The sequence below is a fragment of the Rhizobium sp. Leaf311 genome, assembly GCF_001423445.1.
Classification (GTDB): domain Bacteria; phylum Pseudomonadota; class Alphaproteobacteria; order Rhizobiales; family Rhizobiaceae; genus Agrobacterium.
On the sequence record NZ_LMNZ01000001.1, the window covers coordinates 230208 to 287114 of the forward strand.

Genomic DNA, 56907 nt, shown 5'->3' on the forward strand with positions numbered 1-56907 from the left:
CGGCGGGGGGCGGCAGCCTCATCGCCAGCACGGATGAGAGCGGAGATGTGCGCAAGATCGCGGATATCGAAGAAGAACTGATCCGTTTTGCCCTGCGCTTCTACCGGGGGCAGATGAGTCAGGTGGCCCGAAAACTGGGAATTGGGCGCTCTACACTTTACCGCAAGTTGAAGGATTATGGCATTGATCCAGACGATCCCCTGCGCGAAGCGGCTTGATGCCGTTTCGCTTGGCTTAAATTAGCAGATGTGGAATTTGTTAACTCCTGGGCAAGGATATTCACTTACGGTCTATAAACCACTTGTTAGTGAAGCGTTCACTATATAGAGGATGAATGTCCATGTGTGGCAAAATTGCCATCGTGTGACCGTAATTGAGGTTCATGTGGGACAATGTGACGAATTGTCTGCCAGGCGGGGATCAAATTGCTTTATCTGCATCGGAATATCGCGCTCTCGGGCAAGATAGCGCGCGGCTTGATCAAAGATATATGCACGAAGCTGTGGGCACGCGTTGTCACCTGCGCGTGCCTGATGATGGCCGCGATGCCCGCTCTCGGAATTTCGGCGACGGAAGCCGCCGCCGAAACACGCAGTCTGAAGCTCTATTATATCCACACCAAAGAAAAAGCCGTCATCACATTCAAGCGAAACGGCAAGTATGACCAGAAGGGTCTGCAGGAGCTGAACCGCTTCCTGCGCGACTGGCGTCGCAACCAGCCCACCAAGATGGATCCGCGCCTTTTCGATCTCGTCTGGGAAGTCTACCGTCGCTCCGGTGCCAACGAATATATCAACGTCGTGTCCGCTTTCCGCTCGCCGGAAACCAACGGTATGCTGCGCTCGCGCACCAAGGGTGTCGCAAAGAGCAGCCAGCATACGCTGGGCAAGGCGATGGATTTCTACATTCCCGGCGTGAAGCTCTCCCGCCTGCGCGAAATTGCCATGCAGATGCAGATCGGCGGCGTTGGTTTCTACCCGACCTCCGGTTCGCCTTTCGTGCATCTTGATGTCGGCAACGTCCGCGCCTGGCCGCGCATGAGCCGCCAGGAACTCGTGCGGATTTTCCCGAACGGCAATACCATTCACCTTCCAGCCGACGGCAAGCCGCTTCCCGGCTACGATCAGGCGCTGGCAGACTACAAGAAGCGTGTCAGCTCATCGTCCATCCAGGTGGCCAGCACCGCGGGCGCTGGTCCTGCATCGTCTTCTTCCGGCGGCAAGCGCAAGACGTTGCTTGCAACGCTGTTTGGTGGTGGTGATGAGGATGAAGATGCCGAAGGCATTGCAACGCCGGAACCCGCAACCCGGTCGTCCGCACCTGCTGCGGCTCCGGTTGCCGAGGAAACGGACGAGGCACCTGCCGCGGTTGCGGTCGCTTCCGCCCAGCCGGTTCCAGCTGTAGCTGCACCGCTGCCAACAGCACGCCCGGCGTTTCGGGAGCAGGAGGGCCAGAACGGCCTAGCCACAGCGCTTTACTCGCCAGCACGTAATGCAGCGCAGGATGCGCTTCAGGCTGCCACCACCCCAACACCGACTGCGGCACCTGCCGAACAGCAATTTGCTGATCTGGCCCAATATTCCATCCCCGTTCCCACGCTGCTTGGGCCTCGTCGCATGAAGGGTGACGCCGAAGGCACCACGATGACGGCGGCCCTTGCGTCCGAAGATATGCCTGGCGACGCCCTGGCCGCGCATGTTCCAGTTCCGGCCAACCGCCCGGCTGTCGCAGAAGCGCTGCTCGCATCTGCCAATGCAGATGTAGAGGGTCAGGAAGACGAAGCAGAAGGTGCAACGCTTTCGCCTGTCGTCGTCGCCGCTCTTGAGCAGAGCGGACAGGACGCCCGGTCCGCCTTGACGGCAACAGCGATGCCAAGCGCTGCGCAGTTCCCGGCCTCCGCTGGTCGCGCCGTTGCATCAGTGCCTGCGGCAAAACCTGTCGAGATGGCAAAGGCCGAGCCTGCTGTGTCCAGCCGCGACGAGGACAGCTACGGTGACGCGTTCGATGTGAAGCCAAAAGCCAAGAATGCGCTCAGCGTCGGTCTGCCCACAAAGGGTGGTCGTCCAAGCAAGCAGGATGCTGCCGTGGCTGAAAAAGCGATGGTCAGCGGCGGTCGCCTGACGCAGGAAGCCATATCCGACTGGGCTCTTAGCCAGGACAAGGGTGCTTCAGGCCGTGCCGTAAAGGCTCCTCGTCTCGTCAACAATCGTATGCTCAGCCACGACATGTCTGCCTCTGCGGCAACCGCAAGCTTCCGTCCAGGCGCTGCAGCAATTGACTCAAGCCGGTTCAGCACGCCGGTCAAGATGCCCTAAGCGCGATCTCCCATTGCGTTCGAAGTGTTTCCATCGCGTCCAGTCTGCAAATGGCTGGGCGCGATTTTCATTGGATTTACTGATCAAAAAGCTGAATCCGTAGATTGAATGAGCGAGGCAAAGTGACCTTGACGGGCATTCCGGAGACTGTTACTTTGCAGACAAGTTTATACATTCGGCTGAGTCCGAAAGTTTTGTGTACAAGACTTTAGTTAGATGCATAAATAAATGATGGCGCAAAGGCGGTAGCAGTTCTGGTACCGTACGCATGAAGCTCTTTGCATTGCGCCGGTTCTCGCGAGCCATGTCCCCTGTAAAATGATGTTTGCATATCCGCAATCGCTTCACGCTGTTGCTTGGGTGTCTAGAATTGACTTAAGCTTTGCTTGCCGCTTTCATCACGTCAGGCAATGTCAATTCCCGCCTTTATGGAACATCTCTTTGTCCTGATGGTGTCGCACGCTTATGACTTCGATTGCTTCTCTTCCGACCAGGCAGATTTCCCGGCTTGAGACGTCTACCATTGCGTCGTTGACCAAGGGCGACCTTGAGGAGTTGAAATCGACGCAGGTCCGTGCGTTCACCTCCTCGCAGATTGCCGCGCTCAATACAGGCGTGCTGTCCACTCTGAGCAATACTGTCGTTAGTGCTTTTGCCGCCAACTCCGTCAAAGGGTTGACGCTGTCGCAATTGTCGGCTCTTGGGACCACACAGGTTTCGGGTTTTACCACGTCCCAGGTCAAGGCCCTCTATGCCAGCCAGCTTGAGGGCTTCTCTGCTACTGCGATTGAAGCGCTGAACAGTAGTCAGGTCTCGGCCATGTCCGGCGCTCAAGTCGCTACTCTTTCGGCGGCGGAGCTCAACAGCTTTACGGCGGAGGAAATCGGCTCGATCGGTCGCACCGCAATGGGAAGCCTAACGACCGATGCTTTGGCCGGATTGGCGACCAATAAAATCACTGCACTGACGACATCGCAAATTTCACGGCTGACTACGGGTCAGATGCAGGCCTTCAGTTCGTCCCAGCTTGCGGCATTGTCGCCGGAGCAGTTCTCCGCACTCACGACAAAGCACATTGCGGGCTTGAAGACCGATGTCATCGCGACCCTTGGCAGCAGTCAGCTGGTCTCCATGACCAGCAGACAAGTCGGGGCGTTTTCAACGACACAATTCGAGGCATTGTCGTCCGCAAGTCTGGAAAGTCTCACGACAACCCAGATTTCAGGGATGAAATCGGCGCAGGCTGCGACGTTGAGTGCGGCCGAGTTGAATACATTCACAAATGAAGAAATCGGTTCGCTTACGAAGGCGGCACTTGCGGGTCTGACGACAACAGCACTTGCGGGTCTCGCGACGAACAAGATCTCCGCTTTGTCTGCATCGCAGGTCGCCGCTCTGTCATCTGCGCAGCTTGGGGTTCTCAATTCGGATCAGTTGAAGGCGCTGGAGCCTGGCCAGTTTGCCGCCATGTCTTCAAAACAGATCGCTGGTCTGTCCACCACTGTCATCGCCAATCTCGAACCCGACCAGATCGCATCGCTGACGATGAAACAGGTTGGAGCACTCTCCAGCCTGCAATTCCAGGCATTGACGACAAGCGGCATCGAAAGCCTGACGACGACGCAGGTTGCAGGGTTGAACGCGCGACAAGCTGCAACACTTTCGGCAGATGAGCTGAACCTGTTTACGCCAGAGGAATTTGCTGTCCTTGGGAAATCCGCAATCGCCGCGCTCAACACTGTCGCTCTGGCTGGCGTGACACCCGACCGTATCGCATCGTTGACCTCGGGCCAAATGTCCGCTCTGTCAGGTGGACAGATCAGGGCGCTCACGTCAGATCAGCTGGCTGCCCTGACCCCGGCACAATTCGCAGGGCTATCGCAGTCGCAGGTTTCCGGCCTGTCTACGGCGGCCTTGGCAAGCCTCGATGGGGACGATCTTGCGGCCTTTTCTTCCAAGAAGATCAAGGCCTTGTCTACCTTGCAGTTCGACGCACTAAGCGCCGATGGTATCGCGGCACTGACGACGGGCCAGATCGCTGCGCTTGACGCGAAAAAGATGGCGACGCTGTCCTCTGCGGAAATCAACAGCTTCAGTGCCGAAGAGATCGCGGCTATTTCTCGGTCGGCTATTTCAGGCCTGTCCACGTCTGCGATTGCAGGAATGGCTGACGATCTGTTCTCGTCCATGACGACGTCGCAGATTTCGTCCCTGACTGCCAAGCAGATGTCGGCTTTGACGTCGAGCCAATTTGCTTCTTTGACGCCGCAGCAGTTCTCTGCGCTGGCCGCCACCCAGATTTCCGGCCTTTCCACCGACGCACTTGCAGGCCTGGACTCGACAAAGGTCAGCGCCATGACATCGAGGCAATTGTCGGCGCTCTCAGCGAATCAGTTTCAAGCTCTGAGCGCTGAAAGCATCGAAGCGCTGACCGACGTCCAGATCGCCGGGCTGAGATCCAGCCAGATCGCTACTCTTGATTCAAGCGAACTCAGCAGCTTCACGACGTCAGAGATTGCCGCGATCAACCGCAAGGTTGTTTCTGGTATTGCAACGGCGGCTCTGAGTGGTCTGTCGAGCGAAAATATCGCTGCGTTTTCATCAGCGCAACTTCAAGCCATGAGCAATGCTCAGGTCGCGATCGTTATTGCTGCTTATCAGTCCAACTGATTTTCAAGCGTAACTTCAAAACGCCAGAATCGAAAAAGGGGCGCAGCGGTTGCTGCGCCCCTTTTTGTCTGTTCTCGCCAGATCTTGTCTGACGCATCCGAGGCCTCAGACGCCGCTCTGGCCGTCGGAGCCGATATAGGCGATGCGGACCATGTTCGTCGCGCCGGGCGTTCCCAGCGGCACACCGGCCGAGATGATGATGCGGTCGCCGGGCTTGCCGAAACCTTCATCGACAACGATCCGGCAGGCGCGATTGACCATGTCGTCCAGGTCGCTGGCATCACCGGTCACGACGCAGTGCAGGCCCCACACGACCGACAGGCGGCGTGCCGTCTGGATGATGGGCGAGAGTGCGATGATCGGAACCTGCGGGCGCTCACGTGCGGCGCGCAGGCCGGTCGTGCCGGACGAGGTGTAGGTAACGATGGCAGACAGGCCGAGCGTTTCGGCAATCTGGCGGGCAGCCAGCGAGATCGCGTCGGCACCGGTTGCTTCCGGCTGAGCGCGCTGCGCATAGATGATGCTGGAATAATGCGGGTCCTGTTCCACGGTGCTGGCGATAGAGGCCATGGTGGAGACGGCTTCGACCGGATAATCGCCGGAGGCGGACTCGGCAGACAGCATGATGGCATCGGCGCCTTCGAAAACGGCGGTCGCCACGTCGGACACTTCTGCACGGGTCGGTACCGCCGCAGAAATCATCGATTCCAGCATCTGCGTGGCAACCACAACCGGCTTGCCGGCGCGGCGACACGCGCGGGTCAACTGCTTCTGAATGCCGGGCACGGCTTCGAGCGGCATTTCGACGCCAAGGTCACCACGGGCAACCATCAGCGCGTCCGAAAGCTCGATGATTTCCTCGATGCGTTCGATCGCCTGCGGCTTTTCGATCTTGGACATGAGGCCAACGCGGCCACCGGCGATCTTGCGAACTTCCACAAGGTCTTCCGGCCGCTGCACGAAGGACAGAGCCACCCAGTCGACGTCATCGGTGGCGAGAACGGCGTCGAGGTCGACGCGGTCCTTGTCGGTCAGCACGCCGACGCCCAGAAGCGTATCGGGAAGGCTGATGCCCTTGCGGTCAGAGATCTTGGTGCCCGAAACGACGGTTGTCACAATGCTCTTGCCATCGCATTTTTCAGCGCGCAGGTGCAGCTTGCCGTCATCGATTAGCAGGCGGTCGCCCGGCTTTACCGCTTCCAGAATTTCGGGATGGGGCAGGAAGACGCGGTTGTTGTCGCCAAGGGCTTCGTTGCTGTCGAGTGTGAAGGTCTGACCGGCGACGAGATCGACCTTGGTATCGGCAAATTTGCCAACGCGCAGCTTGGGTCCCTGCAGGTCGGCCAGAATACCGATCGGGCGGCCGACACGGCGTTCCACGGAGCGGATACGCTCAATCAGCGTGCGCATCAGATCGTGGCTGGCGTGGCTCATATTGATGCGGAACAGATCGGCGCCGGCCAGATGCAGCTTCTCGATCATTGCCTCATCGGAAGATGCTGGGCCGAGAGTTGCAAGGATTTTGACTTTGCGATTACGCTTCATCAGTTCTGACTTTCCTGTGTGCCTGGCGTGTCCGAAAGCTGGACCATCCAGCTTCCCTGTCGACCCGTATCGTATTCCTTGAAACCCATTCTCTGGAAACTACGGGCATAACAATCGTCTACGCCGTTGATCTTGAACTCGTTTTCCGCGACGCACATGTTGACGTCGCCAGTCCATCTGCCGCCACGGGCAGCGTCCTCGGCGTAGAGATAATAATAGCGTGATTGCAGCTCACCTTCGATCAAGGTGGCGCATGTGGAGGCCGGAACCTGCCACCAGCCCTCGCTGACCCAGCCTTCCTGGGCCCGATAGCCAATGGCCACGCCGACGAGATTTTGCGTGCTGTTGCAGACACGGAAATCCGCCAGTGCCGGTTCTGCAAGAAGAAGCGGTGTTCCGAAGAGGGCGGCTGCGCAGAAGAAACGGACTGCACGCCGATATTTTTCAAGGAGAGCGGAGATTGTCTGTGTCACGGCTTCCATCCGGATTCCATGGTTATAAATGAAAACACTTCTTGGCGCGGACGCCCAAGAAAGTCAACGCAAGTTCAATCGATTATACTGTGTAGGAGCTTTCCCGGGGTGCTGGCGGCGGTCGTTTGGCCCTGTCAACTTGCGCGTAGCGGTCAGCCATGCCATCAAGCGTCTCTCCCTTTCAGTCTCCAAGAAAATCGAAGATGTCAGACTTTCAGCCCTACGAAATCATAGAAGGCGATTATGACAAAGGCATGGTTCTTCTTGCCGATCACGCCACCAACCTCCTGCCGACTGCCTATGGCGATCTTGGTTTGCCGCAGACTGCATTCAAGAGACATATCGCCTTTGATATCGGGGTGGAGGGGCTGACACGACACCTGGCGTCAAGGCTCGGCGTACCTGCGGTCATGAGCCGCTTTTCGCGCCTGCTGATCGATCCCAATCGCGGCGAGGATGACCCGACACTCATCATGAAGATTTCGGACGGGGCGATCATTCCCGGCAATCGAGACATCACGCAGGAAGAGTGGGATCTGCGCCTCAACAGCTTTCACCGTCCCTATCACAACGCGGTGGATGGCGTCTTGGGAAGGGTTGGCAGGCAGACGGGCAAGGCGCCACTTGTCTTTTCCCTTCACTCCTACACACCTTTTTGGAAAGCGTTTGCCCGGCCATGGCACGCTGCGGTGCTGTGGGATACGGACCACCGTGCCGTAACGCCGCTGCTTGCGAAGTTGAACGCAGCGGGCGATATAATGGTGGGTGACAACGAGCCCTATGACGGGGCGCTGAAGGGTGACACCATGTATCGTCACTGCATGGTCAAGGGTATCGCGCACGCTCTTTTGGAGGTGCGGCAGGATTTGATTGCCGACGATGCGGGGATTGCCGCCTGGGCAGAGCGCCTCGCTCCCATTTTTGCCGCAATGAACGATGATCCCACCCTGCATGAGTATCAGACGTTCGCTTCGCGGACTGGACCCTACTGAGCGGAGAGCAGCATGAGCGACCTTGACGATATCAGCAAGAGAGAACTCGAGGCGGCGGCATTTCGCAGGCTTCTCAAGCATTTGCAAGAGCGCAGCGATGTCCAGAACATCGACCTGATGAACCTTGCCGGTTTTTGCCGCAACTGCCTTTCCAACTGGTATGCGGATGCGGCAAGAGAGGCCGGACATGACATCTCCAAGGATGCCGCCCGCGAGATGGTCTATGGAATGCCCTATGAAGAGTGGAAGACGCTGCACCAAGCCGAGGCAACGGATACCCAGAAAGCCTCATTCGAGAAGAACAGGCCCCACGAATAGGCCCTTGTGCAAGGAAACGGCTTGACGCCGGAGCCGTGGACGGGCAGTTCACCATCCTGAAAAAAATCGGGCCGTTGCCAGGCTTTTGCCTGGCGCCCCCAACGAGTTTCTATCAAGTGCCTCCGCATGAGAGTGCCCGACGTCTGAAGGAAAGATAATGGACGATACAGCCACAACAGAAACCGTAGCCGCCGCCGAACTTCGTCAGTTCATCGAGCGTATTGAGCGACTGGAAGAAGAAAAAGCTGCGATTTCCGGCGATATCAAGGACGTCATGGGCGAAGCCAAGGGCCGCGGTTACGACACGAAGGCCATTCGCACGATCATTCGTCTTCGCAAGAAGGACGCCAATGAGCGTATCGAGGAAGAGACGATCCTGCAGACCTATATGGCTGCTCTGGGTATGGAATAAGAGAGACAGGTGATGCGGCGCGGGTGTGCAGACACCCCTGCCGTTAGCTATTCCCCGGGCGCGAAGAAGGCGTCTATCGCTGCCAGTGCCTGATCGCGGTAGACATCGCGTTCCAGCAGCACTTCGTGGCGGGCGCCGGTGATGGGGATGAGTTGTGCGGCGCGGAAATTGCGGGATAACTCCTCCTGCGCGGCATAGGGCGTCAGTCTGTCGCGCATTGGTGCCAGAAGAAGCGTTGGCACTGTGACATTGGTCAGGTGATCCTGTCTTGTCACGCGCGGCATCGTTTTCAGCACTTCAAAAAGCCAGCGGGCCGTTGGCGCACCGATAAACAGCTCCGGGTGTTGCGTTCCGATGGCGACGTTGCGGGCGAATCGGTCCGGATCTGATGTTAAAGGATTGTCATCGAAGGAGCGTTCGCGCTGGTCCTTCCCCAGTTGCACGCCTCCAAGGCCTGTCAGGGTCAGCGCCGTGGCAACCGTTCTAATGAACCAGCTCGGCATGGATTGCCCGGAGAGGGTAATGAACGGTGCGCTCAGCACCATGCGGTCGATCCTGTTGGACAGGGAAGGGGCCATTGCCAGCGCGGCCAGTCCGCCGGTGGAATGTGCCAGCATGAAGAAGGGCAGGCGCGTATCGGGCAGCACAACCTGCTCGAGAAACAGCGAAATATCCTTCTGGTAGTCTGAAAAGCGCCGCACATAACCCGCATGCGCCTTTTTCAGCAATCGCTCCGAGCCTCCCTGGCCGCGCGTATCGAAGGTCGCGACCCAGAAGCCTTTGGCGGTCAGGTCATTGATGGTCTCGAAATATTTCTCGATGCACTCGTTCCTGCCATGCACAAGCACGATGGTGCCTCGGGCAATCGATTGCCCGGAGCGGAAGATGGCGTAGCGCAGCTTCTTGTTTTTGTGACCGGTGAAATAGCCTGCGATATGGTTTTCGGGCACGGGGTTGCCCTTGGTCGCGTGCAATATGGCTTCGGTCATGAAGGATTTCCGGCTGGGCACTGAAGATGTGTTCCATAACGGGATAAGTGGCGCGTCCGGGGACGTCAAAGGAAAAATTGCCGGAACCGTCGGTCTTAGCAGTCGCGGTTCCGGCGAATATGACAGAAGAAGAAGGGACGTTACACTTCTGCCGCCGGAGATTGCCTCCGATGAGGTCATGTCTATCGCTGCGAAACTGAATGATTTCAGAACCTGTCATTCACATTTCGTTCAGCGAAATTCCCAGCCACCAAAACTCTTGAACTTGTGCAAATGCCTTCCCATCTCATGATCACGGTCGCCAGAACGGGGCCGTTTCCGGTCACTCGTCGCCATCAGGGGCGAGGGCCCTAACCGCAAACAGTCGCTCACAGGAGGACACTATGCGTCACGTTGATTTTTCCCCACTCTACCGCTCCACGGTCGGTTTCGACCGCCTTTTTTCCATGCTCGATGGCATTGGCCAGCCTGAGCAGGCCCAGGCCTATCCGCCCTACAATATCGAACGCACGGGTGAAAACGCTTACCGCATCACCATGGCCGTTGCCGGTTTCGATGAAAGTGAACTCAGCATCGAATCGCGCGCCAATGTGCTGACCGTGAAGGCGGAAAAAGCCGATGAAAACAAGGAAAGCGAAGGCGAATTCCTCTATCGCGGCATCGCCAAGCGCGCCTTCGAGCGCCGCTTCCAGCTTGCCGATCACGTAGAGGTGCAGAATGCATCGCTCAAGAACGGCCTGTTGCACATCGACCTTCTGCGCAACATTCCCGAAGCCATGAAGCCGCGCCGCATCGCGATCGTCTCTGACATTGCAGATGCGCCAAAGCAGATCGAGGCTCAGGTCACGCCTGCTCAGGTCAACTAAGGCGTAACCCTTCTTGAAACCAACGAAACGGCCCTCACTGCAGGGCCGTTTTTGTTTGTTCGGGCGGGACGACGGCTTCTGCGGGTGTTGCCGTTTCCTCGGGCTTGGCTTTCGTTACGGCCTTTGCCTTTTCATCTGCCTGCGTCTTGCGCGCATAGCGCTGCGCAATCACGGCGCAGGCCATCAGCTGGATCTGGTGAAACAGCATCAGAGGCAGAACGATTGCCCCGATGCTCTGCCCCGCGAAGATGGCGCCCGCCATGGGCACGCCGCTGGCCAGGCTCTTCTTGGAGCCGCAGAAGGTGATGGTGATCTCGTCCTCCTTCTTGAAACCAACCAGCCGACTTCCGAACATGGTGATGACTAGGACGGTGGCGAGCAGCAGGATATCGATGCCAATGACCACGCCGATATCGCGAAGGGTAAACTGGTTCCAGATGCCTTCGACCACCGCCTCGCTGAAGGCAAGGTAGACCACCATCAGGATGGAGCCACGATCGACGGGTGCCAGAAGGCTTTTGCGTGCGCGGATCCAGTCTCCGATCCATGGCTGCAAGAGCTGGCCCAGAATGAAGGGCAGGAGAAGCTGCAGGAAAATCTGCAGGAAGGCATCGAGAGAAAATCCACCGCCATGGCCGCCGACGGTAAACAGGAAGCCGACCAGCACCGGGGTGAGAAACATGCCAAGGATGTTCGACGCCGATGCCGCGCAGACGGCGGCGGGAACATTGCCGCCTGCCATCGACGTAAAGGCAATGGAAGACTGCACCGTGGATGGCAGAACGCAAAGAAAGAGAACGCCCATATAGAGCGGCGCCGGCAGAATTTCCTGCGGAATATAGCCCAGGGCAACACCGAGCAGCGGGAACAGGCCGAAGGTCACCAGCAGAATGACCAGATGCAGCCGCCAGTGCAGAACGCCCGCAATGACCACGTCGCGCGATAGTCTTGCCCCGTGCAGGAAAAACAGCAGCGCGATGGCGCATTTGGTCGCGATGCCGAAATAATCCGCCAACTCGCCGCTTACGGGCAACAGCGAGGCGATGATGACGGTGGCGACAAGCATCATGGTGAAACGGTCGGGCAGGAAGCGGCTCATGGAGACATGCTTTCTTTCATGGGATCTCATTGAATATTGCGGCACTATCGCTCATCATGAAATCAGATGCAAAAACTAACAGTTATCACCTTTCAGGATAACCATGCTGAACTTGCAACATCTTGCCAGCTTCGTGACGCTGGAGCAGACCATGAGCTTTACCGCAGCCGCGGCCCGGCTCGGCATCGGCCAGTCCACACTCAGCCAGCACATTCAGCGTCTGGAGACGTCGCTTGGGCAGCGGCTGATCGCACGCGATACGCACCGCGTGCGACTGACGCCCGAGGGTGAAGCGCTGCTGGGCTATGCGCGTTCCATGCTCGATATCAACAACAAGGTTGCGGCGCTGTTCGGCGAGAGCAAGCTGCGCGGGCGTCTGCGGCTCGGCGTTTCAGAGGATTTCGTCGCCAGCCGTCTCACCGTCATTCTGGAAGAGTTCACCCGGCTTTATCCGCTGGTGGATCTGGAGCTGACGGTAGCGCTCAGCGGTGCGCTTTACGAGATGCAGGACAATGGTGAGCTGGACGTGGTGCTGGCCAAGAGGCGTCTGGGCGATCAGCTTGGCCATTTCCTGTATCGCGAACCGCTGGTCTGGTTGGCGAAGGACCCGGACGCGATCATCTCGCGTGAGCAGGCAGTGCCGCTGATCGCCTTTCCACCACCCAGCATTACCCGTAAAGCGGCGCAGGAAGCGCTGGACCGAGCCGGTGTAGCGTGGCGGATCGTCTGCACCTGCGCAAGCCTCAGCGGCCTGACTGCCGCGGCGCGGGCAGGCATGGGCGTTCTCGTTCAACCCCGCAGCATGGCGCCGTCGGGTCTGCGTGAGCTGCCCCGCGGCGCCTTGCCCGTTCTGGAGGATGTTGAATTCGTGCTCCAGCCGCGAAAGGGCGCGGATGCAGAACTGGTCGAGGCACTGTCCCGGCTGGTCATGGCAAAAGGCATGGTGCCGGGCAGTGTTGTGTGAGCTTTTCCATCCGCCATACCGGATCAAGTCGGGTATGGCGGATGGACAGGATTATGGCGCTCCGCAGATCCGCAGGAATTCATCGACATCCGTTTCAAGCGTGGCAAAGCTTGTGACGAGGCGGATGAGCTGTTCGTTCTCCCCGACTTTCTCATTCATGTCGTGGGGAACGGGCCAGTCATAGAAGCTTGCTCCGGCATCCTTTGCGGCCTTTGCCTTTGCCTTGTCCAGCACGACGAAGAGCTCGTTGGATTGTGTCGGCCAGGCCAGACGCGCGCTGTTGGAGGCGGAGAGGCCATCGCGCAGGCGTGTTGCCATGGCGTTGGCGTGTGCTGCAAGTTCCAGCCAGAGATCGTCCTTGAAATAGGCATCGAACTGCGCTGCCATGAAGCGGGTCTTGGAAAAAAGCTGCGCAGACCGCTTGCGGATGAAGGGCAGGTCTTCTGCCATTTTTGGATCCATATAGACGATGGCTTCCGCACACCAGCAGCCGTTCTTGGTGGCGCCGAAGGAGAGAATATCGACGCCGCGCTTCCATGTCATTTCGGCGGGCGTAGTGCCAAGCGCCATCAAGGCATTGCCAAAGCGCGCGCCGTCCATGTGCAGGGGAACGCCCGCATTCTTCGCGATTTTGGAAATGGCATCGATTTCATCAAGCTCGTAAACCGTGCCCTGTTCTGTCGCCTGCGTCAGCGTCACCAGCATGGGCTGGCCCTGATGGATGGAGCCGGGAGGAAAGCGGCCGATGGCGGCTTCAAGGTTCTTCGGCAGCATCTTGCCGTTGGGGCCAGCGACCGGCATCAGGCGGGAAGCGTTGGAAAAATAGACCGGCGCGCCGCACTCATCCTCGATCACATGCGCTTCAGAATGACAGAAGGCGATGCCGCCGGGTCGTGCCACGCTTGCCAATGCCAGCGAATTGGCAGCGGTGCCGGTGCCGACGAAGAAAACTGCGACGTCGCGCTCGAAAATCTCGTTGAAGCGCTTCTCGATCGCCCGGTCCAGTTCGCTCGTGCCATAGGCGGCAGCAAAGCGGGTGGATTCCTTCATCAAGCGCTCATTGATGGCCGGGTGGGCACCTGCCCAATTGTCGGAAGCAAAAAACATGGGTCTGCACTTTCGATGAGTTGACGATCTATGCCGGGCTGGCCTTGCCAGATGATCGTCTATTTATGGGCTTATTTTCGGGAACGCAAATCTGGCAATGAAAGCAATATTTTCGCTGCTCCGATGGAAGAAAATTGCGCGTAAATCGGCACGTGAGACATTAACCGTCATTTGCCGGGTTTATAATTTGTTAGGGTGGACTTGCGGAGTGTCGAGGTTTCTGTCAAAATCCAATCGGAATTGAGACAGCAATGCTGTCCTAAATTGACAAGCGGATGCGAAGCCTTTATCCAGAAATCGGGCAAGGCAGAGCATCCGCCTCTCTGCGTGAAGCCATGCAACCTGTTGCAGGAGGGATGAAACATGACGATCAAGCTGGAAGGCGAACACGCCACCGCTGCCGCTACCAATGACTGTCCGACCAACGTCGAGGCCAAGGCTGACGTGCGCGCGACAATCGGCGGCCTGCCGGAAAAGCAGGGTCTTTATGATCCGCGCAACGAGCATGATGCCTGCGGCGTTGGCTTCGTCGCGCATATGAAGGGTCAGAAGTCGCACCAGATCGTCAAGGATGGCCTGTTCATTCTGGAAAACCTGACGCATCGCGGCGCTGTCGGTGCCGATCCGCTGATGGGCGATGGTGCTGGCATTCTGGTGCAGATCCCCGACCGTTTCTTCCGCGAGGAAATGGCGCTTCAGGGCGTCACCCTGCCCAAGGCTGGCGAATATGCCGTCGGTCACATGTTCATGCCGCGCGTTGCCGAGCGGATCGAGCATTTCAAGAAGGTCATCATCGATGTCATCGCGGAAGAGGGTCAGCAGTTCCTCGGTTTCCGCGATGTGCCTGTCGACAATTCCTCGCTGTCGAAGGCACCGGATATCGCTGCCACAGAGCCGCACCACGTACAGGTCTTCATCGGCGCTGGCCGTGATGCCGCAACCAACGCCGACTTCGAACGTCAGCTGTTCCTGATCCGCAAGGTCATTTCCAACCGCATCTACAATGAAGGTGGCGGTAAGGAATCGCAGGAATTCTATCCGGTTTCGCTGTCCTCTTCGACCATCGTCTACAAGGGCATGTTCCTGGCCTATCAGGTCGGTGCCTATTACAAGGACCTGGCCGACCCGCGTTTTGAAAGCGCCGTGGCACTGGTTCACCAGCGTTTCTCAACCAACACCTTCCCGTCCTGGAAGCTTGCGCACCCATACCGCATGGTCGCCCATAACGGCGAAATCAACACGCTGCGCGGCAACGTCAACTGGATGGCGGCACGTCAGGCCTCGGTTGCATCGCCGCTGTTCGGCGAGGACATTTCCAAGCTCTGGCCGATTTCCTACGAAGGACAGTCGGACACGGCCTGCTTCGACAACGCGCTGGAATTCCTCGTGCGTGGTGGCTACTCCATGGCCCATGCGGTCATGATGCTCATCCCTGAGGCCTGGGCTGGCAACCAGTCGATGTCGCCTGAGCGCAAAGCGTTTTACGAATATCACGCCGCCCTGATGGAGCCATGGGATGGCCCCGCCGCCGTTGCCTTTACCGATGGCAAGCAGATTGGTGCGACGCTTGACCGTAACGGTCTGCGTCCAGCCCGCTATCTCGTCACCGATGACGACCGCATCATCATGGCATCGGAGGCTGGCACATTGCCGGTGCCGGAAGAGCGCATCATCAAGAAGTGGCGTTTGCAGCCCGGCAAGATGCTGCTCATCGACATGGAAAAGGGCTCGATCATCTCCGACGAGGACGTCAAGCACGAGCTTGCCGCCAAGCACCCCTACCGCACATGGCTCGATCGCACCCAGCTGATCCTCGAAGATCTGAAGCCCGTTGAGCCGCGCGCCCTGCGTCGTGACGTGTCGCTTCTCGACCGTCAGCAGGCCTTTGGTTACACCAGCGAAGACACCAAGCTTCTGATGTCTCCTATGGCGACGACCGGTCAGGAAGCCATCGGCTCAATGGGCACGGATACGCCGATTTCGGCCATGTCGTCCAAGTCCAAGCTGCTTTACACCTATTTCAAGCAGAACTTCGCGCAGGTTACCAACCCGCCGATCGACCCGATCCGCGAAGAGCTGGTCATGAGCCTCGTCTCCTTCATCGGCCCACGCCCGAACATTCTCGACCACGAGGGTGCTGCCCGCGCCAAGCGTCTGGAAGTGCGCCAGCCGATCCTGACCAATGGCGATCTGGAGAAGATCCGCTCCATCGGTCACACGGAAGACCGTTTCGACACCAAGACGCTCGACTTCACCTATGATGTGGAGCGTGGCGCCGAAGGCATGCCTGAAATGCTCGACCGCCTGTGCGAGCGTGCGGAGTCTGCTGTTCGCGGCGGCTACAACATCATCGTTCTCTCGGACCGTCAGATCGGGCCGGACCGCATCGCCATTCCAGCGCTTCTGGCAACGGCTGCCGTCCACCATCACCTCATCCGCAAGGGTCTGCGCACCTCTGTTGGCCTTGTGGTTGAAACCGGCGAGCCGCGCGAAGTCCACCATTTCTGCCTGCTGGCCGGTTATGGTGCCGAAGCCATCAACCCCTATCTCGCCTTCGATACGCTTCTGGACATGCACAAGCACAATGCATTCCCCAAGGAAGTGTCCGAGGAGGAAGTCGTCTATCGCTACATCAAGGCGGTGGGTAAGGGCATTCTCAAGGTCATGTCCAAGATGGGCATTTCCACCTATCAGTCCTATTGCGGCGCGCAGATTTTCGATGCCATCGGCCTGTCGTCAGAATTCGTCGAGCAATATTTCTTCGGCACCGCCACGCAGATCGAAGGCGTTGGCCTGACGGAAATTGCCGAGGAAACCGTTTCGCGCCACACCGACGCATTCGGCAAGGACCCGATCCTCGCCAGCACGCTGGATATTGGCGGCGAATATGCCTACCGCATGCGCGGCGAAAGCCACGCATGGAGCCCGGATGCCGTTGCCACCCTGCAGCACGCCGTGCGCGGCAACAGCCAGGAGCGGTATCGCGAATTCGCGGAAATGGTCAACGACACCAATCTGCGCATGAACACCATTCGCGGCCTGTTCAAGGTGAAGTCCGCCGAGGCACTCGGCCGCAAGCCGATCTCCGTGGATGAGGTCGAGCCTGCAGTGGAAATCGTCAAGCGTTTCTCCACCGGCGCCATGTCCTTCGGCTCCATCAGCCGTGAAGCGCACACCACGCTTGCCATTGCCATGAACCGCATCGGCGGCAAGTCCAACACGGGTGAGGGCGGCGAAGAGTCCGATCGATACCTGCCGCTGATGAACGGACAGGCCAACCCGGAACGCTCTGCCATCAAGCAGATTGCATCCGGCCGCTTCGGTGTGACGACGGAATATCTCGTCAATGCCGATATGCTGCAGATCAAGGTCGCGCAGGGTGCAAAGCCCGGCGAAGGCGGTCAGCTGCCCGGTCACAAGGTGGATGCAACGGTCGCCAAGACCCGCCACTCCACACCCGGCGTTGGCCTCATTTCGCCACCGCCGCACCACGATATCTATTCCATCGAAGATCTGGCGCAGCTGATCTACGACCTGAAGAACGTCAACCCGGAAGCCGATGTTTCCGTCAAGCTCGTGTCTGAAGTGGGCGTCGGCACGGTTGCTGCCGGTGTTGCCAAGGCGCGCGCAGACCATATCACCGTCTCCGGTTTTGACGGCGGCACCGGTGCGTCTCCGCTCACCTCGCTCAAGCATGCCGGTTCCCCATGGGAAATCGGCCTTGCCGAAACACAGCAGACGCTTGTCATGAACGGCCTTCGTTCACGCATCGCGCTGCAGGTGGATGGCGGCTTGAAGACGGGCCGCGACGTCATCATCGGTGCTCTCTTGGGCGCGGATGAGTTCGGCTTTGCGACGGCTCCGTTGATTGCGGCTGGCTGCATCATGATGCGCAAGTGCCACCTCAACACCTGCCCCGTGGGCGTTGCCACGCAGGACCCGGTTCTGCGCAAGCGCTTCAAGGGCACGCCTGAGCACGTCATCAACTACTTCTTCTTCGTGGCCGAAGAAGTGCGCGAAATCCTCGCTTCACTTGGCGTGTCCAAGCTGGATGAGATCATCGGCGCTTCCGAACTGCTGGAGAAGGATGAGATGCTGGCCCACTGGAAGGCCAAGGGTCTCGATTTCAGCCGCATCTTCCACAAGGTCGATGCGCCGAAGGAAGCGACCTACTGGACCGAGCGCCAGAAGCACCCGATCGACGACATTCTCGACCGCAAGCTGATCGAGAAGTCCATGCCATCGCTTGAAAACCGCGAACCCGTGGTTTTCGAAGTGCCGATCAAGAACGTCGACCGTTCCGCTGGTGCCATGCTTTCGGGCGCGCTTGCCAAGCGTTGGGGCCATAAGGGCCTGAAGGACGACACCATCCACGTGCTGCTGCGCGGCACGGCTGGCCAGTCCTTCGGCGCGTTCCTTGCTCGCGGCATTACTTTCGATCTGGTGGGCGATGGCAACGACTATGTCGGCAAGGGCCTGTCGGGTGGCCGCATCACCGTGCGTCCTCCGGAAAATGCCCGCATCGTCGCCGAAAACTCGATCATCGTCGGCAACACGGTGCTCTATGGTGCCATCACCGGCGAGTGCTACTTCCGTGGTGTGGCGGGTGAACGTTTCGCGGTTCGCAACTCCGGCGCGCTCGCCGTTGTCGAAGGCGTGGGTGACCATGGCTGCGAATACATGACGGGCGGTATCGTCGTTGTCTTGGGTGAAACCGGACGCAACTTCGCAGCCGGCATGTCTGGCGGCGTGGCCTATGTTCTCGATGAGAAGGGCGACTTCGCCAAGCGCTGCAACATGGCCATGGTCGAGCTGGAACCAGTTCCGGAAGAAGACGACATGCTGGAAAAGCTGCACCATCACGGCGGCGACCTCATGCACAAGGGACGCGTGGACGTTTCCGGTGACATGACGCGCCACGATGAGGAGCGCCTTTACCAGATGATCTCCAACCACTTCCACTACACCAACTCCAACCGCGCCAAGGATATCCTTGATCGCTGGAGCGAGTTCCGCCCGAAATTCCGCAAGGTCATGCCGGTCGAATACCGCCGTGCGCTTGAGGAAATGGAACGGATGCGCATGGGCGTGGCGGCGGAGTGAGTTGGGGTTCGACAAATCCTGTGATATGCTTTGTCATATCACAGGATGGAGGCGGTCATGAATGTCGTCAAGATTGCGCAGGTCTTCAACAATGGGAGAAGCCGAGCCATTCGAATTCCCAAGGAATTCGAGTTCGAAGCGGATCAGGTGGAAATCAGCATGAATGAAAATGGTGATCTGCTTGTTCATCCGGTGAGGACGCCTCGCTCTCCTGCGGGTTTGGTGGCGTGGCTGCGCACACTTGAGCCGCTTTCTGAAGAGGACCAGATGCCTGAAATTGAGGACTACCCACCGGAGCCTGTGGACATCGATTTTCCAGAATGAGGTATTTGTACGACACGAACATCATCTCCAACCTGATCCGATCTCCTGAAGAGAAGGTGGGCCAACGCACGGCGGAACTTGCGATTGGGGACTTGGGGACGAGCATCATTGTGGCGGCAGAACTTCGATTTGGATATCGCAACCGTGGTTCACGGCGGCTGGAAATGCTGGTTGAGCAGGTTCTGGCAGACTTCGAGATAGCACCTTGGGCATCGCCTGCGGATATGCACTACGCCGAGATACGCAGCACCTTGCAGAAGCAGGGTCAGTTGATCGGCCAGATGGACATGCTGATTGCCGCCCACGCGCTCGCACTCGATGCGGTGGTCGTGACGGATAATGAGAAAGAGTTTTCCCGGGTTCCGGGATTGAAAGTTGAAAATTGGCTGCGATAGCGCCGCAGAAGGAACTGAAGCATGGGCAAGGTTACAGGTTTTCTGGAAATAGATCGTCAGGTTGGCAAGTATCAGCCGGCGTCGGACCGTATTCGCCATTTCCGGGAATTCACCATTCCCATGTCGGACCCGGAAGTGCAGAAGCAGGCAGCACGCTGCATGGACTGTGGCATTCCCTATTGCCACGGCCCGACCGGCTGCCCGGTTCATAACCAGATCCCCGACTGGAACGATCTGGTCTATAACAACAACTGGGAAGAGGCGATCCGCAACCTCCATTCCACCAACAACTTCCCGGAATTCACCGGTCGTGTCTGTCCCGCACCGTGCGAGGAAGCCTGCACGCTGAACCTTGAAGATGCTCCGGTTGCGATCAAGACGGTCGAGCAGGCCATTGCCGACAAGGCTTACGAGCTTGGTTTCATCGTGCCGAAGCCCGCAACAGTACACACCGGCAAGAAGGTCGCGATCATCGGTTCCGGCCCATCGGGTCTGGCAGCTGCCCAGCAGCTGGGTCGCGCTGGCCACGAGGTCCATGTCTATGAGCGCGAATCCAAGGCGGGCGGTCTGCTGCGCTATGGCATTCCCGATTTCAAGATGGAGAAGAACTTCATTGATCGCCGCGTCGAGCAGATCAAGGGCGAGGGCGTCACCTTCCATTACGGCGTCAATGTCGGCGTGGATGTCACCGTTGAAAAGCTGACGGCTGAGCATGATGCCGTGCTTTATTGCGGCGGCTCGGAAACGCCGCGTCCGGCTGGTATCGGCGGCACGGATTTCCATGGCGTTCATGATGCCATGCCTTACCTCGTGCAGCAGAACCGCCGCGTCGGCCGCGAAAACATCGACAGCGTTGGCTGGCCTTCCGATCCGATCCTGGCGGGCGGCAAGCATGTCGTCGTCGTCGGCGGTGGCGATACGGCGTCTGACTGCGTCGGCACGGCATTCCGTCAGGGCGCGGTGAAGGTCACCCAGCTCGACATTCGTCCAATGCCACCCGAGAAGGAAGACAAGCTCGCCGTCTGGCCCTACTGGGCAACGAAGATGCGCACCTCCTCCTCGCAGGCGGAAGGCGCTGTGCGCGAATTCCAGGTCGCAACGCTGGAATTTGTTGGTGACGAAGACGGCGTGCTGACCGGTGTGAAGTGCTGCCAGGTGGATGAGCGCCGCAAGCCGATTGCCGGCACGGAATTCATCATCAAGGCCGATCTCGCCTTCATCGCCATCGGCTTCTCCGGCCCGTTCACGGACAGCGTTCTGAAGGAACTGGACGGCAAGCTGACGCTCAACACCGACCGCCGCGGCTCCACCAACGTCGTCGCCAATGACCGCGACTACAAGACCTCGGTCGACAAGCTCTGGGTAGCCGGCGACGTTCGTCGCGGCCAGTCCCTCGTCGTCTGGGCCATCCGCGAAGGCCGGCAGGCCGCCCGCGCCATCGATGAAGCCCTGATGGGCGAAACGCTTCTGCCGCGTTAAGGCCAGCGATTGAAAATAAGAAGCCTCCGAGGTTCTACCCATCGGAGGCTTTTTTGTTGCTGAGCCGTTTTCGACGCAGTGATGGGACGCGATGTGCTGACCCCACCTTGAAGGGTCATTCCGAACTGTCCTAGCGAGCTTCAATCGACGCATGTCCTTGACGGAGCCGCGAGCGGTCTGTCGTTTTTTCCTGATTTTCCTCAGCGACCAGAATGTCCGCAAGGAAGCCTGCAGGCGGAAGACGCTTGTCAGACCTTGCCTGTTGGCAGCAATTGGTTTCTCTAGGAATACCGCTTCACGCGAGAAGCGGCTAAGCAGGTCTGCCAATTGTCATAGGAGACGCCCTTGCAGAGTCTGAGAGATGGAAAGTGGCTCAATGAGCCCACACAAGCAAAGGCTTCTGATGTCGAGCTTTCCGTAACGACTGACGCCAACACGGATTTTTGGCGTGAGACACATTATGGCTTTGTGCGCGACAGCGGCCATTTCTACGCGTTCCGGGCTGATCGTGATTTCACCGCCCAGGTTCGTGTCCAGGCGCATTTCGAGCATCTTTACGATCAGGCTGGCCTCATGGTCCGGCTCGACGAAAGACGGTGGGTCAAGACCGGGATTGAATTCTCGGATGGATATGGCTTGCTCGGCAGTGTGCTGACGAATGGAAACTCCGACTGGGCAACCGGGCGATATGACGGCAACCCATCAGATTTCTGGATAAGGGTGACCGTCCAGAGCGGCGTTTTGAGAATACAGGCTTCGAACGATGGGAAGACTTGGCCACTGGTCCGCCTCTGCCCATTCCCGGAAGCGGATCATTATCTCGTTGGCCCAATGTGCTGCACTCCCGAACGTGCAGGCCTGGAGGTTAGATTTAGCGAGTGGCAATTGGGTCGGGCCCTGGGCAAAGACCTTCACGACCTCACATGATGCCAGAACGCATTATCTAGAAGTCGCAGCTTTCTGCCGCAAAAGCGAACAAAGCCCGTCATGAATGATGAACGATTTCAGAAACGGCAAACGACGGTGCGTACAGCCGTTATGATGGCGCGGAGCCGGCTTTGGCGTTTCAGACGGGAATATCCAGGTCAGCTCCCGACATAAATGGCGTCATTGACCATGTGCCGGATGCGTCCTAAAAACCGGAAAACAGCAGGAGATTGATGCGCAGAGGCTTGTGATTCCGACCGCAGAAAGCGGCTTCACCCGGCACCAGCACCTGGTTGCCGGACCACTTTGCATATTTATTCTTCGGAGTTATCATGAAAAATCATGACGTTGTCATCCGGCCCTATACGCCGGACAGCGATTTGAAAAAGCTGTCGCGCATCTGGCTCGATGCCTCTCTGTTGGCCCATCCTTTTATCGGTGAACAGCGCTTGCATAAGCAACGAGTGCTGATTGAAGATCGATATCTGCCCAATGCCGAGACGTGGGTCGCGTGCATAGACAATCAACCCTGCGGGTTCATCAGCCTGCTCGATACGTTCGTCGGGGGGATTTTCATTTCTCCTGACCGGCAGGGTCTCGGTATCGGACGTGAGCTTATCGCTCACGCCCTGAGCCTTAAAGGTAGGTTGGAGCTAGAGGTTTACACCGACAACCGGCAGGCCATGGCTTTCTACATGGGCCTTGGTTTTCAGGAACTGTCGCGCCGCCCTCGCGATGATGAAGGCTACGCTTTTGAAAATGCTCGTCTGCGTTTGATGGGTTAAGTCTTTCGTCGGGTGGCGGCAAGGGCCGCCGCCCGGCTGCCAGTTTGGCCCATGCAAAATCCAAGGCCCGCAGTCCACCAGCCATCCCAGCTCAGACCTATTTCCTGCAATGACAGCTTCGGGTCAGCCGTAAGCTTCAGCCGTTTTTTCGCCCCGGATGATTCCGAGGCAGACGCTCATCCATCAGGGCGTCGACTATGGCCAGTCACGATGGCAGTGAGCTTTGCGGTCAGATTTCCAGCGGATCAGCAGCTTTTACTTTCCAGATCAATGCGTTGGAAAACACCGGTGCCGTTCACGATGACGTCGGCCTACTTCGCTGCCGTTTCGCCAAGTGCTGGCATTCTGTAATCGTCCACGCGGCCAAGCGGGGCGTCATCCATGAGGCCTCGTTTTGTCAGCTTCTCACGGGGGGATTCGGTGACGGAAAGGCGAGGCGCGGGCTTATCTCCCAGCAGCACGTCGCCGCCGTCCAGATCCGGGTCGGTCAGGCTGATCGGCTGGGTGCGGACCTGTTGGGCGTCGATGCCAAGGGCTGGCAGAGAGGTGAGGGCTGGCAGGTTGCTGCCATCGAGTGTCGTCAGGTCAGGGCTTGCGCCATCCAGATGGCGGCGCACGAATTTCTCGACATAGAAGGCGAGCTTCTGCTTGCCTGCCTGCGTCATGCCGATGCCGTCGGCCTCGCGCAGACGCGCCTGCTGGCCGTTGACGTCGTAGCCGGTCGTCACGAATTTGCCGCCCTCATCTACAAATCCGTCCCATACATCGACGAATTCGCCGCCTGCCTTTTCGATATGGCTGCGGTAAAGACGATTGAATGCAACAAAATCGGCCGTGAGGGACGGGGACTGGAAGGCCGGCAGGCCAACCCACAAGACCGGCACTTGGCTGCGCTTGGCTATGGCAATCAGCGCGTCGATGCGCTTCTCATATTCCCGAAGCCAGGATTCCGTGCCGTATTTCTCCTTGGTATCGCCAATCACCATCTGCTGACGGTCGTTCGATCCCATCATGATAACGATGGTCGCGGGCGATGTTTCCTTGAGAAACTGCGGCAGGGTGGAAAACCAGTCGTAATAATCGGTACGCACAAGGCCTGACGATCCGTTCGAGCGCACGTCCACCGCGATGGCGGGCGATGTCTCGAATGTGGAGACCAGAGCCTCACCCATGCCGCCTGCGAGAAAATCACCGATGACCAGAACCCGCCGGGCATTCTCCAGCTTTTCGACAGGCGCGGGTGGCGTGGTTCTCATCTGCACGACAGAAGGTGTCTTGCGGGGTGCCGAAGGGCGCACCACTGCCCTGTTTTCGCGTGATGGCGATTGCGGAGGTGGTCTGCGCATTCTCTGTTCACGGCGCTGCGGCGCGTAGAGGCGATCATTGCGCAGATTTGGTCCGCCAAACAGCATTTCCAGCAGGTTCCGTCGTTCCCGCGGCTCCTGCGCTTCGGCATGAGACGTCAGGACTGGAAGGCAAATGGCAACTGAAAGAAGGAGCACGCCACCACGCCGGGCAAAGATCGTGAGCGCGTGTGAAAGACATGGCGATATCCCCATCGATACAGGGGCCATGCCGCATGATTGCGGCTTGTCTTTGCGCAAGGAAGTGCGGGCCTCCTTGCCAGATCTGTCGCCAATCATTCTGTTCACCACGGCGTGAACCTCCCGGACGGTTTATTATTATTTTCTAACTTTGTTCCCGCCCGCGGGTCCTGTCAATTGCGCAATGCGCGCAGCAGTTTGCGAGACGGTTCGCCATCATTTTCCATGCCCATTCGCCGCTGGATGGCGCTGATGGCAGCCTTTGATCCGGAGCCGAAATTGCCGTCGACCTCGCCATCATAATAGCCGAGTTCTTTCATGCGGGTCTGCAGCTCGAATTTTTCCTTGATGTCGAGCGTATTTTCCGGGCGCGGCCAGGATTGCTGCATTCCGCCATAGCCTGCAATTTCGTCTGCCAGAAGGCCGACTGCGAGCGCGTAACTGTCCGAGGCATTGTATTTCTTGATGGTGAAGAAGTTCTTCGTCATCAGGAAGCCGGGGCCGTTCGCGCCGCCCTGCATCTTCAGCATGGCGCGGTCGGAACCGCGCGGGAAGCCCTTGCCGTTTGGACGCGCAAAGCCGAGTTTCTGCCATTCAGCCATGGATTTGGTCTGGCCCTCATAGCGGGCGCCGCCATTGGGAACGGCGGTTTCATAACCCCAGGTCCGGCCCGGCTCCCAACCATTCTTGGCCAGAAGATTTGCAGCCGTTGCCAGTGCATCGGGGATGGAGTGCCAGATGTCGCGCTTGCCATTGCCGTCCGCGTCTACCGCATAAAGAAGGTAGCTCGTGGGAATGAACTGCGTGTGGCCCATGGCACCTGCCCAGGAGCCGGTCAACTGCCGTGGCGTGACGTCACCTGCCTGCAGGATTTTCAATGCGGCGATCAACTGTGTGCGGGCAAATTTCCCACGCTTGGGATCGGAATAGGCAAGGGTCGCCAGCGCCTGCGGAATGTTGTGCAAACGCTCCGGCTTTTCCAGCACGGCGCCGTAATTGGATTCCATGGACCAGATGGCCAGAATGATATGCTTGTCCACCTTGAAGTTCCGCTCAATCCAGTTGAGCGTGGTGGCATGTTTCATCTTCATTTCCTGCCCGATGCGAACGGTATAGGGGTTCACGCGGCTATCGACATAGTCCCAGATCTTTGTGGTGAACTCAGGCTGGAACGTCGCCTTGCGAAGAGCGTCCGGATCTGGTTCGGTCACGCCGGCAAATGCCTTTTGATAGGTCGATTTGCTGATGCCTTCTTTTGCGGCGGTCGCATAGAACTGGTTGATCCATTGTCTGAAACCTGCGTCAGCATGTGCGGAGGCTGGCGCCAGCGCAATTGTTGCTGCCGCAAAGGCCATGCAGCCAAATTTACGGACGTGGGAAAGGATCAGCTTTTTCATCGGCAGTCTTCCGTTTTATCGAATTTCATTTCGATTGCGAGATACGCATCGGGCTTCACGATGTAATACCAACTCAAGGTCAACAAATTCTTTACCATTAACCAAAGGTAACAGCACTCTTTACAAAAGTTTGCCACTTTTAGGATAACAAAGTCGTGCGTGGTTTTTGATCCAGTTGAGTCTCTCAGGAGGAATGTGTGGTAGAAAAGAAGAAAATTCGGAAAGCTGTTTTCCCGGTCGCGGGTCTTGGAACGCGTTTCCTGCCTGCAACAAAGGCGGTTCCGAAGGAAATGCTGACCGTGGTCGACAAGCCGGTCATCCAGTATGTGGTGGATGAAGCCGCCGAGGCCGGTATCGAGCATTTCGTGTTCGTGACGGGTCGCGGGAAGGCCGTGATCGAAGATTACTTCGACATTCAGTTCGAACTGGAGCAGATGTTGCGCGAGCGCAACAAGAATGCCGAGCTGACCTTGCTTGCAGGCCTTCTGCCGAAGGCCGGTACCGCAAGCTTTACGCGCCAGCAGGTGCCCCTCGGTCTCGGCCATGCGGTATGGTGTGCCCGCGATATCGTCGGCGACGAGCCCTTTGCGGTTCTCTTGCCCGACATGATCATGCATTCGCAGAAAAGCTGCCTTAAGGGGATGGTCGATCTTTACGACCAGACCGGCGGCAACGTGATCGCCGTTCAGGAATGCGAACCCGACCAGGCTCATAAATATGGCATCGTCGGCGTTGGTGAAACGGTCGGCGAAGGCTTCAAGATCACTGAAATGGTCGAAAAGCCTGCCAAGGGAACAGCGCCATCCAACTATTACATCAATGGTCGCTACATCCTGCAGCCTGAAATTTTCGGCATTCTCGAAAATCAGGAACGCGGCGCTGGCAACGAAATCCAGCTGACCGATGGCATGTTGGCGCTGGCCAAGAGCCAGGAATTTGCCGGTTATCGCTTCAACGGCGAGACCTTCGATTGCGGCGCCAAGGATGGCTTCATTCTCGCCAACCTCGCATTCGCGCTGGAACGTGCGGATATCCGTCCGTCGATCGAAGAGCCTCTCAAGGCGCTGGTCAACCGCTTGAAGTAACCTTCGGCAGCAATGACTGAACTGGAAATCCCGGCCTTGCGCCGGGATTTTCGTTTCAACGCTTCAATGTCAGGCCCGCACCGATTCGCCAGGTGCTGTCGTCTGTCGCCGGTGTCGTCTCGTAGCTAATATCCGTGGTCAGATCGAGATAACGGTTGATGCCCCAGGTCAAACCTGCGCCCGCAGAATATTTGGTCTGATCCTCGATGGCGGATGTCAGATAGGAGCGGCGCTCGAGCCCCGCTGTCAGCCGGGCGACGAGATCGCTGCGCAGCTGCTGTGTCAGACCCATCGTCAATTCGCGCGAAACCCAGCCACCCCTCGCGCCGCCCGCAAAATCCTCGATGGTGGTGCGCAGGCCAAAATTGATGTCGGTACCGCGCTGCGGCGACCAGACAAGCGTGCCGTCGAGAGACATGGCGTCGATGGCGGACAGCCTGCTGTCATCATATCCCCGGCGCAGATAACCTATAGCGGCTTCACCCTTCAGCTTTTCGCCCAGATCGAGCTGCGTGCCCGCCTTGATGCCGTAGGTCTGGGAGGACCGCTCATAACCGCTGTTGTCACGGGTCTGATCGTAATTGGTCAAGGCAGCCGTGGCCTCAAGAAAAGGTATGAGAGCAGGGGACAGCTCATATCCGATACGCCCGCGCAGGCCCGCGCCATAACGGTCGCGGTCGGCAAGGCTGATGGACTGGCCGTTGATGCCTTTTGCATCCGTATAGACGGTCCGCGACAGTTCCAGCGCCGCAAGCGCCTTCAATATTCCGACATTACGCTCAATCGAAGCGCCGCCGGTAAAAATATGTTCGCCGCCCTGGACCGAGGCCCCCGAAACGGCGTTCGGATCGCTGGTATCTTCACGGCTGAAGGCATAGCCCGCGGTCAGATTGGCCTGTGTACCATCACCGAGATCAAGACGCAGATCGGCTGCAACATTGGCGCTCGGTTCCTCACCCGCACTGCTGCCGCCGAGATTGCGCTGATAGGCGCCTTCACCGGTCACTGTTAAAGCGTGGCGGGACCAATCGCTCGTCAGCGTTCCGCGAATTCCCGTTGTGAGATAATTCCGGTCACTCGACCCACCCGGGAATTTCTTGGCTTCATGGTTGAGGGTCTGGCTGATGGAGGGGCGAAGCGTCAATGTGCCGATGCGAATGCCCGGCGTCAGGGTCGGGTCATTGACGACAACATTCTCGCCACCATCGACGGTCGGCTCATAGGGATTTTGCGGATCCTCGTAAGCGGCCGTCGCTTCATCGGCAGGCGAGGAAATATCCTCATTGAGAGTGACCGTGCTGCGCAGGCTGCCGGTCGCTACCGCATCTGTCGCGGCAGGGCTGGTGGGCGTAACCGGCTTTCGGCTGACGCTATCCGGGTCGATGACGGAAAGGTCGTTCTGATCCGGAAAAGGATCGGCGCTGGTCAGGGGCCGGGCTCCACCCGTTGTTGCCTGCGGGCCAGTGGACTGTGCGAAACTGTCCGTTGGACACAGCACGGTGCAGGCCAGCAGCAGGGCGGCTGCCTTCCGCCACGTCGAAAGACGTTCTGCGGGGCTGTGAGTGACCATGCTTGTTCGTATCCGAATCCGGTTTAATGACTGCCAGGGACAAACACACAGATCGCTTAACTCTCTTGAAATAAGCGAATATTTGCATCTGACGCTGCTTCTTTGAACCGGCATGGTGCCTTCGCCGGGTTATTTTATGGTTAACATTTTGTGAAAATCGGTACCCAAAGCCAGCAGGCGGTAACCTGTATGCAGTAGAGGGGCGGAAAAGCGCATTACGGCATCGGTTGTCCAATAGACAGAAATTACTGAAAAGAGTATCTGTCCGGCCATGATTACGAGAGCTGTGACATTGGTTGAAAACCACGCCATCGAGTCCGCACTGAGGACGGTTTCCATTGAAAAGCAGGGTCTTGCTGCGTTGGAGGCTGCGCTGGCTGGCCCGTTGGGCGATAGTTTCTGCAAGGCCATCGATGCCATCGGCAGTTCTGGTGGACGTCTTATCATTACCGGTGTTGGGAAAAGCGGACATATCGGCGCAAAGCTGGCGGCAACATTTGCCTCCACGGGGACGCCTGCTTTCTTCGTCCATGCGGCAGAGGCCAATCATGGCGATCTCGGCATGATCAGCGGCAATGATGTCGTTCTTGCCATTTCCAAGGGCGGAGAGAGTGTCGAGCTCCGCAGCATCATCAATTATACCCGCCGTTTTTCCATACCGCTGATTGCCCTTACCTGTTCAGAGCAGGGCTCGCTGGCGCGGTCTTCCGACATCGTCCTGCTTGTTCCCGATGAGCAGGAGGCCTGCCCACATGGGCTTGCGCCGACAACGTCCACCATGATGCAGCTTGCCCTGGGCGATGCGCTGGCAATTGCCCTTCTGGAAGCGCGCAGCTTCACGGCGGGGGACTTCCGTGTCTTCCATCCGGGCGGAAAGCTGGGTGCCAGCCTCGCGCTGGTGGGGGACATCATGCACACCGGAGACAGGCTGCCGCTGGTTCAGAAAGGCACGTCGATGCCGGATGCCGTCGGCGTTCTCTCTCGCAAGCATTTCGGTTGCGTGGCGGTGCTGGACGATGATGGCCGCCTCTGCGGCATCGTCACCGAGGGCGATATGGCCCGCAATCTTTCGCGCAACCTGTCTGAACTGTCCGTCGATGACATCATGACCAGAACGCCGAAAACAGTGACCCGAAATGTTCTGGCCACCGCAGCGCTCGCGACCCTGGAAAAACATCATATCGGTGCGCTCATCGTGGTCGATGAAGACAATCGCCCGATCGGGCTTGTACATTTCCACGATCTCTTGAGAATCGGCGTTGCCTGAATAAGTTTTGGCGCTCAGCGCTGCCCTGCCAGAAAAGGCTTTCAGCTGGAGTGCCTGCGCGATCTCAGCTGCGCGTTCCCGCCAGCTTTTCGGACAGATCGCTCGCTTCTTTCTGGGCTTCCTTGTCGGCGGGGTAGAGCGCCAGATATCGCTCCCACACCTTCAGGGCAAGCGCATCGCGCTCATTGCTTTCCAGAATATTGGCAAGGCTTGCAAGGGCAGGGAAATAGCGTGGCTCCCGCTCCAGTGTCTGGTTAAGGTCAGACATGGCCTTGCGGACATCGCCATCCGAATAGTGAACCAGCGCGCGGCGATACCATGCCTGAGCATAGTCGGGATCGAGGAAAATTGCCTGATCGAGAAAATCGTAAGCTGCGGCCTTACGTTTCTCGTCGGCGGCTTCCTCGGACCACTTCACAAGCAGATTGATCGTCGCGCTGCCAGAATCATTCCACTCGCCAATAATCTCGTTGGCGATCACACGCGCCTTCTGGGCGTCGCGTTCCTTTTTCAGGTTTTCAAAGAGAGTGCCGATAGATTGATTTTGCGTGGCTTCGGACTGCAAAGGCGCAGTGTCCGTTCCGCTCCCCGGCGCCTGTTCGGCGGCTGGCAGGTTTTGACCTGCGGAGGGGAGGGCGGTAAAGCCAAGCATGACAGCAGCGAGAGCATGAAAACAAAATTGGCGCATACAGATAGAATAATCCGCCTGCGCCAATTATGAAATCAAATTCTGGATGCTATCAACAATGTGATCCGTCCCGGGACGAACCGCAGCGCAATCCACGATCAGCCCTGACGAGCCTTGAAGCGTGGGTTCAGCTTGTTGATGATGTAGACGCGGCCCTTGCGGCGAACCAGACGGTTGTCGCGGTGACGTGCCTTAAGCGCTTTGAGCGAGTTCTTGATCTTCATTTTTCTGGTCCGCAGTTTGGCGCGACGTATTTTGCCACGCATATCTAAACAATCAAAAGCGCGCTACGAGGGCGCGCCTTTTTCGGTTGGCAGGCAAATACCTTGTCAGTCTTTGCCTGTCAACACGTCAAGGAGTCTTTTGCCGGGAAAGACTTGGTTTTCCGGGGTTCACCAGCTGTGTGACATGGCCCATTTTCCGGCCCGCACGTGCTTCGGTCTTGCCGTAAAGATGGACAAGGCAATCATTTTTCGAGAGCCATTCCGGCACGTCGTTCATGTCGTCGCCGATGAGGTTGGTCATCACGCAGTCGGAATGGCGGTGTGTCGCGCCAGCAGGCAATCCCGCCACGGCGCGAATATGTTGTTCAAATTGCGAAACCACGCAGGCGGCTTCCGTCCAGTGGCCGGTATTATGCACGCGCGGCGCCATCTCGTTGGCCACCAGAGATCCATTAGGCAGCACGAAGAATTCGATGCCGACAACGCCGACATAATCAAGCGCGGCAAGCAGTTTTTCAGCCGATTCGACAGCAACAGCCTGTGCTGTGTCGTCCAGCTGGGCGGGAACGGTCGAGGTGTGCAATATGCCGCCCAGATGGACGTTTTCCGCCGGATCGTAGCAGGTGACGGTTCCATCCTGAAAGCGGGCGGCGATGATGGAGACTTCACGCTCGAAAGGTACGAAGCTTTCGAGAATGAGTGGCACGCCACCCAGCGCGTCGAATGCACCGGTCAGGTCTTCGCCACCCTTGAAAACCCGTTGGCCCTTGCCGTCATATCCCATGCGGCGGGTCTTCAGCACGCCCTTGCCACCGAAATCGGCAAGTGCGGCTTCGAGCCCGGCTTGATCGTCCACGGCGCGGAAATCGGCTGTGGGGATGCCGCAATCGTTGAGGAAGCGCTTTTCCGTCAACCGGTCCTGAGAGGCGCTGAGTGCCTGTGCCGGTGGGTAGACCGGAACGGACGCGGCCAGTGTCTGCGCGGCGACGACAGGCACGTTTTCGAACTCGTAGGTCACGACGTCACAGATGCCTGCCAGCTCCGCCAGCGCCTTTTCATCGTCATAGGCGGCAACGATCTGGCGATTGCAGACCTGGGCTGCCGGACAATCGGCCTGCGGTTCCAGCACGATGGTGCGAAAGTTGAGGCGGGCAGCCGCCATGGCCAGCATACGGCCAAGCTGGCCGCCGCCGATAATGCCGATCGTTCCAGATTTCATTGTGGCGTATCCAGGGGGTATTCGGCAATGGCCGCCGTCTGGCGGGCGCGGTACTCGTCCAGCCGGTCCGCCAGATCCTCATCGGACAGGGCCAGCACCGCTGCGGCGAGAAGTGCCGCGTTGATCGCGCCTGCGCGTCCAATTGCCAGCGTGCCGACGGGAATGCCGGCTGGCATCTGCACGATGGAGTAGAGGCTGTCCTGTCCGGACATCGTCTTGGATTGAACGGGCACGCCGAAGACCGGGAGCGGCGTCAGCGCCGCCGTCATGCCGGGAAGGTGGGCCGCACCGCCAGCACCGGCGATGATGACCTTGAAACCTTCATCGCGCGCGCCGCTGGCGAAGCTGAACATGCGTTCTGGCGTGCGGTGGGCGGAAATGATGCGTGCTTCATATTCCACGTCCAGCGCATCGAGCGTATCGGCGGCGTTTTTCATGGTTTCCCAGTCTGACTGGCTTCCCATGATGATGGCGACAGGCGGCGTCTCTCTACTCAACGGTCTCTCCGTCTCAAGCAATGATATCGGGGATGATCTGGTCTTCGATCTGGGTCATCTTGTCCTTGATGATCAGCTTCTTCTTCTTCATTCGCTGAATTCGCAATGCTTCGCAGTTGGTCTGGATCATCGCGTTGATCGCCGCATCGTAATCTTCGTGCTCCTGCCGCAGTCTTGCGAGCGCGAGCCGAACATCCGCATGGTCCTGATCAGGCATGTCTTTGTCCCCATATGATACAACCGGACCGCCATCCGGCCATTTTGTTGTCGGTCTTCGTGCCTGTACCACCAAATGGTGATAACGGGAAGTTTCCCGTGCGACCATTTTGCCCAACTATTGCCTTGATTCCTCCTTCGACAATTCAAAGTTTCCATGTCACATTACCTTCGTAAACCTGAAACTCCAGCGATGGAGCGCTGGAGGTAGGTTCAACAAGGAAGGACGTGCCGCATGACCATTCAGGCTCATATTGCATCGCTGGAAAAGAAACACGGTGCTCTTGAGGAGGAGCTCGAAACCGTTCTCGCTTCCCCCTCCTCAGATGATCAGCAGATTGTGGATTTGAAACGCAAAAAACTGCGCCTGAAGGACGAGATGCAGAGGCTGCAGGCCTCCACTAGGCATTAAACAACCAGTGTCGCCAGCTTCACGATTGAAGCGGCTTTAAGAATTCGGCCCTGATTGCTGTCGCGATCAGGGCCTTTTGATTCGTGCGGGTAAAGGTTGCAAAAATCTCAGGTCAGGGCGTCCCATAGAAGCTTCAGCGCCGCCAGAAACACCATCGAATACATCAGCGGGTAAAAGATTGCGGGCTTGAGGTATTTGACGACCCGCGCGCCAACCATCGTTGAGACGATGGCGACTGGCAAAAGCGTGAAGGCCGCCATGAGATTGGCCGTATCCAATGCCTCGAGTGCAAAATAGGAAACGAGCTTGATGGCATTGACGATGGCGAAAAACCGGACGCTGAGGCCGGTATAGCTCTTCGGATCGAGCTTCAGCGGCATCACATAGATCTGGAAGGGCGGGCCGCCCGCATGGGCCACGAAACTGCAATAGCCGGAAAATGCGCCCCAGATCGTCGCCTTGACCCGATTTTGCGGCTTTGCAACCACCTCGATCTTCCGTCCGACGAAACGCTCGTAAAAATACTGGGCGACGAAGATGATCGTGACGACAGCCAGAACCAGACGCATCGTATCGGCGGAAATGATGGCGGATGTCGCCCAGCCCACCGCGACCCCGATCAGCGCACCGGGAAGAAGGATCAGCAGCGTTTCCCGGTGGTTATGATGTCGCCATGCCCATAATGCCACAAGATCCATGACGATAAGGATAGGAAGGAAAATGGCTGCGGCCTGCACCGGCGAAACGGCAAGGGCCATCAACGGCACGCCCATCAGCGCCAAAGCGCCGCCGAGCCCGCCCTTGGAAAGGCCGACGAGGATGACTGCGGGAATGGCAACGAGAAAAAAATGGAAATCGGGCAGCATGGATGGACGGTTGATCCTTTCGCCTGTCCGGTCTATCGGAATTAGAACATGAAAACGAGTGCAGATTGCGCGCCGGGCGTCCTGTCTGCGGAAAATGGATAAATCGATGAGTGGACCTGAAGATCGTTGCCGCCTCGTTCTGGTCGTTCCTGCTGGTGTTGATGCAGCCGATCAGGCAAAGGCCCTGGAGGATGCGTTGCGCGGCGGCGATGTCGCCTCTGTGATCGTTCCCCAATATGATCTTGATGACGGCGCCTATCAGAAGCGCGCAGAGGTTCTGGTCCCCATCATCCAGGAAGCAGGCGCTGCGGCGCTTCTGGCAGGAGACAGCCGGGTGGCCGGGCGCGTCAAGGCGGATGGTCTTCATATTGTCGGCGGCGCAGAAGCCCTTGCCGAAGCTGTGGAGAAATTCACGCCGAAGCTGATCGTCGGCGGCGGCACGGCGGATGATCGCCACAAGGCGCTCGAGCAGGGAGAGTGCACGCCCGACTACATGTTCTTCGGCAAGCTCGATGGCGATATCAAGCCGGAAGCGCATCCGAAGAACCTTGCGCTTGGCGAATGGTGGGCATCGATGATCGAGATTCCGGCCATCGTGATGGGCGGGCTCGATGTGGCCTCCGTCGCGGCGGTTGCCGAAACCGGCGTCGAATTCGTTGCCCTCAGGGACGCCGTCTTCGCACACGCGTCAGGCCCGGCGCAGGCCGTTGCGGAAGCGAATGCCCTGCTTGACGAAAAAGCGCCACGGTTTGGCGGTTGATACAGGCGATGATCGCTCGCTCTCGTCCTTCTTCGTTGTCGTTTTTCGCTCTCGTCCTGGCCTTGTGCCTGGCGCCTCATCTGGTGCTGGCGCAAAACCCGCAGCCGCAGCAGCCTGCCTTGCTGCCCGGCGTAGGCGACCAGCCGCCTGCGGATGCCACGCCTTCGGAAGAAGACACGGATTTCGGACCGGCAGCGCCGGAAGGGCCGGAGGTTCTCTCGCGCCCGTCCGAGGCGGGCGCCGAGCCCATTCGCAAGGGCCGTGTGGGAAGCGACGAGCAGAAGGATTTGCAGCCATCGCAGGGCGTGACAGTCTATCAGCGGATGGGCGCCGAATTGCCGCCCTTGCCGCCGGAGAAGAAATTTTCCGGCAAGGTTGACGAGGCCTTCGGGCATTACCAGCGCGGCGAATATGTGCAGGCGCTCGACAAGGCTTTGGCGCGTGCGCAGACCGGCGACGCTGCGGCACAAACCCTCGTGGCGGAAATGATGTCGCGCGGGTTCGGCATTGCCCGCGACGAGAAGACGGCGGCCTTCTGGTACGAGCAGGCATCCAAGGGCGGTGACGCCGTGGCCATGTTCAAATATGCGCTGCTGTTGATGGAAGGCAAGGTCGTCAAGCGCGACAAGACCCTCGCGGATGACTACATGCGCCGCGCCGCAGAAGCGGGCAATGCGGAAGCCGAATTCAACTGGGCGCAGATCCTCGTATCGCAGACGCCCGGCCCGGACGGACTTCTGGCGGCCCTGCCATTTTACGAGAAATCAGCCGAAAAGGGCGTGGCAGACGCGCAATATGCGGTCTCGCAGATCTACTTCAACGTGAAAGACATTCCGCAGCAGAAGAAGGCGCGCGCCCGGGAATGGCTGACGCGGTCCGCAAAGGCCGGTTTCGATACCGCGCAGGTGGATCTCGGCGTCTGGCTGGTCAACGGTACGGGTGGCGAACGCAACTTTGAAGAAGGGTTTCGCTGGCTGCTCGGGGCTGCTCAGCGCGGCAATGTGATTGCGCAGAACAAGGTCGCGCATCTCTATATCCAGGCGCTCGGCACCCGTCCCGATCCGGTGGAGGCGGCCAAGTGGTATGTGCTGTCGCGCCGTGCCGGGCTCAAGGATCCTGCGCTGGAAGACTTCTATCTGGGCATAGAAGAGGACCAGCAGAAGAAGGCAATAGAGGCTGCCAACCGGTTCCGTCCGGCCTGACAACGGCCATATCCAGGCTTTTTGCCTTGAATTGCAGCGCGTTTTGTGGTCTTGAACCGCAAACTTTCCATCAGAAACCATATCCGCGTGCCTGCCAGTATTCCGGCTCGCAGGCTCAGCCACCTTTCAGGAACATTTTCATGGCCCGTTCAGCCCTTCTCAATGTCATGGTTCAGGCCGCTCTCAAGGCAGGAAAATCCCTGTCTCGCGATTTCGGTGAAGTGCAGAACCTGCAGGTTTCTGTCAAGGGACCGGGCGATTTCGTCTCGCAGGCCGATCTCAAGGCGGAAAAAATCGTTCGCGACGAGTTGATGAAGGCTCGTCCGACCTATGACTTCCTGGGTGAAGAAGGCGGCGAGGAAAAGGGCTCAGACGGCGCGCATCGCTGGATCGTCGATCCGCTCGATGGCACCACCAACTTCCTGCACGGTATTCCGCAATTTGCGGTTTCCATCGCTCTGGAGCGCAATGGCGAAGTCGTCGCCGGTGTCATTTTTAACCCGGCCACGGACGAGCTTTTCACGGCAGAGCGTGGGAGCGGCGCGTTCCTCAACGATCGCCGCATTCGCGTTGCCGCGCGCAGGCAGATCACCGATTGCGTCGTCAGCTGCGGTGTTCCGCATCTGGGTCGTGGCAATCACGGCAAATTCCTGGTTGAGCTTCGCCATGTCATGGGCGAAGTGGCAGGCGTGCGCCGCTTTGGCGCCGCGTCGCTGGATCTCGCCTATGTTGCTGCCGGTCGGCTGGACGGTTTCTGGGAAGCCGATCTTGCCCCATGGGATATGGCGGCAGGGCTCGTCCTCATTCGCGAGGCCGGTGGCTTCGTCAGCGACATGAAGGGTGGTCAGGACATCTTCGGCACAGGCAGCGTGGTTGCCGGCAATGAATATATCCACAAGGCTTTGAACGAAGTCGTCAACCGGCCTGTTCCGGGCCGGTAATACAGGCTCGCCCCATCAGGCCGGGCTTCATGCGATATCCGGCGGCGATGTCTCCATGGCAAAAGACTCCATTGCGATCAGGAACTTGAACGCAGTGGAGCCCACCTCAACTGTGGGATGAGACGAGCAAGCTGTCGCCGGGTAAACGGGATCTGGCGGCCGGCGCCACCTCTCCAAATGGCCGTTCGCGATCTTTACGGCCAGGCAATCACGCCGTCATGGAAAAAGCCTTGGCGTGTTACCGGCTTTTCACTTCAATTCGTCTTAATTTTCCACTAGCTTCCGGTCAGAACCGTGATCACGCCTGCTGCGACCTTAGATGGTCGTGCGGATGTTGCGGCAATGCCAGAGGGAATGAGAATTATGGCGGATACGGAACGGCTCGATGTCGGCGTCGAGAAACCGGTGACGAAACAATATCTTCACAAGCTGTCGAGCCCCACGCCCTTTTTATGGACGATGGTGATCTTTCTGATCATCGTCGCATTTCTGGCCGCCATTCTCTTTCGTCAGGCCCAGACTGCTTTCATGACCAATCCGGGTCTGAACGGCTTCATTCTCGGCGTTCTGGTCATTGGCATCATTCTCGTTTTCACGCAGATCCTCTCGCTTCGCCCGGAAGTTCGGTGGTTCAACAACTATCAGGCCGCTGGCACCGTGGAAAAGGCCGGTCGCGCGCCGAAACTGCTGGCCCCCATGCGCTCCGTCATCGGCAAGCGCGGCGAGGTGCGCCTGTCGACGGTTACGCAGCGATCATTGCTGGATTCGATTGCGACGAGACTGGACGAATCACGGGATACGTCGCGCTATCTCATCGGCCTTCTGGTGTTTCTCGGCCTTCTCGGCACGTTCTGGGGCCTCATCGGCACAATCGGCGCCATCAGCGATGTTATTCAGGGGCTGGACCCGACGGCGGGGGAGAGCACCGATATCCTCTCCTCGCTGAAATCAGGCCTTACTGCGCCTTTGTCCGGCATGGGCACGGCGTTTTCCTCGTCGCTGCTTGGTCTCTCCGGCTCGCTTATCCTTGGCTTTCTTGACCTGCAGGCCGGGCGCGCCCAAAACCGGTTTTATACCGAGCTTGAAAACTGGCTTTCCTCCGTAACAGATCCGGGTACCGATCTGGCTGGTGATGCAAAGGGCAGCGGCTACGGTGCCGTTGGAACGGAACGGTCGCTGGCCGCAATGACCAGCCTTGCGGAAGGTATTCAGGGCCTGGTCAAGAACATGCGCGGCGAGCAGCAGATGCTACGCGACTGGATCGAGGCGCAGCAGGAGGAGTCTCGGTCGCTTCGGCGCACGCTCGACCGTCTGTCTGCCCGAATAGAGGCCGAGCAGAAAAGCGCCGGTCGCCCTGTTCGACACGATAACGGGAGCGAGTGATCATGGCGCTTGCGCGCAACCGCCGTCGTGATCGCGGTGTCGATTACTGGCCCGGCTTCGTCGATGCCCTGTCGACGCTGCTCATGGCCATCATGTTCCTGCTGACGGTTTTCGTGCTGGCGCAATTCGTGCTGTCGCGGGAAATTTCGGGCAAGGATGAGGTGCTCACCCGGCTGAACAATCAGATTGCGGAATTGACCGAACTGCTTGCGCTGGAAAAAGGCAGCAAGCAGGATATCGAAGATACGCTTGCCAATCTGCAATCCACCCTGGCTGCGTCGGAAAATGAGCGGTCGCGCCTGCAATCGCTGCTGGATTCCGGCGCTGGCAACAGCTCTGCTGCCAATGCGCGCGTCGGGCAGTTGTCCAGCGAGCTGGAAGATGCCCGACAGGCCGGTGCGCGCGCTTCGTCGCAAATCGACCTGCTTAATCAGCAGATTGCAGCCCTTCGGGCGCAGATTGCCTCGGTCGAAGCCGCTCTGCAGGCCTCTGAGGCAAAGGATGAATCGTCTCAGGTCAAGATTGCCGATCTCGGTCGCCGCCTCAACGTCGCGCTGGCGCAGCGGGTACAGGAGCTCAACCGCTACCGCTCCGATTTCTTCGGGCGGCTTCGCGAAATCCTCTCCGACCGAGAGAATATCCGTATTGTCGGCGACCGCTTCGTTTTTCAATCGGAAGTGCTGTTTCCATCCGGTGGCAATGACCTGAACCCGGAAGGACAGGCAGAGATGGGCAAGCTTGCCGCTGCAATCATCGATCTCGCCAAGGAAATCCCGGCAGAAATCAACTGGGTGCTGCGCGTGGATGGTCATACGGACAACGTTCAGCTGTCCGGCTCCGGCAGGTTCCGCGACAACTGGGAGCTATCTTCGGCACGCGCAACCTCCGTGGTGAAATATCTGATTTCCAAGGGTGTTCCGGCCAATCGACTGGTCGCTGCGGGCTTTGGCGAATTTCAACCGCTGGCGGCTGGCGATACACCGGAAGCCCGGTCGCAGAACCGTCGCATCGAGTTGAAGCTGACCGAACGGTAGCGGTAGAGGTTCCGCTACCGCAGCAGCGCGGTGTCTGGGTTCCCGGTGAGGATACGCCAGACACGGCACCATCGCTTCCGCTTTCACTGGTTTTCCTGCTGAGACGGAGCTTGGCGGTGTCACGGTATCGTCCGTAATCCCCGACACAGAATGAAGTCGTGCGCTTGCGAGCATGGCAGGACAGCCTCCCCATCATCATGCAAAACTGGCTTTGGCCGGTCGTTGCAATCCATTGACGTTCGCGTAAAAGTAAGGCGAATCCGCCGGGAGGGGTCGATGGAGAAATTTGACGTTATCGTTGTGGGGGCCGGCCTGGCCGGGTTGGTGGCCGCAACGGAGGCTGCGGATCGAGGCCGCAAGGTCTGCCTGCTCGATCAGGAGGGGGAACAGAATCTCGGGGGGCAGGCTTTCTGGTCCCTTGGCGGGCTGTTCTTTGTTGACAGTCCCGAACAGCGTTTCATGCGCATTCGCGACAGTCTGGATCTCGCCCGTCAGGATTGGGCGGGTTCAGCTGCTTTTGATCGCTCAGAAGATCATTGGCCGCGTCGTTGGGCGGAGGCCTACCTTGATTTCGCAGCCGGTGAGAAGCGGTCGTGGCTGCACGGCCTGGGTATGCGCTGGTTTCCCGTTGTCGGATGGGCCGAGCGTGGCGGCGCAAAGGCCGATGGTCACGGCAACTCCGTTCCCCGTTTTCATGTCACCTGGGGCACAGGGCCCGGCGTTCTTGCTCCCTTTGTCCAAAAGGCGAAGGTCCATGCGGATGCGGGCAGGATCATCTTCAGATTTCGCCATCAGGTCGATGCTCTGGAGGCTATAAATGGCGTTGTGAGCGGGGTCTCCGGCACCGTTCTGGCCACTGATCCGGTGCAGCGGGGCGGGCAAAGCAGCCGGGTTGCCGTCTCGCATTTCCGATTCGAGGCGTCCGCCGTCGTTGTTACGTCAGGTGGAATTGGCGGCAATCATGAGCTTGTGCGTCGAAACTGGCCAGTCGAACGTCTGGGTGAACCGCCTGCCGATATGGTCTGTGGTGTGCCGGCCCATGTCGACGGGCGGATGATCGGTATCACCGAAGCGGCGGGCGGTGCCGTCATCAACCGCGACCGCATGTGGCACTATACCGAAGGCGTGAAAAACCACGATCCGATCTGGCCCAATCACGGCATTCGTATTCTTCCCGGCCCTTCATCCTTCTGGTGTGACGCGGATGGCAACCGGCTGGAAGCTCCCGCCATGCCGGGCTTCGATACGCTCGGTACGCTGAAGATGCTGCGGGAGAGGAAAAGCGATTACAGCTGGTTCATCCTCACAAAGGCAATCATCAAGAAGGAATTCGCACTGTCCGGTTCCGAGCAAAATCCTGATATCACCGACAAGAATATTAGGCTTCTGCTGAAACGCCTGGGCAAGGAGCCTCCGGCTCCCGTGCAGGCCTTCATGGATCGCGGCGAGGATTTTGCCGTGCGCGACTCGTTGGAGGAGCTGGTAAAAGCCATGAACGATATCAGCGGCGAGGGGAGGCTGGACATCGGCCACATTCGTACGCAGATCGAAGCGCGTGACAGGGAATTGGTCAACGGGTTCAGCAAGGATGCGCAGATCACCGCCATCAGGGGTGCGCGAAACTATCTCGGCGACAAGCTGATGCGGACCGCCAAGCCGCACCGGCTGCTGGACCCCGCCGCTGGCCCGTTGATTGCAGTGCGATTGCATATCCTTACCCGCAAGACGCTGGGCGGGCTGCACACAGACCTCTCTGGCCGTGTGCTTGATGGCTCTGGCCAGCCGGTGCCTGGGCTCTATGCCGCGGGCGAAGTTTCAGGCTTTGGCGGAGGCGGTATGCATGGATATAACGCGCTGGAAGGCACGTTTCTTGGTGGCTGCCTCTTCTCCGGTCGCGTTGCGGGCCGGAGCCTGGATGCCTAGAATGTTTCCATTCAACAGGGAAACGCTCTAGCTTGTCTTGACCAGCGTCACGACCTCGTCATTGCCGGTTTCGAACTGAAGGCGGGCAAGCTTTGCGTAGAGACCGCCCTGACGAGACAGGCTCTGATGCGTGCCTTCCTCGATGATGCGGCCCTCATCCATGACCAGTATGCGATCTGCCTTCAGGACAGTTGCAAGGCGATGGGCAATGACGATGGTGGTCCGCTTGGCGATGAGCTGATCGAGCGCCTTTTGCACCAGTGTTTCACTCTCGGCATCAAGTGCGGAGGTGGCCTCGTCGAGCAGCAGGATCGGTGCATCGCGAAGAATGGCACGGGCAATGGCAATGCGCTGGCGCTGCCCGCCGGAAAGCGTTACCCCACGCTCGCCGACAACCGTATCGTATCCATGCTGGAGTTTGGCGATGAACCCGTCGGCCTGCGCCGCGATGGCTGCTGCCCGAACTTCCTCACGGCTGGCACCCGGCTTGCCGAAGGCGATGTTGTCGTGAATGGAGGAGGCAAAGACCGCCACGTCCTGCGGCACGATGGCGAGGCGGGAGCGCAGGTCTTCAAGGGTCACGGAGCGGATGTCGATGCCGTCTATCGTGATGCGGCCTGCTTGCGGATCGTAAAAGCGCAGGAGAAGCGAAAAGACAGTACTCTTTCCCGCGCCGGAGGGGCCGACAATCGCGACCGTCTCGCCTGGGGATACCTTGAAGGACAGGTCGGAGATGATCGGCCTGTTGTTCCTCTGGGGGTAGTGGAAAGCGACATTTTCAAAGCTGGCTTCACCCCGGGCGGGCACGGGCAGGGCGAGCGGGTTCGCCGGATTTTCGACCGGGGATTTCTCATTCAGCAGTTCGGAAAGTCGTTCGGCCGCGCCTCCCGCCTGCGAAAGCTCTCCCCAGACTTCGGACAATTGCCCGAGGGAACTTGCAGCGATGACGGAATAGAGAACGAACTGGCTGAGCGTGCCAGCCGAAATCGTGCCGACGAGAACACCGTGGGCGCCGTACCACAAGACGGCAACCACGCTGCCGAAGACGAAGCTGATGGCGACGGCGGTCAACACGGCGCGGGCGCTAATGGCGGAGCGTGCCCCCTGATAGGCCTTTTCCACCGATTCATTGTAGCGGGCATTTGCCAGCATCTCGGCGTTGAAGGACTGGATGGTCCGGCTGGCCGCAATGGTTTCAGCGGCAAAGGCGGCGGATGCCGCAAGCGTATCCTGCGTCGTTCTGGAGCGGGAGCGCACGGAGCGACCAAAGGCGATCAGCGGGAAGACGATGAGGGGAATGGCCAGCAGCGCAAGGCCTGAAAGGCTGGGGCTGGTATAGACCATCATCGCCACGCCGCCGAGACAGAGCAGGATGTTGCGCAGCGCGACGGAGGCGGACGAGCCGAAGGCCGAGCGTATCTGAACCGTGTCTGCGGTTAGCCTCGATGTGAGTTCACCGGAGTGGTTGACGTCGAAAAAGGCCTGCGACAAGGACGTCAGATGCGCGAAAACATCATGGCGAAGGTCGGCCACGACACGTTCACCAATCGTCATGACGTAATAATAGCGCATGGCGCTGGCCAGCGCGAGAACAACCGCGATGGCCAGAAGCATGGCGAAGTAGCTGTTGATCATGGCGCCATCGGCACCTTCGAAGCCATGGTCGATGATCCGGCGAACGGCGAGTGGCAGCGCGAGCGTGGTTGCCGATGAGAGCACAAGGGCAAAAAGCGCGGCGGCGACAAGGCCGCGATATCGTTTCAGATAGGGGAAGAGGCTGGCAAGCGGTCGTGGAGACTTGCGCCGGGCCGTTTTCTGTTCCTGCATATCTTCCACTTCATACTCCCGCATCTGCCAGTTTCGCGTCGATTTTCCCGAGTTTCTGGCAATATCAAAGGTGTCTTATCAGATGTGTGACCAAGTAGGGATCGATACATCGGCAGGCACTTGTTATCTCGGCGACCTTCATGTATAGGCTCCGCATCGAATTGGGAAGCCATGGCCAAATGGTCTGGAGCTTCATATTGAATTGGCTCAGTTGACGCAATTGCGGCAAATGGTCCGCATGTCACTAAAGCAGGAAGATTGTCATGAAGGCTGAAATTCATCCAGACTATCACGTGATCAAAGTGGTCATGACCGATGGCACAGAGTACGAAACACGCTCCACATGGGGCTCCGAGGGTCAGGTCATGAACCTCGAAATCGATCCAAAGTCGCATCCGGCATGGACCGGCGGCAACCAGCAGCTGATGGACCGCGGTGGCCGCGTTTCCAAGTTCAACAAGCGCTTCGGCGGCCTCGGCCTCTAAGCCTGTTGATCCTTTCAGGATTAAAAAAGCCCCGGAGCGATCCGGGGTTTTTTGTTGCCTGACGTTTTGGGCGATATTTCAGGAAATAAAAAAGCAGGCCGAAGCCTGCTTAATTTTATTCTCATTTTCGGAAACTCAGTTTCCGGCAAATGCGGTGCGCAGCAGGTTAAGCTGGGCCTGTACGCTGTTTTCGTTGTCTGGAACCTTCGCAGCTTCCGCCGGGCGATAGATTTCGCGGTCGAGAAGGGCGACGCGGTTCTGGAGGCGAAGAGAACGCTCAACCAGATCGCGGAAGGACTCTGGCAGATCGTTCCAGCCCGGCGCGTTACGATCGACGTTGAAGTTATCGAGACGCACCTTGTTCTTCTCGCTCAGAACCTGATCCCGGCTCATCTCGCCATTGTTGACGGCGCGCTGCAGAAGCAGCCAGGATGCCATCTGCATCAGGCGGGTGGTGAGCCGCATGGATTCAGCTGCGTACAGAACCGACGCCATGCGCGGCAATACCTTGGAGGCAGCGCGTCCGGAACCGTCGAGATAAGTCGCAGTTTCCTCAACCAAAGTCATACCCTCAGAATAGAGAGTCTTGAACTGGTTGGATGCTGCAGCCCGGCCAGCAAAACTGATTGTATTCAAAACCTGTTCTGACATTTTTTCCAAATCCTGCTTACGCACCATACAACTGGCAACGGAGTAGAGGCTTAATAGTTCCGGCCTCTTTGTATTTTCAGGATGATATCAATAACGCAAATGCGCAAGCTGATTATTAAAGAAAGGTTAATACCCACAGCTTTGGCGATATTGTTACGGGATAAAAAAAGAGCCGCAGAAGCGGCTCTCAAGGTAAAACAGGGAGAAAAATCAGACCAATTCGCCGATAGGAGAAACTGCCTGAGGTCCAGAAGAACTGGACATGTATAGTTATCGCTCAAAAAGCTTAATTTTGCGTTAATGGTAAACGAAACGCTGTCCCGCGCCGTAACGTTAATGAACAGTTTCGACAGGAGTTACGAGCGAAACAGGGTTTCGGCTGCCTTTCGTCCGGCGGACTTCTTCTCCCGTTCATCTTCGATCCGTTTGATCTCTGCCTGAAGAATTGCGACGCGCGCGGTCAGCTCGTCGACCGAAAGAAGGCTGAGATCGCCTCCGACCACGTGAGTCGTCGCCTGTCTCTTCAGATGTTCGTCATCGAAAACACTCATATGCCAGCTCCTTTTTCAAGTTCCGCCTCATCCTCCGGATAGTGGGGTGCGCGGGGATCAAGCGACACGCTCTCGGGTGTGGCGAGCGGTGCCGCCGCAGCGGTGGAGAAATTGTCCTTCTCCGCCGTAGACAGTGCGGCGCGCTGCCTGGAGCGGAAGATAGCATAGGCGCTGATCAGCAGATGGGAAACCGCTGTGACCATGAAAAGTGCGTAGGGACCAAATGCGGTCATGATCGGACCGCCCAGCGTTGGCCCGATGATGGTGCCGATGCCATAGAGCAGCAGCAGGCCGCCGGATACTTTGACGAAGTCTTCCGAGGAGGCAAAGTCATTGGCATGGGCGACGGCGATGGGGTAAAGCGCGTTGGCCGCTGCGCCATAGACGGCGATCATGCCGATCAGGAAATAGACATGGCTTGGCTGGATAAGCGTAACCGCCAGCCCGGCCACGGCCGCCAGGCCGGAAAGACCGGCTAGCACGAAGCGCCGGTCGATGCGATCGGACAGCTTGCCCGCCGGAAACTGCGCTAGCGCACCGACAAAGATCGTGACGCTGACCATGATGGCAATGGTGGTGGGCTCGAGCCCGGCGCGGGCACCGAAAACAGCACCCAGCGTGCCATAGGCGCCGTTGGCAATGCCGATCAGCAATATGCCCACGAATGACACCGGCGAGGTTCGGTAGAGGGCAGGCAGGTCCAGCTTGACCTTTTTCAGGGGTTGGGGACTTTCGGCCCTCGACAGCATGGCAGGCATGATGGCGACGCAGTAGATGATGGCGCAGACCATGAAGAGCGAGGTGGTGCTGACATTGCCAAAGGGCACGACGAGCTGCCCGGCCACGACGCCGAACAGCGTGATGGCGATATAGAGCGAGAAGATCGCGCCCCGGCTTTCATTGGTGGCGCGCTCGTTCAACCAGCTTTCGATGATCATCGACGTGCCAGCCGTGCAGAAGCCGGTAAGCGCCCGCAGCGAGACCCAGGCCACATCATCGATGAGAAGTCCCGTAAGCAGCACCGTCAGGCAAATGAGCGCGACGAAACTTCCGAACGCCCGGATATGGCCTGCGCGACGCACGATGGCTGGTGCTACAAAACAGCCTATGACGAAGCCAGCCGCCCAGGACGTGCCAAGAAAACCAAGGACTTCGTTGGAATATCCTTCAGCCGACCCGCGCACGGGCAGCAGAAGGCCCTGCAGGCCGTTGCCAAGAAACAGAAACAAGGTGCTGGATAAAAGAGCGAATACGGGTAGAAGGTTTCTGCTCATGAAGCCACTCTCATGCTAAGCGATTCAGGATGTAGATCTGGTCGGCGACGCGCGAATAGGTTGCCCGTCCTTGGTGAACATTAAAAATGTCCAGCCTGTGACGCTGTTTCAATAAAGCCAAAAGGTTTCGGGATGACGAAGGCAATCGGGCTATTTCTTCTTCTGGCCATGGGCATCCAGCTTATCCGCCCGCTCGGCCTGCCCGGACTGCGCAAGCGCGGCGATTTCTGGAAGATCGCCATCGCGGCATTCGTCATCTGGACGCTGGTGCTGCTGCTGCGGCCTTGAGGGTGTAGACGGGCAATGGCGCAGGGCTGTGCCTAGAGCTTCCTTTTCAAATAATGCTCGACGCGTCGCTTTTCCCAGTCACCATTGAGAAACGGCACAAGCTCGAAGGTGGTCAGGCCGTGCCCGACAAGGCCAATCCCCCAGCCGAGAGCGGGCCAAACCACCCATAAATAGCTGGGGCTGGCGGTGAGATTGATGACTAGAAGAAACGTCATCACCGCGCTATATTTGACGACGTGCAAGTAAAACGCCTTGATCTGGCGCACGCGAGCGAAAGCAACGGCCTCTTCGGCCTCCGAGGTGCTGTTGGGTGTGAGCGGCATGTCTTTTCGATCCTGTCCCGAGAGTTGCGATACATCGATCTCGAAGATGGCGGCCAAAGTGTTCATGGTGTCGAGACTGGGCTGCTGCCCGCCTTCGATCCTCTGGATTGTGCGCGTGCTCAGGCCGCTGACAGTGGCCAGTTGTTCCTGCGACCAGCCGCGTTGCAATCTCAGTTTCTGAATCAACATTGTCCTGTCTCCGAATTCGATCTCGAAACTCTGCATCTCTTCGCCGTCCACCACCACGTCAGCAAGCCGACAGTCGTGGCGGTGGCATGTCCGTGTCGTACGGATTGAGGGCTTTGTCGCAGAGATTGCATCTTGCCTTTACCGCCGGGGATCGAAAAGGGGAGGGTGGCGAAAAAAGAAAACGCCCGCAACGGAGCTGCGGGCGTTTACAATGTCATGCGAGAAAGGGCTTCTGCCTTACGCCGCCTTTTCGAGTTCCTGCTGCCAGTTGCCAAGCGCGGCGAGCGTGTTCATTTCGGCGCGGTGGCGGAAGGCGCGTTGGCCGGCGGCGACGTTTTCTTGTTTGCCGCCCCATGCCTTCAGCGCTGCATCCTGCAGGGCGCGACCGTAGGAATAGGTGAGCGCCCAGGGCAGGTCATAGCCGCTGTTCATGGCCGACAGGTGGGCGGTGGCTTCTTCCGAGGACTGGCCGCCGGACAGGAAGGCGATGCCGGGAACGGCGGAGGGGACGGTGGACTTCAGGACCTTGACGGTCTTCTCGGCCACTTCAGCCACCGAGGCCTTGCGGGCGTTCTTGCCGTCGATGATCATGTTCGGCTTCAGGATCATGCCCTCGAGCTTGACGCGGGCATCATAGAGATCGGTAAAGACGGTGCGCAGGACCCATTCGGTCACTTCCGCACAGCGATCGATGCTGTGGGTGCCGGGTTCGCCGTCCATGAGCACTTCCGGCTCTACGATGGGGACGATGCCAGCCTGCTGGCAGAGCGCTGCATAACGGGCAAGTGCCTGGGAATCCGCCTTGATGGAACCCCATGTGGGCAAGCCATCGCCGATGTTGATGACGCCGCGCCACTTGGCAAAGCGCGCACCGGCATCATAATAGGTCTTGAGGCGATCTGCGAGACCATCGAGGCCTTCGGTAACGGTTTCGCCCGGGAAGAAAGCCTGCGGCTTTGCGCCCATATCCACCTTGATGCCGGGAATGCTGTCTGCAGCGCGGATGATATCAACAAAAGGCGTGCCATCTGCAGCCTTCTGGAACAGGGTCTCTTCGTAGAGAATGACGCCCGAAATGCATTTCGTCATAGCCTCTTCCGTGCGGAAGAGCATTTCCCGGTAATCGCGACGGATGGTTTCCGTGGATTCCAGATTGATGCTGTCAAAACGCTTCTTGATGGTGCCGGTGGATTCGTCTGCGGCGAGCAGACCCTTCCCATTGGCGACCATTTTCACCGCAATATCTTCAAGACGCTCGCTCATTTCAAATCTCCCTTGGGCATGATGGATTTTGGGTTACCAGAAGATCCAAGGCAGGAAAATGGCACGCTAACTCATTGAAACGATTGAAATCATTTTAATCGTTTGAAACTTTAGAAAATCTTTAAAAGCTTTAAATTGGTGAGCAGATGGAACGCCAAGCGTAACATGCAGCGTGGAAGAGCCGGCGAGCATATTCGTCATGCTCGAGCTTGTCCCGCGCATCTGAAACGTCACGTCTTTGAAGGGGGAGGATATCCTTGGCAGGGGCCTAGGGATGACGTCGAGGATAGGGCATCTGAGGCGGGCGAGCCGCCTCAGATAAATTTCCGCATTACTTCTGTTCGTTGAGGATTGCCACGCCGGGCAGGACCTTGCCTTCCATCCATTCCAGGAAGGCGCCGCCTGCGGTGGAGATGTAGGTGAAGTCCTGCGTGACGCCAGCATGGTTGAGCGCTGCGACCGTATCGCCACCACCGGCGACCGAAACGAGCTTGCCGGACTTGGTGCATTCGGCGGCGTGCTGGGCAGCGGCAACGGTTGCCTTGTCGAAGGGTGCGATTTCAAAGGCGCCGAGCGGGCCGTTCCAGACCAGCGTTTCGGCGCGCGAAATCCAGCCCTTGATGGCTTCGACCGATTTCGGACCGACATCGAGCACCATCGCATCGTCAGGGATGGCGTTGATATCGACAACTTCGTTGTCCGCATTCGCCTTGAACTCGCGGGCGACAACCCCGTCTTCCGGCAGGACGATGGCGCAGCCGGCGGTCGCGGCCTCGATCATGATCTGCTTGGCGGTTTCAGCCAGATCATGCTCGCAGAGCGACTTGCCGACATGGGTGCCGCGTGCAGCGAGGAAGGTGTTGGCCATGCCGCCGCCGATGACGAGAGCATCGACCTTCTTCACGAGGTTCATCAACAGATCGATCTTGCTGGAAACCTTGGCGCCGCCGACGATGGCAACGACCGGGCGAGCCGGTGCGCCGAGGCCCTTTTCCAGCGCCTCAAGCTCGGCCTGCATGGTGCGACCGGCATAGGCTGGCAGGTGGCGGGCAAGGCCTTCCGTCGATGCGTGAGCGCGGTGAGCGGCAGAGAAGGCATCGTTGACATAGATATCGCCGTTCTTGACGAGTTCTGCGACGAAGGCGGTGTCGTTCTTTTCTTCGCCCTTGTGGAAGCGGGTGTTTTCCAGAAGAAGCACATCGCCGTCTGCCATCTTGGCGACGGCATCGGCTGCAACCGGGCCGATGGAGTCGGCGGCAAAATGAACGGTGAGGCCGAGAACCTCTTCTGTCGCTGAAACGATCTGCGACAGCGACATATCCGCGACCGGCTCACCCTTCGGGCGGCCGAAATGGGCCAGCAGAATGACTTTCGCGCCCTTCTTCGACAATTCGAGAATGGTGGGCGCAACGCGCTCGATACGGGTCTTGTCTGTAACCTTGCCGTCAGCAACCGGCACGTTGAGATCAACGCGGACGAGGACGCGCTTTCCGGAGATGTCGGTGAGGTGATCGAGGGTCTTGAAGGCGGGCATATATCGATCCTGATATCGTTGAACGGAATGGCTTCGCGGGCGACCATACTATGCCTGACCGACGGTGCAAGTCGCTCAGCGATCATTTTCTCCACGCGAAGTCGTGTCCTTTGGTGCTGGTATCGTGTTACCGGCGGCGGCGGCCTTGTCGCGCCGTCGCTGCGCCAGATATTGCCGCGTGCGGGCGACGATGTCTTTGAGGCTGATGAAGACCGGCAGGGCCATGGCTGGCTCGACCGGCTCCAGCGAGATGCCGACACTTGATATGGCGTGGTTCTCATCGAGATCGCGCACAATGAGAATGAGCGAGCCAAGCCGGACGCGATCGGCATATTCCGCCTTGCCGCCCAGACGGCTCTGGATGAGTTCCGAGACGGTATAAGTCATCTCCTGCTGCGTGAGCAGACCGGGGCCGTAGGAGGCATCCAGTTCCTTTGCCGGTCCGTGCGGGGAGATGGCGAATGTGCCGAAAATATCCTCATCATCCTTGGTGACGGGCTTGGCGCTGGCAAACAGGCGGTCCAGCAGACGCGCATAGCTCGGCATGACAAAGAGATAGACGAGATCGTTTTCGCGCAGGCGCCCGGCATATTGATAGCGGATGGATTTGCCATCGCGCACGACGAGCGAGGGCATGGCCCAGCGCGGGATACGCTCACCCTGAAGCACGGCGCTGCCCTTGGCAACGCGGTAGGAGATGAGCTCGTGGTTGGCGGTGCCGGGCAGGTCCACCTCCAGCTTGTCGACATCGCCCATGCGCGGCGGCACGATGAGGCCCAGGCGCGTGGCGACGGGCTTGATGGTCCAGCCCTGCAGCAGCAGAGAGACGAGAACGATGATGAAGGCGGCGTTGAAATAGGTTTCCGCACCGTCCAGCCCGCCAAGTGCGGGCAGGATGGCAAGCAGGATGGAAACCGCGCCACGCAGGCCGACCCATGCGACGAAGGTGGTTTCCTGCTGGGTATAGTTGAAGGGCATGAGGCTGAGCCAGACGGCGAGTGGTCTGGCAACAAAAATCAGGAACAGCCCGAGCAGCACCGCAGGCACGATGATGGCGGGGAATTGCGACGGCGTGGCGAGCAGGCCGAGCATGAGGAACATGATGATCTGCGCCAGCCATGTCATGCCCTCATGGAAGCGGCGAATGGCACCCTTGGCGAAAATCTTGCGATTGCCAGCGACAATGCCCGCGACATAAACCGCGAGGAAGCCGCTTCCATGCAGCGCGCCGGTGAAGGAAAAGACCAGCAAGGCGAGTGCCAGCACGAGGATGGGCACCAGCCCGCGATCCACTTGAAAGCGGTTGACGACACTGACAATCATGATGCCGCCGAGAAGGCCGAAGATGACGCCAAGGCCCATTTCCTGGATGAAGAGCAGCAGGAAACTCACGTCTATCCCCGCCAGCCCCTGGCCTTTGGATACGACCTCGACAAGTGCAATGGTAAGGAAGATGGCCATCGGATCGTTGGTGCCGGATTCGACCTCCAGCGTCGAGCGGACCTGATCGCGAATGTGGATGCCGCCGATGCGCAGCAGGAAGAAGACGGCGGCTGCATCCGTGGAGGCAACGATGGAGCCGAGCAGCAGGCCTTCCAGCCAGGAGAGCCCGAGCAGGAGGGCGGCAGCACCGGCAAAGAAAACGGACGTCAGGACGACGCCGACGGTTGCCAGCGAAAGGGAGGGCCCGGCGGACAGCCTGAAGGACTGGATGGAGGTGCCGAAGCCGGAATCAAACAGGATGACGGCGAGCACGAGCGAGCCCAGCATATAGGCCAGCGGATTGTTGCTGAAATGAATGCCAAGCCCATCAGTGCCAGCAGCAAGGCCGATCATGAGGAAAAGAAGCAGCAGCGGAGCGCCGAAACGATAGGCGATGAGACTGGAAAATGCGGCAACGAGAACGAGGACGGTGGCGACCAGCAGCAATATATAGAATGATTCCACGCACATGCCCTTTCATGACGGTCACCGCAAGAGATGCTCCCGCGCGTCAGCAGTCAATGCGCCACGTTTTGGACGGCCACGGCGCAGGGTTTCGCGCAGCGGACAGGGCAAGGCGAGGTGTATCGAATGATACGGCAGGGCACGGTTCTACTGAGATGAGACCGAATCCTTGATGGTGATTGTTCCGAATGAAAGTGGACAAGAGCAAGGCGGAGAAGACGAAAAGGAGGTGGGTGACTGACAAAGCTCTTTTCAAGGCCTATGTTTTTCTGTCGACATTTCGGGCTTAAGCCCAAATTCCACTTCGCCGTGCTGCGGTGCAGCGAAGTCCCTTCCTATCAAAGGCTTGATCGCAGCGTATGCAGCATGAAGGGCAAGATTGTTGGTCGTTTAGCTGCCGATTCTAACACTTCCATCACCTGAGTTTTGGCTGCTTCCAGGCGACCTTTTCCGGGGTTCGGCATGTAGGATTTAATCGTGTCGTATGGTATGGTATCTCCACTCATTAAAAGGTGCGCCATGCGAACGACGAAATCATTGAGTGTGACACTGCCTTTCGAAATGGCAGAAATGGTGAAAGCCAAAGTAGCCTCTGGGGAATACGCAACGGAAAGCGAAGTCATAAGGGATGGATTGCGCACACTAGCCGCCCGCGATGCTGCGGTGGAGCGCTGGTTGAAGGAAGACGTCGCTGCTGCTTACGACGCGCACAAGATCAATCCCGGAAGAGCTGCAGAACTCGGCAAAGTGTTGGAGCGGCTTGGCCGTCGTTTCGATGAGGTTGATAACGAAGCGTGATGAAGCGTTACGACGTCAGACTATCTCCAGACGCAGAAAATGACCTCGTTGAAATCTATCGATATGTTAGCACCACATCCCGATCCCAGACGGTGGCGAGGCAATATCTGGATCGCATCACATCCTACCTGACATCGTTCGAAACGTTTCCAGAGCGCGGTAGCTTGCGCGATGATGTTCGCCAAGGTCTACGTGTCGTGGGTTTTGAGCGAAAGATCAGTGTTGCCTTCGTTGTGGAAGGTGACTGCGTCACCATTCTGCGGATTGCCCAGAATGGACGGCAGTTGGGCCTGACCGATGACGGTTGATGGACCATTCCAAGGGTTATCGATGCCTTGAAACATACCAACACCCCAAAACACAAAACCCGGCAGGATTACTCCAGCCGGGTTTTGTCTGTTCGCTTATCGCGAAAAAATCAGATGGTCTTGGCGAGGGCCACAGCCGTATCGGACATGCGGTTGGAGAAGCCCCATTCATTGTCGTACCAGGTGAGGATACGCACGAAGTTGCCTTCCATGACCTTTGTCTGGTCTGTCGCGAAGATGGAGGAGTGGCTGTCGTGGTTGAAGTCGCGCGATACCAGCGGCTCGTCGGTGTAACCGAGGATGCCCTTCAGCTTGCCGTTGGAGGCAGACTTGATGGCTTCGTTGATTTCTTCGACCGAAGTGTTTCTCTTGGCCACGAACTTGAAATCGACGACCGAGACGTTTGGCGTTGGAACGCGGATCGAGGTACCGTCGAGCTTGCCCTTGAGGTGTGGCAGCACGAGGCCAACGGCCTTGGCAGCGCCGGTCGAGGTCGGGATCATAGACAGGGCTGCGGCGCGGGCGCGGTACAGGTCCTTGTGCATGGTGTCCAGCGTCGGCTGGTCGCCTGTATAGGAGTGGATCGTGGTCATGAAGCCGTGGTCGATGCCGACGACGTCATCGAGAACCTTGACGACCGGCACCAGGCAGTTTGTGGTGCAGGATGCGTTGGAGATGACGAGGTGTTCGCTTGTCAGCTGGTCATGGTTGACGCCGAAGACAACCGTCAGATCCGCGCCTTCGCCGGGAGCCGAGATGATGACGCGCTTTGCGCCAGCGGTCAGATGCGCGGCAGCCTTGTCGCGGGCGGTGAAGATGCCCGTGCATTCCAGAGCGATATCGACGCCGAGTTCCTTGTGTGGAAGCTGGGCAGGATCACGAACGGCAGTGACCTTGATCGGCTTGCCGCCAGCAACGGTGATGGTGTCGCCGTCTACCTTGACGTCAGCCGGGAACTTGCCGTGGATGCTGTCATAGCGCAGCAGGTGAGCATTGGTTTCAACCGGGCCGAGGTCGTTGATGGCAACGACTTCAATATCGGTACGGCCGGATTCAACAATAGCGCGAAGGACGTTACGGCCGATACGGCCAAAGCCGTTGATGGCAACTTTCACAGTCATTTACATACTCCCTGTCAATATTTTCGAACGTGATTGGAATGGTGACGACCCGGTGCGGCGAAATCCTTGCCGCCGCACCGGATTGAAAAGAACGTCAGCCGAGCTTCGCTTCTGCTGCGGCAACCACGGCTTCCGCCGTAATGCCGAAGTGCTTGTAGAGGTCCTTGGCCGGTGCGGATGCGCCGAAGGATTGCATTCCGACAAAGGCGCCATCGTGGCCGATGAAGTAATCCCAACCCTGACGGATGGCCGCTTCGACACCGATCTTGACCGGCGAGTTGCCGATGATGGCCTTGCGATAGGTTTCCGGCTGCTCCTTGAAGAGTTCGAAGCAGGGAACGGACACGACGCGCGTGGAAATGCCCTTGACCTTGAGGTCGGCGGCAGCCTTCAGGGCGATTTCGACTTCCGAGCCGGAAGCAAAGATCGAAACCTTGGCGTCGCTTGCCGAAACCAGTTCATAGGCACCGTAGGAAACGAGGTTCTTTTCCTCATAGTCCTTGCGCGCCGGGATCAGGTTCTGGCGGGTCAGAGCCAATGCCGACGGACGATGCTTCTCATGCAGGGCAATCTGCCAGGCTTCCGCCGTTTCGGTTTCATCCGCAGGGCGGAAGACCAGAAGGTTCGGAATGGCGCGAAGCGCAGCGACCTGCTCGACCGGCTGGTGGGTCGGGCCATCTTCGCCGACGCCGATGGAGTCATGCGTCAGGACGTGAACGACGCGGATGCCCATGAGTGCGGCAAGGCGGATGGACGGGCGGCAATAATCCGAGAAGATCATGAAGCCGCCAGCATAGGGAATGAGACCGCCATGCAGCGCGATACCGTTCATGGCGGCTGCCATGCCGTGTTCGCGAATACCGTAATGGAGGTAACGGCCCGAGAAATCGGTCGGTGTGATCGACTTCATCTGGCTGGTCTTGGTGTTGTTGGATGGCGTCAGGTCCGCCGAGCCGCCAACGGTTTCGTTGAGAACACCGTTGATCACTTCGAGAGCATCTTCGGAAGCCTTGCGCGTGGCAACCGTTGGGTTGTCGGCGGCGATCTTCTTCTTGAAGGCGTCGATGGCGCTGTCGAAATTGCCGGTCAGGTCGCCGGAGAAACGGCGCTTGAATTCGGCCTTCTTGTCGGCATCGGCAGCTTCGAGGCGCGCTTCCCATTCCTGACGGCTCTTGGTGGAGCGAAGACCGGCCAGACGCCATGCGTCGAGCACATCTTCCGGCACCACGAATGCGTCCGCTTCCCAGTTGAGCGCCTTGCGGGTGGCAGCGATTTCTTCCGCGCCGAGCGGAGAGCCGTGGACCTTGTGCGTACCGGCCTTGTTTGGCGCGCCGAAACCGATTGTGGTCTTGCAGGCGATGAAGGTTGGGCGGTCGGACTTCTGCGCGGCTTCGATGGCGTTTGCAATCGCTTCCGGGTCATGACCGTCGATTTCGATGGTGTTCCAGTTGACGGCCTTGAAGCGGCCAATCTGGTCGGTGCTATCGGACAGGCCGACTTCGCCATCGATGGTGATGTTGTTGTTGTCCCAGAAGAGAACCAGCTTGTTGAGCTTCAGGTGACCGGCAAGCGCAATCGCCTCGTGGCTGATGCCTTCCATGAGGCAGCCATCGCCGCACAGGACGTATGTGAAGTGGTTCTGCAGGTCGGAGCCGAACTCCTCTTCCAGCTTGCGCTCGGCAATGGCCATGCCGACGGCATTGGCAATGCCCTGGCCAAGCGGGCCCGTGGTGGTTTCGATGCCGGTGGCATGACCATATTCCGGGTGGCCGGCGGTCTTGGAACCCAGCTGACGGAAACGCTTGATCTCATCGATCGTCATGTCCTCGTAACCGGTGAGGTAGAGGAGCGAATAAAGAAGCATGGAGCCGTGACCGGCAGACAGCACGAAGCGGTCGCGGTCTGGCCACTGCCAGGCCTTGGGATCGAATTTCAGGTAACGTGTAAAGAGAACCGTGGCCACATCCGCTGCACCCATAGGCAGGCCTGGGTGGCCGGAATTGGCCTTCTCCACTGCATCCATGGCAAGAAATCGGATCGCATTGGCCATCCGGTCGTGTTTATCGCGAGAAATCATGGCTTTTCCGTCTGTTCCGGGTGATAGGAGATAGCCATTATGACTATCCAAAAAGCGGGTTGATCCATAGCAGGTAGGACGGGTGAGTCAATAAATCCGGGCGCCTTTGCGGTTCGATCGGCAACAAAAATCGATTCGTATTCCGGCAGGATTTTGACGGTTGCCAGCTTCGCGCTGTTCCGGTGGTGCATTCATCCACAGCGCAAAGTGCTTGAATGTATTGGTTTGATTGACGTGGCTGTTAAACGGGTAATATCGTGCAGGCGCCCTGATTGACACAAAGCAATAACGATTCGGCTTTGCTCTGCGGTTTGGAAGAAACGATGACGGCGGAAAAGACCATACAAGTCGCGTTGTCGGAGCTGAGCTCCGCCATCAACAGTCTCGAGAACGCGATCGACATGCGCATTGAACGCCAGCGCGAGAATGGCGAAGTGGAAAGCGAAGTGAAGCGCGTGCATGTGGACCGTGCGCGGCTGGCGCAGGAGCTTGACCAGTCGCAATTTCGTGCCAACCGCCTTGAGGAAGTCAACCGCGAGGTTTCCCGACGCCTTGTGACCGCGATGGAAACCATCCGCGCAGTGCTGGATCGATAAGGACTTAAATTCATGGCGCAAGTGACAGTGATGATCGATGGCAAGGCCTATCGCATGGCCTGCGAGGCGGGACAGGAAGCCCACCTGACCGATCTCGCCGGACGGTTCGATCAATATGTCGGCCACCTGAAAAGCCAGTTTGGCGAAATCGGTGATCTGCGGCTGACCGTGATGGCGGGCATCATGATCACCGACGAGATGTCCGAACTCCACCGCAAGATCGAAATGCTGGAGGAGCAGGTCGCCAGCCTCAAGCAGAACCGTGATGGGATGGCGGAAAACAAGGCGAAGACAGAGGAACTGCTGGTGGATGCGATTTCCGATCTTTCCGCTCGTCTGAACGGCATCACGGAAAAGCTGGTGGCCAGGCCGAAGCCCGCAACGAACTGATATTCCGGCATTTTTCTGCCTTGCCAGACCTCTTGAGCGCGGACGTACCGGTGTTTGAAGCCATTCATCCGGCGTTTTGATGGGTGGGGCGATAATTCTGCGTCCATCCCCCCTTCCGCATTTCACCGAACCGACCTATATACGAGTTGCGTTCTGCGCTTCTCGACAGGAACCACAATCCCTGGGGCCATACTCGATCCAAAGGGAGCTGTCCCTGGCCAGGCCCGTGGGCTTGGACATATGGCGCCCACCTACGTTTGTAGGCACCCAGGATCGTAAATCTCCATCGGTCGC

The 56907-nt window shown here is 58.4% G+C and carries 53 protein-coding genes and 1 other RNA gene (2 of these 54 running past the window's edge); 30 read left to right on the plus strand and 24 right to left on the minus strand.

Annotated elements, in window-relative coordinates:
* The 3 genes from ASF69_RS00995 to ASF69_RS01005 all read left to right on the plus strand — a co-directional run.
* Positions 1–218: the end of a sigma-54 dependent transcriptional regulator gene (locus tag ASF69_RS00995; protein ID WP_062584449.1), read on the plus strand. 1342 nt of this gene lie to the left of the window's left edge; the window shows 218 of its 1560 coding nt (coding positions 1343–1560); its start codon lies beyond the left edge, outside the window; its stop codon occupies positions 216–218.
* A 258-nt stretch (positions 219–476) separates the two neighbouring features.
* Positions 477–2315 (plus strand): DUF882 domain-containing protein, encoded by a 1839-nt coding sequence (locus tag ASF69_RS01000; protein ID WP_244475356.1) that lies wholly within the window; start codon positions 477–479, stop codon positions 2313–2315.
* 465 nt (positions 2316–2780) lie between these two features.
* Positions 2781–4985, plus strand: a complete 2205-nt coding sequence (locus tag ASF69_RS01005) for a hypothetical protein (RefSeq protein ID WP_062584454.1) — start codon at positions 2781–2783, stop codon at positions 4983–4985.
* A 105-nt stretch (positions 4986–5090) separates the two neighbouring features.
* On the opposite strand, the gene pyk is transcribed toward ASF69_RS01005, so the two are convergent.
* Both pyk and ASF69_RS01015 read right to left on the minus strand, forming a co-directional pair.
* A complete protein-coding gene (gene pyk / locus ASF69_RS01010; protein ID WP_062584456.1) occupies positions 5091–6530 on the minus strand; it encodes a pyruvate kinase in 1440 nt (479 codons plus the stop codon).
* Entirely contained in the window at positions 6530–7012 is a 483-nt protein-coding gene (locus ASF69_RS01015; protein WP_062584458.1) for a DUF1036 domain-containing protein, read from the minus strand. Before ASF69_RS01015 ends, pyk begins: the two co-directional genes overlap by 1 nt.
* 194 nt (positions 7013–7206) lie before the next feature.
* Here ASF69_RS01015 and ASF69_RS01020 point away from each other — a divergent pair, with 194 nt between their 5' ends.
* The 3 genes from ASF69_RS01020 to ASF69_RS01030 all read left to right on the plus strand — a co-directional run bounded on the left by ASF69_RS01020 (position 7207) and on the right by ASF69_RS01030 (position 8725).
* Positions 7207–7995: an N-formylglutamate amidohydrolase gene (locus ASF69_RS01020; protein WP_062584460.1), complete on the plus strand. Its 789-nt coding sequence runs from the start codon at positions 7207–7209 to the stop codon at positions 7993–7995.
* Between the two features lie 12 nt (positions 7996–8007).
* Positions 8008–8313, plus strand: coding sequence for a DUF1244 domain-containing protein (locus tag ASF69_RS01025; protein WP_062584463.1), 306 nt, complete (start codon positions 8008–8010; stop codon positions 8311–8313).
* A gap of 154 nt (positions 8314–8467) precedes the next feature.
* Entirely contained in the window at positions 8468–8725 is a 258-nt protein-coding gene (locus ASF69_RS01030; RefSeq protein ID WP_112962842.1) for a DUF2312 domain-containing protein, read from the plus strand.
* A gap of 47 nt (positions 8726–8772) precedes the next feature.
* Here ASF69_RS01030 and ASF69_RS01035 read toward each other — a convergent pair whose 3' ends face one another.
* Positions 8773–9714, minus strand: coding sequence for an alpha/beta hydrolase (locus tag ASF69_RS01035; protein ID WP_062584466.1), 942 nt, complete (start codon positions 9712–9714; stop codon positions 8773–8775).
* A gap of 383 nt (positions 9715–10097) precedes the next feature.
* Here ASF69_RS01035 and ASF69_RS01045 point away from each other — a divergent pair, with 383 nt between their 5' ends.
* A complete protein-coding gene (locus tag ASF69_RS01045) occupies positions 10098–10580 on the plus strand; it encodes an Hsp20 family protein (protein ID WP_062584470.1) in 483 nt (160 codons plus the stop codon).
* A gap of 34 nt (positions 10581–10614) precedes the next feature.
* Here the strand turns inward: ASF69_RS01045 and ASF69_RS01050 are convergent, their stop codons facing one another.
* On the minus strand, positions 10615–11679 hold the full coding sequence (locus tag ASF69_RS01050) for a bile acid:sodium symporter family protein (RefSeq protein ID WP_062584471.1): 1065 nt from the start codon (positions 11677–11679) through the stop codon (positions 10615–10617).
* Positions 11680–11782: 103 nt separating this feature from the next.
* Between ASF69_RS01050 and ASF69_RS01055 the strand changes: the two genes are divergently transcribed.
* Positions 11783–12643: a LysR substrate-binding domain-containing protein gene (locus ASF69_RS01055; protein ID WP_062584473.1), complete on the plus strand. Its 861-nt coding sequence runs from the start codon at positions 11783–11785 to the stop codon at positions 12641–12643.
* A 51-nt stretch (positions 12644–12694) separates the two neighbouring features.
* Here the strand turns inward: ASF69_RS01055 and ASF69_RS01060 are convergent, their stop codons facing one another.
* The gene (locus ASF69_RS01060) at positions 12695–13750 is read right to left on the minus strand and encodes a low specificity L-threonine aldolase (RefSeq protein WP_062584475.1); all 1056 of its coding nucleotides are present in this window, start codon (positions 13748–13750) and stop codon (positions 12695–12697) included.
* A 363-nt stretch (positions 13751–14113) separates the two neighbouring features.
* Between ASF69_RS01060 and gltB the strand changes: the two genes are divergently transcribed.
* The 6 genes from gltB to ASF69_RS01090 all read left to right on the plus strand — a co-directional run bounded on the left by gltB (position 14114) and on the right by ASF69_RS01090 (position 22763).
* The gene (gltB, locus tag ASF69_RS01065) at positions 14114–18853 is read left to right on the plus strand and encodes a glutamate synthase large subunit (protein WP_062584480.1); all 4740 of its coding nucleotides are present in this window, start codon (positions 14114–14116) and stop codon (positions 18851–18853) included.
* Positions 18854–18910: 57 nt separating this feature from the next.
* Positions 18911–19177 carry an AbrB/MazE/SpoVT family DNA-binding domain-containing protein gene (locus ASF69_RS01070; protein WP_103586646.1) on the plus strand — a complete coding sequence of 89 codons (267 nt, stop codon included), beginning with the start codon at positions 18911–18913 and terminating at the stop codon, positions 19175–19177.
* Positions 19174–19572: a type II toxin-antitoxin system VapC family toxin gene (locus ASF69_RS01075; RefSeq protein WP_062584482.1), complete on the plus strand. Its 399-nt coding sequence runs from the start codon at positions 19174–19176 to the stop codon at positions 19570–19572. Before ASF69_RS01070 ends, ASF69_RS01075 begins: the two co-directional genes overlap by 4 nt.
* A gap of 21 nt (positions 19573–19593) precedes the next feature.
* Entirely contained in the window at positions 19594–21051 is a 1458-nt protein-coding gene (locus ASF69_RS01080; protein WP_062584483.1) for a glutamate synthase subunit beta, read from the plus strand.
* Between the two features lie 345 nt (positions 21052–21396).
* Complete coding sequence (locus ASF69_RS01085; RefSeq protein WP_062584485.1) at positions 21397–21978, plus strand: DUF1349 domain-containing protein; 582 nt, start codon at positions 21397–21399, stop codon at positions 21976–21978.
* A gap of 332 nt (positions 21979–22310) precedes the next feature.
* Positions 22311–22763 carry a GNAT family N-acetyltransferase gene (locus ASF69_RS01090; protein ID WP_062584487.1) on the plus strand — a complete coding sequence of 151 codons (453 nt, stop codon included), beginning with the start codon at positions 22311–22313 and terminating at the stop codon, positions 22761–22763.
* A gap of 311 nt (positions 22764–23074) precedes the next feature.
* On the opposite strand, the gene ASF69_RS01095 is transcribed toward ASF69_RS01090, so the two are convergent.
* Positions 23075–24322, minus strand: coding sequence for a DUF459 domain-containing protein (locus ASF69_RS01095; RefSeq protein ID WP_062585542.1), 1248 nt, complete (start codon positions 24320–24322; stop codon positions 23075–23077).
* A 158-nt stretch (positions 24323–24480) separates the two neighbouring features.
* Positions 24481–25704 (minus strand): lytic murein transglycosylase, encoded by a 1224-nt coding sequence (locus ASF69_RS01100; protein ID WP_062584488.1) that lies wholly within the window; start codon positions 25702–25704, stop codon positions 24481–24483.
* 197 nt (positions 25705–25901) lie between these two features.
* Between ASF69_RS01100 and galU the strand changes: the two genes are divergently transcribed.
* On the plus strand, positions 25902–26789 hold the full coding sequence (gene galU / locus ASF69_RS01105) for a UTP--glucose-1-phosphate uridylyltransferase GalU (protein ID WP_062584490.1): 888 nt from the start codon (positions 25902–25904) through the stop codon (positions 26787–26789).
* A gap of 55 nt (positions 26790–26844) precedes the next feature.
* On the opposite strand, the gene ASF69_RS01110 is transcribed toward galU, so the two are convergent.
* Positions 26845–28359: an outer membrane beta-barrel protein gene (locus ASF69_RS01110; RefSeq protein WP_062584493.1), complete on the minus strand. Its 1515-nt coding sequence runs from the start codon at positions 28357–28359 to the stop codon at positions 26845–26847.
* Positions 28360–28630: 271 nt separating this feature from the next.
* Here ASF69_RS01110 and ASF69_RS01115 point away from each other — a divergent pair, with 271 nt between their 5' ends.
* On the plus strand, positions 28631–29626 hold the full coding sequence (locus tag ASF69_RS01115) for a KpsF/GutQ family sugar-phosphate isomerase (RefSeq protein WP_062584494.1): 996 nt from the start codon (positions 28631–28633) through the stop codon (positions 29624–29626).
* 64 nt (positions 29627–29690) lie between these two features.
* Here ASF69_RS01115 and ASF69_RS01120 read toward each other — a convergent pair whose 3' ends face one another.
* The 5 genes from ASF69_RS01120 to ASF69_RS01140 all read right to left on the minus strand — a co-directional run bounded on the left by ASF69_RS01120 (position 29691) and on the right by ASF69_RS01140 (position 32471).
* Positions 29691–30314, minus strand: coding sequence for a hypothetical protein (locus ASF69_RS01120; protein ID WP_062584496.1), 624 nt, complete (start codon positions 30312–30314; stop codon positions 29691–29693).
* 98 nt (positions 30315–30412) lie between these two features.
* Positions 30413–30538 carry a type B 50S ribosomal protein L36 gene (ykgO, locus tag ASF69_RS01125; protein WP_062584498.1) on the minus strand — a complete coding sequence of 42 codons (126 nt, stop codon included), beginning with the start codon at positions 30536–30538 and terminating at the stop codon, positions 30413–30415.
* 127 nt (positions 30539–30665) lie between these two features.
* Positions 30666–31757, minus strand: coding sequence for a 5-(carboxyamino)imidazole ribonucleotide synthase (locus ASF69_RS01130; protein WP_062584500.1), 1092 nt, complete (start codon positions 31755–31757; stop codon positions 30666–30668).
* Entirely contained in the window at positions 31754–32254 is a 501-nt protein-coding gene (gene purE / locus ASF69_RS01135; RefSeq protein ID WP_082469587.1) for a 5-(carboxyamino)imidazole ribonucleotide mutase, read from the minus strand. Before purE ends, ASF69_RS01130 begins: the two co-directional genes overlap by 4 nt.
* A 13-nt stretch (positions 32255–32267) precedes the next feature.
* Positions 32268–32471, minus strand: coding sequence for a DUF465 domain-containing protein (locus tag ASF69_RS01140; RefSeq protein WP_062585544.1), 204 nt, complete (start codon positions 32469–32471; stop codon positions 32268–32270).
* 234 nt (positions 32472–32705) lie between these two features.
* On the opposite strand from ASF69_RS01140, the gene ASF69_RS22645 reads away from it, so the two are divergent.
* Positions 32706–32882 carry a DUF465 domain-containing protein gene (locus tag ASF69_RS22645; protein WP_082469588.1) on the plus strand — a complete coding sequence of 59 codons (177 nt, stop codon included), beginning with the start codon at positions 32706–32708 and terminating at the stop codon, positions 32880–32882.
* 107 nt (positions 32883–32989) lie between these two features.
* Here ASF69_RS22645 and ASF69_RS01145 read toward each other — a convergent pair whose 3' ends face one another.
* Complete coding sequence (locus ASF69_RS01145) at positions 32990–33748, minus strand: sulfite exporter TauE/SafE family protein (RefSeq protein ID WP_062584502.1); 759 nt, start codon at positions 33746–33748, stop codon at positions 32990–32992.
* 106 nt (positions 33749–33854) lie between these two features.
* Here ASF69_RS01145 and ASF69_RS01150 point away from each other — a divergent pair, with 106 nt between their 5' ends.
* The 6 genes from ASF69_RS01150 to ASF69_RS01175 all read left to right on the plus strand — a co-directional run bounded on the left by ASF69_RS01150 (position 33855) and on the right by ASF69_RS01175 (position 40991).
* Positions 33855–34508 (plus strand): thiamine phosphate synthase, encoded by a 654-nt coding sequence (locus ASF69_RS01150; RefSeq protein WP_062584504.1) that lies wholly within the window; start codon positions 33855–33857, stop codon positions 34506–34508.
* A gap of 8 nt (positions 34509–34516) precedes the next feature.
* Positions 34517–35710: a tetratricopeptide repeat protein gene (locus ASF69_RS01155; protein WP_062584506.1), complete on the plus strand. Its 1194-nt coding sequence runs from the start codon at positions 34517–34519 to the stop codon at positions 35708–35710.
* A gap of 140 nt (positions 35711–35850) precedes the next feature.
* Positions 35851–36651, plus strand: coding sequence for an inositol monophosphatase family protein (locus ASF69_RS01160; RefSeq protein ID WP_062584508.1), 801 nt, complete (start codon positions 35851–35853; stop codon positions 36649–36651).
* A gap of 363 nt (positions 36652–37014) precedes the next feature.
* Entirely contained in the window at positions 37015–38034 is a 1020-nt protein-coding gene (locus ASF69_RS01165) for a hypothetical protein (protein ID WP_062584510.1), read from the plus strand.
* 2 nt (positions 38035–38036) lie between these two features.
* The gene (locus tag ASF69_RS01170; protein ID WP_062584512.1) at positions 38037–39068 is read left to right on the plus strand and encodes a peptidoglycan -binding protein; all 1032 of its coding nucleotides are present in this window, start codon (positions 38037–38039) and stop codon (positions 39066–39068) included.
* Between the two features lie 276 nt (positions 39069–39344).
* The gene (locus ASF69_RS01175; RefSeq protein ID WP_062584514.1) at positions 39345–40991 is read left to right on the plus strand and encodes an FAD-binding dehydrogenase; all 1647 of its coding nucleotides are present in this window, start codon (positions 39345–39347) and stop codon (positions 40989–40991) included.
* Between the two features lie 27 nt (positions 40992–41018).
* Here the strand turns inward: ASF69_RS01175 and ASF69_RS01180 are convergent, their stop codons facing one another.
* Positions 41019–42818 carry an ABC transporter transmembrane domain-containing protein gene (locus ASF69_RS01180; protein ID WP_062585547.1) on the minus strand — a complete coding sequence of 600 codons (1800 nt, stop codon included), beginning with the start codon at positions 42816–42818 and terminating at the stop codon, positions 41019–41021.
* A gap of 263 nt (positions 42819–43081) precedes the next feature.
* Between ASF69_RS01180 and rpmE the strand changes: the two genes are divergently transcribed.
* A complete protein-coding gene (rpmE, locus tag ASF69_RS01185) occupies positions 43082–43303 on the plus strand; it encodes a 50S ribosomal protein L31 (protein ID WP_062584516.1) in 222 nt (73 codons plus the stop codon).
* Positions 43304–43438: 135 nt separating this feature from the next.
* Here the strand turns inward: rpmE and ASF69_RS01190 are convergent, their stop codons facing one another.
* The 3 genes from ASF69_RS01190 to ASF69_RS01200 all read right to left on the minus strand — a co-directional run bounded on the left by ASF69_RS01190 (position 43439) and on the right by ASF69_RS01200 (position 45779).
* Complete coding sequence (locus tag ASF69_RS01190; RefSeq protein ID WP_062585549.1) at positions 43439–43954, minus strand: DUF1465 family protein; 516 nt, start codon at positions 43952–43954, stop codon at positions 43439–43441.
* A 356-nt stretch (positions 43955–44310) separates the two neighbouring features.
* Positions 44311–44505 carry a DUF1192 domain-containing protein gene (locus ASF69_RS01195; protein ID WP_062584518.1) on the minus strand — a complete coding sequence of 65 codons (195 nt, stop codon included), beginning with the start codon at positions 44503–44505 and terminating at the stop codon, positions 44311–44313.
* On the minus strand, positions 44502–45779 hold the full coding sequence (locus ASF69_RS01200) for an MFS transporter (RefSeq protein WP_062584520.1): 1278 nt from the start codon (positions 45777–45779) through the stop codon (positions 44502–44504). Before ASF69_RS01200 ends, ASF69_RS01195 begins: the two co-directional genes overlap by 4 nt.
* Positions 45780–45911: 132 nt before the next feature.
* On the opposite strand from ASF69_RS01200, the gene ASF69_RS23310 reads away from it, so the two are divergent.
* Positions 45912–46067, plus strand: coding sequence for a hypothetical protein (locus tag ASF69_RS23310; RefSeq protein WP_162927995.1), 156 nt, complete (start codon positions 45912–45914; stop codon positions 46065–46067).
* 32 nt (positions 46068–46099) lie between these two features.
* Here ASF69_RS23310 and ASF69_RS01205 read toward each other — a convergent pair whose 3' ends face one another.
* From ASF69_RS01205 to ASF69_RS01220, 4 genes are all read right to left on the minus strand, one after another.
* Positions 46100–46636 carry a helix-turn-helix domain-containing protein gene (locus tag ASF69_RS01205; protein ID WP_244475357.1) on the minus strand — a complete coding sequence of 179 codons (537 nt, stop codon included), beginning with the start codon at positions 46634–46636 and terminating at the stop codon, positions 46100–46102.
* Between the two features lie 180 nt (positions 46637–46816).
* Positions 46817–47842, minus strand: a complete 1026-nt coding sequence (locus tag ASF69_RS01210) for a class I fructose-bisphosphate aldolase (protein ID WP_062584522.1) — start codon at positions 47840–47842, stop codon at positions 46817–46819.
* Positions 47843–48173: 331 nt separating this feature from the next.
* The gene (locus ASF69_RS01215) at positions 48174–49376 is read right to left on the minus strand and encodes a phosphoglycerate kinase (protein WP_062584524.1); all 1203 of its coding nucleotides are present in this window, start codon (positions 49374–49376) and stop codon (positions 48174–48176) included.
* Between the two features lie 75 nt (positions 49377–49451).
* Positions 49452–51329, minus strand: a complete 1878-nt coding sequence (locus ASF69_RS01220) for a potassium/proton antiporter (RefSeq protein WP_200939015.1) — start codon at positions 51327–51329, stop codon at positions 49452–49454.
* Positions 51330–51842: 513 nt separating this feature from the next.
* On the opposite strand from ASF69_RS01220, the gene ASF69_RS01225 reads away from it, so the two are divergent.
* On the plus strand, positions 51843–52121 hold the full coding sequence (locus ASF69_RS01225) for a type II toxin-antitoxin system ParD family antitoxin (protein ID WP_062584526.1): 279 nt from the start codon (positions 51843–51845) through the stop codon (positions 52119–52121).
* Complete coding sequence (locus ASF69_RS01230; protein WP_062584528.1) at positions 52121–52429, plus strand: type II toxin-antitoxin system RelE/ParE family toxin; 309 nt, start codon at positions 52121–52123, stop codon at positions 52427–52429. Before ASF69_RS01225 ends, ASF69_RS01230 begins: the two co-directional genes overlap by 1 nt.
* 110 nt (positions 52430–52539) lie before the next feature.
* Here the strand turns inward: ASF69_RS01230 and gap are convergent, their stop codons facing one another.
* Together gap and tkt are read right to left on the minus strand one after the other, a co-directional pair.
* The gene (gene gap, locus ASF69_RS01235) at positions 52540–53550 is read right to left on the minus strand and encodes a type I glyceraldehyde-3-phosphate dehydrogenase (protein WP_062584529.1); all 1011 of its coding nucleotides are present in this window, start codon (positions 53548–53550) and stop codon (positions 52540–52542) included.
* 94 nt (positions 53551–53644) lie between these two features.
* A complete protein-coding gene (tkt, locus tag ASF69_RS01240) occupies positions 53645–55627 on the minus strand; it encodes a transketolase (RefSeq protein ID WP_062584530.1) in 1983 nt (660 codons plus the stop codon).
* Between the two features lie 323 nt (positions 55628–55950).
* On the opposite strand from tkt, the gene ASF69_RS01250 reads away from it, so the two are divergent.
* The 3 genes from ASF69_RS01250 to ssrS form a co-directional block, all read left to right on the plus strand.
* On the plus strand, positions 55951–56223 hold the full coding sequence (locus tag ASF69_RS01250) for a DUF4164 domain-containing protein (RefSeq protein ID WP_062584532.1): 273 nt from the start codon (positions 55951–55953) through the stop codon (positions 56221–56223).
* A gap of 12 nt (positions 56224–56235) precedes the next feature.
* Positions 56236–56613, plus strand: coding sequence for a cell division protein ZapA (locus ASF69_RS01255; protein WP_062584533.1), 378 nt, complete (start codon positions 56236–56238; stop codon positions 56611–56613).
* 147 nt (positions 56614–56760) lie between these two features.
* Positions 56761–56907, plus strand: a non-coding RNA gene (gene ssrS, locus ASF69_RS01260) — 6S RNA (it continues 12 nt past the right edge of the window).

Coding starts and splice junctions, on each gene's coding strand:
- ASF69_RS01025 (WP_062584463.1), top strand. CDS start 8,008: ATGAGCGACCTTGACGATATCAGCAAGAGAGAACTCGAGGCGGCGGCA.
- ASF69_RS01195 (WP_062584518.1), bottom strand. CDS start 44,505: ATGAGTGTTTTCGATGACGAACATCTGAAGAGACAGGCGACGACTCAC.
- ASF69_RS01115 (WP_062584494.1), top strand. CDS start 28,631: ATGATTACGAGAGCTGTGACATTGGTTGAAAACCACGCCATCGAGTCC.
- ykgO (WP_062584498.1), bottom strand. CDS start 30,538: ATGAAGATCAAGAACTCGCTCAAAGCGCTTAAGGCACGTCACCGCGAC.
- ASF69_RS01060 (WP_062584475.1), bottom strand. CDS start 13,750: ATGTTTTTTGCTTCCGACAATTGGGCAGGTGCCCACCCGGCCATCAAT.
- ASF69_RS01255 (WP_062584533.1), top strand. CDS start 56,236: ATGGCGCAAGTGACAGTGATGATCGATGGCAAGGCCTATCGCATGGCC.
- ASF69_RS01015 (WP_062584458.1), bottom strand. CDS start 7,012: ATGGAAGCCGTGACACAGACAATCTCCGCTCTCCTTGAAAAATATCGG.
- ASF69_RS01095 (WP_062585542.1), bottom strand. CDS start 24,322: ATGGGGATATCGCCATGTCTTTCACACGCGCTCACGATCTTTGCCCGG.
- ASF69_RS01215 (WP_062584524.1), bottom strand. CDS start 49,376: ATGCCCGCCTTCAAGACCCTCGATCACCTCACCGACATCTCCGGAAAG.
- ASF69_RS01035 (WP_062584466.1), bottom strand. CDS start 9,714: ATGACCGAAGCCATATTGCACGCGACCAAGGGCAACCCCGTGCCCGAA.
- ASF69_RS01145 (WP_062584502.1), bottom strand. CDS start 33,748: ATGCTGCCCGATTTCCATTTTTTTCTCGTTGCCATTCCCGCAGTCATC.
- ASF69_RS01140 (WP_062585544.1), bottom strand. CDS start 32,471: ATGCCTGATCAGGACCATGCGGATGTTCGGCTCGCGCTCGCAAGACTG.
- ASF69_RS01230 (WP_062584528.1), top strand. CDS start 52,121: ATGAAGCGTTACGACGTCAGACTATCTCCAGACGCAGAAAATGACCTC.
- ASF69_RS01155 (WP_062584506.1), top strand. CDS start 34,517: ATGATCGCTCGCTCTCGTCCTTCTTCGTTGTCGTTTTTCGCTCTCGTC.
- ASF69_RS01050 (WP_062584471.1), bottom strand. CDS start 11,679: ATGAGCCGCTTCCTGCCCGACCGTTTCACCATGATGCTTGTCGCCACC.
- tkt (WP_062584530.1), bottom strand. CDS start 55,627: ATGATTTCTCGCGATAAACACGACCGGATGGCCAATGCGATCCGATTT.
- pyk (WP_062584456.1), bottom strand. CDS start 6,530: ATGAAGCGTAATCGCAAAGTCAAAATCCTTGCAACTCTCGGCCCAGCA.
- ASF69_RS01200 (WP_062584520.1), bottom strand. CDS start 45,779: ATGAGCAGAAACCTTCTACCCGTATTCGCTCTTTTATCCAGCACCTTG.
- ASF69_RS01130 (WP_062584500.1), bottom strand. CDS start 31,757: ATGAAATCTGGAACGATCGGCATTATCGGCGGCGGCCAGCTTGGCCGT.
- ASF69_RS23310 (WP_162927995.1), top strand. CDS start 45,912: ATGACGAAGGCAATCGGGCTATTTCTTCTTCTGGCCATGGGCATCCAG.
- ASF69_RS01165 (WP_062584510.1), top strand. CDS start 37,015: ATGGCGGATACGGAACGGCTCGATGTCGGCGTCGAGAAACCGGTGACG.
- ASF69_RS01175 (WP_062584514.1), top strand. CDS start 39,345: ATGGAGAAATTTGACGTTATCGTTGTGGGGGCCGGCCTGGCCGGGTTG.
- ASF69_RS01080 (WP_062584483.1), top strand. CDS start 19,594: ATGGGCAAGGTTACAGGTTTTCTGGAAATAGATCGTCAGGTTGGCAAG.
- ASF69_RS01070 (WP_103586646.1), top strand. CDS start 18,911: ATGAATGTCGTCAAGATTGCGCAGGTCTTCAACAATGGGAGAAGCCGA.
- ASF69_RS01110 (WP_062584493.1), bottom strand. CDS start 28,359: ATGGTCACTCACAGCCCCGCAGAACGTCTTTCGACGTGGCGGAAGGCA.
- ASF69_RS01160 (WP_062584508.1), top strand. CDS start 35,851: ATGGCCCGTTCAGCCCTTCTCAATGTCATGGTTCAGGCCGCTCTCAAG.
- ASF69_RS01220 (WP_200939015.1), bottom strand. CDS start 51,329: ATGTGCGTGGAATCATTCTATATATTGCTGCTGGTCGCCACCGTCCTC.
- ASF69_RS01210 (WP_062584522.1), bottom strand. CDS start 47,842: ATGAGCGAGCGTCTTGAAGATATTGCGGTGAAAATGGTCGCCAATGGG.
- ASF69_RS01100 (WP_062584488.1), bottom strand. CDS start 25,704: ATGAAAAAGCTGATCCTTTCCCACGTCCGTAAATTTGGCTGCATGGCC.
- gltB (WP_062584480.1), top strand. CDS start 14,114: ATGACGATCAAGCTGGAAGGCGAACACGCCACCGCTGCCGCTACCAAT.
- ASF69_RS01045 (WP_062584470.1), top strand. CDS start 10,098: ATGCGTCACGTTGATTTTTCCCCACTCTACCGCTCCACGGTCGGTTTC.
- ASF69_RS01250 (WP_062584532.1), top strand. CDS start 55,951: ATGACGGCGGAAAAGACCATACAAGTCGCGTTGTCGGAGCTGAGCTCC.
- ASF69_RS01090 (WP_062584487.1), top strand. CDS start 22,311: ATGAAAAATCATGACGTTGTCATCCGGCCCTATACGCCGGACAGCGAT.
- gap (WP_062584529.1), bottom strand. CDS start 53,550: ATGACTGTGAAAGTTGCCATCAACGGCTTTGGCCGTATCGGCCGTAAC.
- ASF69_RS01150 (WP_062584504.1), top strand. CDS start 33,855: ATGAGTGGACCTGAAGATCGTTGCCGCCTCGTTCTGGTCGTTCCTGCT.
- ASF69_RS01120 (WP_062584496.1), bottom strand. CDS start 30,314: ATGCGCCAATTTTGTTTTCATGCTCTCGCTGCTGTCATGCTTGGCTTT.
- ASF69_RS01190 (WP_062585549.1), bottom strand. CDS start 43,954: ATGTCAGAACAGGTTTTGAATACAATCAGTTTTGCTGGCCGGGCTGCA.
- ASF69_RS01020 (WP_062584460.1), top strand. CDS start 7,207: ATGTCAGACTTTCAGCCCTACGAAATCATAGAAGGCGATTATGACAAA.
- ASF69_RS01180 (WP_062585547.1), bottom strand. CDS start 42,818: ATGCAGGAACAGAAAACGGCCCGGCGCAAGTCTCCACGACCGCTTGCC.
- ASF69_RS01225 (WP_062584526.1), top strand. CDS start 51,843: ATGCGAACGACGAAATCATTGAGTGTGACACTGCCTTTCGAAATGGCA.
- ASF69_RS01170 (WP_062584512.1), top strand. CDS start 38,037: ATGGCGCTTGCGCGCAACCGCCGTCGTGATCGCGGTGTCGATTACTGG.
- ASF69_RS01075 (WP_062584482.1), top strand. CDS start 19,174: ATGAGGTATTTGTACGACACGAACATCATCTCCAACCTGATCCGATCT.
- ASF69_RS01005 (WP_062584454.1), top strand. CDS start 2,781: ATGACTTCGATTGCTTCTCTTCCGACCAGGCAGATTTCCCGGCTTGAG.
- ASF69_RS22645 (WP_082469588.1), top strand. CDS start 32,706: ATGACCATTCAGGCTCATATTGCATCGCTGGAAAAGAAACACGGTGCT.
- rpmE (WP_062584516.1), top strand. CDS start 43,082: ATGAAGGCTGAAATTCATCCAGACTATCACGTGATCAAAGTGGTCATG.
- ASF69_RS01055 (WP_062584473.1), top strand. CDS start 11,783: ATGCTGAACTTGCAACATCTTGCCAGCTTCGTGACGCTGGAGCAGACC.